This is a genomic window from Streptomyces camponoticapitis, from assembly GCF_014646115.1.
GTDB lineage: Bacteria > Actinomycetota > Actinomycetes > Streptomycetales > Streptomycetaceae > Streptomyces > Streptomyces camponoticapitis.
The window spans coordinates 1-56,645 of the sequence record NZ_BMMV01000009.1; the positions used below are offsets into that span (position 1 = coordinate 1).

Genomic DNA, 56,645 nt, shown 5'->3' on the forward strand with positions numbered 1-56,645 from the left:
GACAGTTCATGGCGACGTATCACGACACCATGATCCACCAGCGGTGATCATTTGAAGACACTGCCTAGCTCTCTTCGAACACCGAACGGGCCGCCCCGCGTTGGGCGGCCCGTTCGGTGTTGGAAGCGGAACCTCCGGTAGGGGCAGGACATTTGTCCCGGCCGAGTCCGTACATGCGCATCTGCCGGAGGACCGCCCCCTCTCCGTAGCGTCATCGGCATGAGACAGCCCATGGCAACAGCACCAGTCACGCCGGCGGATCCCGCGAGCGGGACCGCACCCGCGGTGAGCATCGAAGGGGCGGTCAAGTCCTTCGGCGCCGTACGCGCGGTGGCCGGCCTCGACCTCGGCATCGCACGCGGCGAGACCCTCGCACTCCTCGGACGCAACGGCGCGGGCAAGTCCACCACCCTCAACCTGCTGCTCGGCCTCGACGAGCCCGACAGCGGACACGTCCGTCTCTTCGGCGAGACCCCCGAGCGCGCGGTCGGATCGGGCCGGGTGGGCGCGATGCTCCAGGACGGGGGGCCGGTCCGCCGTACGACGGTGCGCGAGCTCGTCTCGTTCGTCGCGAGCACCTATCCGCGCCCGCTGCCCGTCTCCGAGGCCCTGCACCTCGCCGGGCTCACCGAACTCGCCGCCCGCCGCGTCGACAAGCTCTCCGGCGGGCAGTGGCAGCGCGTCCGCTTCGCCGTCGCCCTCGCGGGCAACCCCGAGCTGATCGTCCTCGACGAACCGACGGCGGCCCTCGACGTGGAGGCCAGGCGCGCGTTCTGGACCTCCATGCGCGCCTACGCCCGGCGGGGCAACACCGTCCTGTTCTCCACGCACCACATGGAGGAGGCCGACGACAACGCCGACCGGATCGTCGTCATCGACCACGGCCGGATCGTCGCCGACGGCAGCGGTGAGCGCGTCAAGCGCGCGGTCGGCGGGCATCTCGTCGCCTTCGACCTGGCGGGCCGTGGCACGGAAGGACTCGGGACGCTGCCGGGTGTCGTCTCGGTGGAGATACGGGGCGACCGGGCCCGGCTTCGTACGGACGACTCCGACGCGACCGTCATGGCGCTGGTCGGCCTCGGCATGGTCAGGAATCTGGAAGTCGCCCACGCCACGCTGGAGGACGCCTTCCTCGCGCTGACCGGCACCGATTCGACGGCCGCGGAGCCGGCAGAGGCGGCAGCCAGGACCACGACCAACGTGACGAACGCGACGAAGGAGACGGTGTGATGCTGGAGTACGTCCGACTCGAAGTCCGCCGGACACTGCGCGACCCCGGATTCGTGATCTTCAGCGCCGGGATGCCCGTGCTGATGTATCTGCTGTTCACCAACCTCGGCGCCGCCGACGACGGCGGCAACGCCTGGAAGACGACCGCCATGGTCGGCATGGCCGCCTACGGCGCGCTCGGCGCGGCCGTCAGTGTCGGCAGCGGCATCGCCGAGGACCGTTCGCTCGGCTGGCTGCGCCAGCTCCGCATCACACCCATGCGGCCCCGCCAGGTCGTACTCGGCCGCGCGGTTACCAGCTCGGTGACCGTCCTGCCCGCGATCCTGGCGGTACTGACGGCCGGCGCGGTGTCCAACGGCGTACGGCTCCACGCCTGGCAGTGGGCGGTCCTGGTCCTGGTCCTGTGGGCGGGCACACTGCCGTTCACGCTGCTGGGGATCGGCAACGGCTACCGCCTCTCCGCGCAGAGCGCCGGAGTGGTCAACACGGGGGCCCTGATGGGCCTGGCGGTCATCGGCGGGCTCTGGTTCCCCATCGAGGCGTTCCCCGAGTGGCTGCGGACCCTCGCCGAGTACACACCCGCCCATGGCTTCGCCGAACTCGGCTGGGCCACCACCGAGGGCCACGCGCCAGGGACGGCGACCGTCGCCGTAATCCTGGGGTGGCTGGCGGCGTTCGGTTCGTACGCTGTGATGTCCTACCGGAAATCCGCGAGGACGGTATGAGCGACAAACCGAAGAGAACTGGTTGCGGGCGCCACCGGCCGGGACCGGCCTCCGGCTTCGCCATGCTGCCGTGGCTGCTGCTGGGCCTCGGCTCCCTCTCCAACCTCGTGCAGGGCGACACCCCGAGCCCCTGGCTCGGCGGCGCGGGTCTGCTGGTCTTCAACACCCTCTACATCCAGGTGGTGTTCCGGGCGTTCGACCCGGTGCGGCGACGCGGTCCGGGCACCTGGTGGTCGCTCGGGGGGATGGCCGTGATGACGTTCGGCCTCGGCGGCGCGTACGGCGGCAGCTGGCTGCTGTTCTTCCCGCTGTTCGGGCTCGCCTGCGGCACCGTGCTGCGCGGGCGCTCCCTCGCCGTGGTCGGCGTACCGCTGACGCTGGTGGTCGCGGTCGTCGCGGCGGTCCACGACGGCTGGGGCGCGATCGCCATCGCGTACGCCACGATCATGTCGATGCTGGTCACGGCCGCGATCCTGGCCCTGACCGAGACGATCATGGAGCTGCGCGCCACCCGGCAGGAGCTGGCGCGCTCGGCGGTCGAGGAGGAGCGGCTGCGGTTCTCGCGCGACCTGCACGACCTGCTCGGCCACACCCTGTCGGTGATCGTGGTGAAGTCGGAGGCCGCGCGCCGGCTCGCGCCGCGCGACATGGACGGTGCGCTGGCGCAGATCACCGACATCGAGTCCGTCGGCCGGCAGGCGCTGACCGAGATCCGCGAGGCCGTCACCGGCTACCGCGACAGCAGCCTCTCGACCGAGCTGGACCGGGCGCGCTCGGGTCTGACCGCCGCCGGGATCGAGCCCGTCGTACGGCAGTCGGGGCCGCCGCTGGGGCCGCGTACGGAGGCGCTGCTGGGCTGGGTCGTACGGGAGGCCGTCACCAACGCCGTACGGCACAGCGGGGCGAGCCAGTGCGAGATCACGGTGGACGGCGCGCCCGAACAGGTCCGGCTGGTGATCACGGACAACGGCCGCGGCGTACGCTCTGGACCGGCCGACGACGTGGGCGGCGGTACGCGTGGCACGGGCACGGGGCTGAAGGGGCTCACCGAACGGCTGGCGGTGGCGGGCGGTTCGCTCGAAGCGGGGCCCGCGGGTCCGGCGGGGCGCGGCTTCCGGGTGACGGCCGTGCTTCCGGTGGATCCCGGGGCGGACGTGCCGGCGACAGCGACAGCGACATATTCACCGACGGAATCGGGGCAGCCGGCATGATCAGAGTCCTTCTCGCCGAGGACCAGGGCATGATGCGCGGCGCCCTCGCGCTGCTGCTCGGCATGGAGAGGGACATCGAAGTGGTCGCCCAGGTGTCCACCGGGGACACCATCGTCGCCACCGCGCTCACCACCCGCCCCGACGTGGCGCTGCTCGACATCGAACTCCCCGGCCTCAGCGGTCTCGACGCCGCCGCCGACCTGCGCGAGGAGGTGCCCGACTGCCGGGTACTGATCCTCACCACCTTCGGCAGACCCGGCTATCTGCGCCGGGCCATGGAGGCGGGAGCCGCCGGTTTCCTGGTCAAGGACGGGCCCGTGGAGGAGCTGGCCGAGGCGATCCGGCGGGTGCTCGCCGGTGAGACCGTGATCGATCCGGCGCTGGCCGCCGCCGCGCTGAGCGCGGGACCGAGCCCGCTGACCGCGCGCGAGCGGGACGCGCTGAACGCCTCCGTGGACGGGGCGACCGTCGCCGACATCGCGCAGAAGCTGCGGCTGTCCGAGTCGACGGTGCGGAACTATCTCTCGTCGGCCATCGGCAAGACCCACACCCGTAACCGCATGGAGGCCGTACGCGCGGCCCGCCGGCAGGGCTGGCTCTGACCGTCGGGACCGGCTCCCGCCGCGTTACGTGTCCGAGTGGCGCGGCAGCCAGAAGGCCATCAGCACCGCCGCGACGAGCAGCAGCCCCGAGCCGGTCCGGAAGGCCAGCGCGTACCCCTCGGTCAGCGCCGTCGCACCCGTCCCGTGGGACGTCCGCGCCGCCGCGACCGTCGAGAGGATCGCGAGGCCGATGGCCCCGCCCATGGTCCGCGAGGTGTTCACCAGGCCGGAGACGAGACCGGCTTCGCCGGGTGCCGCGCTGCCCGTGGCGAGGGCGGCGAGCGGGGTCATGGCCAGGCCGGCGCCGGCCATCATCAGGATGCCGGGTCCCAGGATCGTCCTGAGGAAGGTGCCGTCGGCGGTCATCATCGACTGCCAGCCGAATCCGACCGATCCCACGAACGCGCCGAGGACGGCGACATGCCGGGCACCGATACGCCGCATCAGCAGGGGCGCCAGCTTCGAGCCGAGGACGACACTGAGCGAACTCGGTATCAGCGCGAGGCCCGCTTCCAGGGGCGTGTAGCCGAGGACGTTCTGGGCGTAGACGGTCATGAAGAACCACATCGCGAACGACGCCGAACCGGTCACCAGCATCCCCGCATTGGCCCCCGAGACCGCCCGTACGCGGAAGAGTCTCAGCGGCATCAGCGGTTCCCTCGTGCGCGCCTCCACCGCCAGGAAGGCCCCGAGCAGCAGCAGTCCGCCCAGCAGCGGCACGAGTGTCACGGCGGCTCCCCAGCCCGACTGCTCGGTCTGCACGATGCCGTAGGCGAGGACGGCGAGACCGCCGGTGACCAGGACGGCGCCCGGCAGGTCCAGCCTGCGCCGCGCCTCCTTCGCCCGGCTCTCCGTCAGCCACACGACGGCGGCGACCAGGACCAGCGCTCCGGCGGGCACGTTGATCAGCAGCACCCAGCGCCAGGACAGCAGATCGGTGAGCACACCGCCGACGAGCCCGCCCGCAGCGCCACCGCCGGCGCCGACGGCCGCCCAGGTGGCTATGGCGCGCGTCCGCGCCGGTCCGGCCGGGACGGCGGCGGTCAGGATGGTGAGGGTCGCGGGAGCCAGTACGGCGGCGCCGAGGCCCTGCACGGCGCGGGCGGCGAGCAGTTGCCAGCCCTCCTGCGCGAGACCGCCGGCCAGGGACGCGGCGGTGAAGACACCGAGCCCGGTGAGGAACATCAGCTTGCGCCCGAAGATGTCGGCGGCGCGGCCGCCGAGGAGCATGAAGCCGGCGAAGGCGATCGAGTAGGCGTTGAGCACCCACTGGAGACCGGTGGTGCTGAGGCCCAGGTCGGTGCGCATCGAAGGCAGCGCGACGTTCACGACGGAGACGTCGAGTACGACGAGGAACTGCCCGGCGCACGCGGCGAGGATGACGGCCCAGGTGCGCGTCGACCGCGCGCCGTCGGTGCCGGGCCCGCGCCCTCGCTCGAACGGGGGCTGGGGGTCGGACTCGGTTTCGGTGCCTGACGGGACATGGGCCATGGCGGTAATAGTCGCAGCCCTGCCCTTCCCCGTACATCGGGATATCGACGTACGGGCGCCGGGCCACAGGACCTAGGGCGTCTTCAAAGTAGCGCCGTCCGCCCGCAGGGAGGGGCCCGCGGCGGCTGGTGGGCGGGGGGGGCGGACGGGGGCGGGATCAGGATCCTGTCAGGGCCAGGAATACCGGGGCGACCGGGAAGCGTTCAACCTCCATCTACTTAGTGGCCTCAAGCATCCTTTTTGCTGGCCTTATCCACTCTTCGCCTGCCTGGAGGCCCCACCTATGCCACAAGCGACGCCCGACCACCACACCGGCACCGGCCCCCTTCCCGGGGCCGCTTCGCGTAAGCGGGGAACCGGCGGCGTCGTCCCCGTACTCGCCTTCGCCGGCATCACCGTCGCCGTCATGCAGACGCTGCTCGTCCCGATCATCAAGGACCTGCCGGCACTGCTCCGCACCTCGCCCGACAACGCGACGTGGGTCATCACAGCGACCCTCCTCGCCGGCGCCGTGGCCACCCCGATCATGGGGCGGCTCGGCGATCTCTACGGCAAGCGCCGGATGCTGCTCGCGAGTCTGGCCGTCATGGTCCTCGGCTCGCTGATCTGCGCGTTCACCGACGAGCTGACGGTGATGATCGTCGGCCGCGCCCTCCAGGGCTTCGCGATGGGCGCGATACCGCTGGGTATCGGCATCATGCGTGACGAGCTGCCCCGCGAGAAGCTCCCCTCGGCGATGGCCCTGATGAGTTCGTCGATCGGGGTCGGCGGCGGTCTCGCCCTGCCCGGCGCCGCGCTCGTCGCCCAGCACGCCGACTGGCACACACTCTTCTTCGGCGCCGCCGGCCTCGGCGTGCTGTCGATGCTGCTGACCGTCCTCACCGTCCCGGAGAGCTCCGTACGGGCCGGCGGCAAGTTCGACTGGTTCGGCGCGCTCGGACTCTCCGCGGGCCTCGTCGCCCTGCTGCTGCCGGTCACCAAGGGCAGCACCTGGGGCTGGACCTCGCCCACCACGCTCGGGCTCTTCGGCGTGGCCGTCGTGGTCCTCGGACTGTGGGGCTTCATGGAGCTGCGGCTCAAGGCCCCGCTCGTCGACCTCCGCACCAGCGCACGCCGTGAGGTGCTGGTCACCAACCTCGTCTCGGTCATGGTCGGCGTCGCGTTCTACGCGGTGTCGCTGATCCTCCCGCAGCTGCTCCAGCTCCCGACGTCGACCGGCTACGGACTCGGTCAGTCGATGGTCGTCGCGGGCCTGTGCGTCGCCCCGCTCGGACTGACGATGATGCTCGTGGCCCCGGTGTACGCCCGGATCTCGGCGCGGAGCGGTCCGAAGGTCTCGCTGATGGTCGGTATGGCCGTCATCGCGATCGGCTACGGCGCCGGGCTGGTCATGATGAGCGCCGCCTGGCAGACCGTCGTCATCTCGATGGTCCTCGGCGCGGGCATCGGTCTCGCGTACTCCTCGCTGCCCGCCCTGATCGTCGGCGCCGTCGACCCGTCGGAGACCGGCGCGGCCAACGGGCTGAACACGCTGGCGCGTTCGATCGGTACGTCCGTCTCCAGCGCCGTCATCGGCATGGTCCTGGCGCGTACGGCGATTGGTACGGGTCCCGCGGCGGTGCCCAGCCTGCACGGCTTCCGTATCTCGTTCGTGATCGCCACGGCCGCCGTGCTCGGCGGTCTGGCCCTGGCGACGTTGCTGCCGTCCCACAAGGCCTCGGCCCGCACGGAGTTGCTGGCCAGCAGCGAGGGCGACGCCGAGGCGGACGCCGGCCAGGCCGCGTCGCCCCGGGCGGCGGTCCGGTCGTAGGGCGTGTCGGCGCGCGGGAGGGCGTACGGCAGCATGGGCGACCGTGCCCCGTACGCCTACGGCGCGCACGCCACGCCGCCGCACGCCCACGCAGGAGGAACCGCATGACCGCCGGGACCGCCCCAGCCCCCGCCCCGTCCCCCGACGTCCTCGCGGCCTTCGAGGGCGCCAAGGGCTTCATGCCGACCGGTGAGGGGCTCGCGCTGTACGCCGCCGCCACCGAGGCCGCCGCGCTGGGGCTGCCGCTGCTGGAGGTCGGCACGTACTGCGGCCGTTCCACGATCCTGCTCGCCGACGCAGCCCGCGCCGCCGGTGTCACGGCCCTCACCGTCGACCACCACCGCGGCAGCGAGGAGCAGCAGCCCGGCTGGGAGTACCACGACCCGGCGGTCGTCGACCCCGTGGTCGGCCGGATGGACACCCTGCTGTCCTTCCGCCGCACGCTCCACGCGGCCGGTCTCGAAGACCATGTCGTGGCGATCATCGGCCGCTCCCCGCAGGTGGCCGCCGTCTGGGGCGGGCCGCTTGGCCTGGTCTTCATCGACGGCGGGCACACCGACGAGCACGCCAACGGCGACTACGAGGGCTGGGCGCCGCATCTCGCCGAGGGCGGGCTGCTGGTGGTCCACGACGTGTTCCCGGACCCGGCGGACGGCGGCCAGGCACCGTACCGGATCTGGCTGCGGGCGCTGGCGTCCGGAGCGTTCGCCGAGGTCCGGACGTGTGAGTCGCTTCGTGTTCTGCGACGTACCGGCGCAGGAACCTGACGCTCCGTCCCCCACGGACTAGCATCGCCGCGTGTCGTACGACGAAAGCCCCTCCCCCGCCCCCCGCCGGACCTCGCGGACCACTCTGACCATCGCGATCGCGGCCCTGGTGCCCGGCGCCTTCGCCGGGTGGCTGATCTGGCAGGCCACGGGCGGGTCCGACGACGGGGGCCCGGCGCGGAACACGAGCGCGTCCTCCCCCTCCGCCGGCTCGGGCGAGGGCCTCGGCTCCCCCGGCCCCGAGCCGAGGCCCGCCCCTTCGGACTCGCCGTCCCCGTCAAAGCCGGCGCCGGGCGACGACGGCGCTCCGGGGGACGCTCGGCCCGCTCCGGGCGAGGGGCCGCTCGCGGGGCGCGTCGTCGTCATCGACCCCGGGCACAACCCGGGCAACTTCAAGCACACCGCCGAGATCAACAAGCTCGTGGACATCGGAACCAACCGCAAGGAATGCGACACCACGGGCACCGCGGGCAACTCCGGTTACACGGAGGCCGAATTCACCGCCGATGTTTCACAGCGCCTCCGCACTCTCCTCCGTAAAGAGGGCGCGACGGTGAAACTCACTCACGAGAACGACCGCGCGTGGGGACCGTGTGTCGACGAGCGCGCGGAAATCGGCAACAAGGCCAAGGCCGATGCCGTCATCTCCATCCACGCGGACGGCTCGGCCGTCGGCAACCGGGGCTTCCATGTCATCCTTCCCGCACTGGTGAAGTCGGGCGGAGCGGACACCACAAAGATCGTGGCCCCCTCGCGCGATCTCGGCGAACGCGTCGCGGGCAATTTCGTACGCACGACCGGAAGCGCTCCCTCCAATTACCTCGGCGACGACACGGGACTCGATGTCCGCGACGACCTCGGCGGACTCAATCTGTCGACCGTGCCGAAGGTGTTCATCGAGTGCGGCAACATGCGCGACTCCAAGGACATCGCCCTGTTGACGAGCGCCGAGTGGCGCCAGAAGGCCGCGCAGGGAATGGCGGACGGCATCAGCGGTTTCCTCAAGCGATAGCCGTACGCCAGGAACAGTAGGCCCCACCGTCCGGGGAACGCAGCCCGAACAGCCGGAAACGGCAACGGATTCACAACGAAAAGACCACTGTCGATTCTTCGGCGCGCTCTCCCGCAACCGTTGGAGGGCTTGTTGTGGTCCCCTCATGAGGTGGCCCGGAACCGAGAAGACGACCCGCTCGGGCAGACGATAGATTCATCCGTACGATAGGGAGCCGCCCCCGAGCTTCGCACTCCGCACCGTCGCCCTCGCGCCGGTGGCGACCGCCCCGACGAGACGATCTACGAAGGACTTTTCACGTGAACATCCGCTCCCTCACACGAGGCGATGGCGTGGTGATCGGAGCAGCGGTGGTGCTGTTCATCGCCTCGTTCCTCGGCCTGTCCAGCATCGACTGCCCGCAAGGTGTCGACTGTTCGGGCATCGACAGCCCGAATGCCTGGGACCTGCTCGGCCTGCTGATGAGCATGTTCGTCACCGGCATCATCGGCGCCGGTCTGATCGTCGTCGGCCGTGGCATGCCGGGCCGCAAGGTGGCCGGTCTCGACCTCGGCCAGTTCGGTGTGGCACTGACCGTCTTCGCACTGTGGACCGCGTTCTGGACCATCATCGACGCGGACAACGCGGGCGCCGGCATGATCCTCGGCCTGCTCGCGACGATCGTGCTCGCCGCGGGCGCCGTCGCCACTCCGCTCGTTCCCGCCCTCAAGGCGCCGCTCGTCGGGGCCCCGAAGCCGCCGCAGGTCGCGTCGCCGTACGGCCAGCCGGGCCACCCCGGCCAGGGTTACGGCTACCCGGGTGCCCAGCAGCAGCCGTACGGTGGCCAGCCGGGTCAGCCGCAGCCCGCGTTCGGCGGTGCCCAGCCGGGTCAGCCCGGTCCGGGCCAGCCCTCGCAGGGTGGGCAGCCCGGGGCGCCGGGCCCGAAGCAGGACGGTTCGGGCGGCGGTAACTTCGAGCCGTTCTGGTTCGCCGTGCCGGTGGCCCGTCCCCTGTACGGGGAGGACGGCTCGCCGTCCCCGATCGCCGAACTCGCGCCCGGTACCTGGTACTTGGCCGTCGAGCAGCGCGGTCCCGGTCTTATCGCCCAGACGCAGGACGGCCGTCGCGGTCTGCTCCAGGACACGTCCGGCATCCAGCGCGGCTGAGCAGCGGCACATCCGCTGGAACGCACAGTCACGGCCCCTCGCCCTTCGGGGCGGGGGGCCGTCGGCGTGCACCTGACGGAGCGGATGGATCCGGTGGGGGTTTTACCCGCCGTTCAGCGGCAACACGGTCGTCATGGCCTCACGTCAACGCAGTGGAAGCAGCGCAGCAGCCACGGTCCTCATAGTGATCGCGGATGTCATGGCCTTCATCTTGGGCCTCTGGATTCTCATGTACCTGCTGGACGCCAACCGCGCCAACGACCTGGTGAACTTCATCCAGGACGCGGCACGCTGGCTCGCCGGCTGGTCCTACGACCTGTTCACCTTCGACGAGGCATGGGCACGGGTGGTGTGCGGTTACGGTCTCGCGGCCGTGGTGTACCTGCTCATCGGCCACGGGCTGGCCGGCCGCCTGCGCCGCATCTGACGGGACGTCAGTGACTTTCTTGACTGACGCAACGTCAGGAACCATCCCGGGCAGGGGTGTTCGGCCTCAGCCGACCCGCTCGCAGCAGTCCGGCTCAAGTCCGGACGGCAGCCTCTCACCGCTGAAGACCGCCGTGGTCGCCTCGTCGCCCCCGAGCGCGGCCACGGCCAGCAGCAGGGAGGCCGCCGTCCAGCTGGTCAGCTCCTCCGGCCAGACGGCCTTCTTGCCCTCGAAGACATAGCCCGTCCAGTACATTCCGTCGTCCGCACGCAGATGCCTGATCGACTGGAGTACGTCGAGCGCGCGGTCGGACTCACCCACCACCCAGAGCGCCATGGCGAGTTCACAGCTCTCGCCGCCGGTGACCCACGGGTTGGGCAGGACGCAGCGCACCCCGAGTCCGGGGACGACGAACCGGTCCCAGCCCTCCTCGATACGGGCCTTCGCCTGTGTCCCGGTCATCGCGCCGCCGAGGACCGGGTAGTACCAGTCCATCGAGTAGCGGCTCTTGTCGAGGAACCGCTCGGGGTGCTCACGGATCGCGTGCGCGAGCGAGCCTGCCGCCAGCTCCCAGTCGGGCTGGGCCTCTTCACGTTCCTCGGCGATGGCGAGCGCGCAGCGCAGCGCCTGGTGCACGGAGGAACTGCCGGTGAGCAGCGCGTCGTCCACGGCGGTGCCGTCGGCCTCCCGCTTCCAGCCGATCTGCCCGCCGGGCCGCTGGAGTTCCAGGACGAACTCGACGGCGGAGTGCACGACGGGCCACATCCGGTCGAGGAACGACTCGTCTCCGGTGGCCAGATAGTGGTGCCAGACCCCGACGGCGGGATAGGCGCAGAAGTTGGTCTCGCGGCTCAGGTCGGTCGGCCGGGTGGCGTCGCCGTCGTGGTAGGCGGCGTACCAGGACCCGTCCTCGTTCTGATGCCGGGCCAGCCACTCGTACGCGCGCGCCGCCGCCTCGTGCTCGCCGGACGCGTCGAGCGCCATGGCGGCCTCGGTGTGGTCCCACGGGTCGAGATGGTGGCCGCGAAACCAGGGGATGGCACCGTCGGGGCGCTGGATCGCGAGGATGCCCGCGACGGTCTCGGCCGCCTGATCCGCCGTCAGGACCCCTGGCAGGACGAGGTGTTCGGTGCGGTCGGGGCCGCGACCGGGCAAGGTCACTTGCCCTCCGCCGTCGGCAGGTGCGGCTTGGTGGCGTAGGCGACGAAGCTCTTGCCGACGACCGGGTTGAGCAGCTGCTCGGCGAAGCGGGTCGCGAACGGCTTCTTCATGATGTCCCAGACGAGCAGCTTGTGGTACGCCCGCACGGGCAGCACCTGGTCGTTGTCCACGCCGAACGCGCACTTGAGCCACCAGTAGGGCGAGTGCAGGGCGTGCGCGTGATGGGTGCCGTACGGCCGGAGCCCGGCCTCCCGTATCCGGCCGAGGAGTTCGTCGGCCTTGTAGATACGGATATGGCCGCCCTCGACCTCGTGGTACGCGTCGGAGAGCGTCCAGCAGACCTTCTCGGGGCCGTACCGGGGCACCGTCACGGCGATCCGGCCGCCGGGCCGCAGGACGCGGACCATCTCGGCGAGCACGCCCTTGTCGTCGGGGATGTGCTCCATGACCTCGGAGATGATCACGACGTCGAAGGACTCGTCCGGGAAGGGGAGATTCAGCGCGTCCCCCTCCATCGCGGTGGCGGTGGCGCCGGGCGGCGCCTCACCGGCCTCCTTCATCGCGGCGAACCAGGTGGCGACCTCGCGGATCTCCGCACCGTTCCGGTCGAGGGCCACGACCTGGGCGCCGCGCCGGTAGCACTCGAAGGCGTGCCGGCCCGCGCCGCACCCCAGATCGAGCACCCGGTCGCCGGCGGCGAGCGGGAAACGGGAGAAGTCCACGGTCAGCACGAGTTCCTGCTTTCGCGGTCGGGGATGGGGGGTGGAAGGGGGTTACGGGATCAGCGGGGCGCCCCCGCGCGGGCGGCGACGGCCGCGCGGTACAGCTCGGCGGTGCCCTCGGCGGCGCGCGCCCAGGTGAACCGGCGCAGCACCCGCTCGCGCCCCGCGGCGCCGAGCCGCTCGCGCAACTCCCGGTCGTTCAGCAGCCTGTTGAGCGCACCGGCCAGCGCCTCCGCGTCGCCGGGCGGCACGGCCAGACAGGTCTCACCGTCGGCCCCCGCGACCTCGGGGATCGCGCCGCCGGTGGTGGCGACCAGCGGGGTGCCGGTGGCCATGGCCTCGGCGGCGGGCAGGGAGAACCCCTCGTACAGCGACGGCACGCACGCGATCTGCGCGCCGCGTACGAGGTCGACCAGTTCGGCGTCGGAGATGCCCTTGACGAACCGGACGGCGTCGCCGAGCCCGTACGTCTCGATGGCCTGGTGGACGGGGCCGTCCTCGGCGCGCTTACCGACGACGACGAGATGCGCCCGAGGGTTCTCCGTACGGAGTTTGGCCAGCGCCTCGACGAGGTGGACGAGGCCCTTGAGCGGGACGTCGGCGCTGGAGGTGGTGACGATCCGGCCCGGGATCTCGGGGACGGCGGGGTCCGGCGAGAACAGCTCCGTGTCGGCGCCTATGTGCACGACCTTTATACGGTCGCGCCGCACGCCCAGATGGTCGGTGATCTCCTGCTTCGAACTCCCCGAGACGGTGACGACCGACGGCAGCCGGCGCGCGACGCGCTTCTGCATACGGGTGAAGGCGTACCAGCGGCGTACGGAGGCGCGGGCGAGCCGCCCGCCGGCGGCGTCGATCTCCAACTGCCGGTCGACGGTGATGGGGTGGTGGATGGTGGTGACCAGGGGCGCGCCGAGGTCGCCGAGAAGCCCGTAGCCGAGGGTCTGGTTGTCGTGCACGACGTCGAACTCGCCCCGGCGGGCGGCCAGATGGCGGCGGGCCCGCAGCGAGAAGGTCAGTGGCTCGGGAAAGCCGCCGGTCCACATGGTGGCGACTTCGAGAGCGTCGATCCAGTCGCGGTACTCGCCGCGCCCGGGGGTCCGGAAGGGGTCGGGCTGCCGGTAGAGGTCGAGACTGCCGAGTTCGGTGAGCGGGACGCCCGCGTCGAGTACGGGGTAGGGCTGGGCGCCGATGACCTCGACGTGATGCCCGAGACGGGCGAGCTCACGGGAGAGGTGTCGTACGTAGACGCCCTGGCCGCCGCAGAAGGGGTTGCCCTTGTAGGTGAGGAGCGCTATACGCAGCGGCCGGTCCCCGTCCGCCGCGCCGGAGGTGCCTGCGGGCCCCGCGGGGGCACCCGCCTCTACGGCCTCAGCGGTCACTCTCGGCCCTCACTTCTCACTTCACCTTCGCCGGAGCGTAACCGCTCGTGTCAATCCGGAACAAGTTCCCGCCGGGTGGACGGAAAGGGCATCGCGAGGCTCGAATCTACCGGCAGGCGGGGCCCCGAAGAGGGGCGGCAAGGGGTGATTCGCACCACGACAGGGGCGGGCGGTGCGGAGGGGACCGAAGGGGCCGCCCGGCCGCTGACGGCCCGTCAGGGAGCTTTCGTGGAGCCGTCGTCGACCGGGACTGTCCGGTCCGTACGGCGATTTGGGGACGAAACCGGCGACCGGGTGGCACCGGGAGAGGGAGGGAGAGGCCGGGGAGAGGCCGCTACGGGGTCCGGGCCGTCCGAAAAGGGGCCGGTAGAGTGAGCGGGTCGTCATCATGCCCGTACGGGGGGAAGCCGGTGCGAATCCGGCACTGACCCGCAACCGTGAGCCGCCCTCACCGGCGGCGAGTCGGAACACCCCGGACGCGGACGTGACCGGCTCGTGCCACCGGAAACCCCCGGTGGCCGGCACCGTCGAGGCATACGGAGCCGGAGCCTGGTGCCTCAGCGTGCCTGCCCGGTTCCCGCGTTCCCGCGTTCCGCAGGAGAGGCTCCACCCGTCATGAACACCGTTCGCCGCCGAGCGGCGCGCAACGCGGCAGCGTTCGCCGCAGCCGCCGTCCTGTGCGTGGCCGCCGCCCCCTCCACGGCCTTCGGCGCGGCTTCCTCCGCCCCTTCACACGGCGGGCGGGCTCCCGCCGCGCCGCCGGCCGAGCTGCCCGCCGGGATGTACGGCACCACGGACCCGACGTACGACGGCGTCTGGCGGCAGTCGCTCGCCATGCTGGCGCAGCGCGCCGTGAACGTCATGCCCGCCGACTCCGCCGTCAACTGGCTGCTGGGCCAGCAGTGCGACAGCGGCGCTTTCCCGGCGTACCGGCCCGACCCCGCGAAGCCGTGCGACGCGACGACGGTCGTCGACACCAACTCCACCGCCGCCGCCGTGCAGATACTGGCCGCGCTCACCACGTACCCCGACGCCATGAACAACGGCATCAGCTGGCTCGCCTCCGCGCAGAACAAGGACGGCGGCTGGGGCTACAGCGCGGGCGCCCCCAGCGACGCCAACTCCACGGCACTGGTGATAGGAGCACTGGCGTCGGGCGGAGCACCCGTGGGCAAGAGGCTGTCGACGGAGGGCAGGTCCCCGTACCAGGCGCTGATGAGCTTCGCGATCCCCTGCGACGCGAAGGAGGGTGCCGGCGCGTTCGCGTACCAGCCGGACAAGTCCGGCGAACTGCTCCCCAACGCCGACGCCACCGCCGCCGGTCTGCTCGGCGGGGTCGGGAAGCGGATGGTCACGACGGGCGTCGAGCCCGGCGCCGCGCCGGTCTGCCAGGACCTGCACCCGGTCACGCCGGAGCGCGTGGCGCGCAACGGTGCGGCGTATCTGGCGAAGGCCCTCGCGAAGACGGGCCACCTGGACCAGCCGCCGATGCCGGGCGCCGCGGACTCGGCGCCGCTGCCGGACTACGGCAATACGGCGGACGCCGTCGTCGCGCTGACGACCGCCGGGTACGGCAAGCAGGCGGCGGGCGCGATGACGTGGCTGGAGAAGAACTCGGCGGCGTGGGCGAAGGAGAACGGCCCTGCCGCGTACGCCCAGTTGATCTTCGCCGCGCATACGACGAGCACCGACCCGCGCGAGTTCGGCGGCACCGACCTGGTGAAGGCCCTCAACGCGACGGGGCCCGCGCCCAAGTGGATCGGGCCCAAGCCGCTGACGACGGCCGAGCAGCAGAAGGTGCTGGCGGACCAGAAGGCGGAGAGGAGCAGCATGTCGGGGAATCTGTGGACGATCGCCGTCGGGCTGGTCGCCGCACTGGCGATCTGGGTGCTGCTCGTCGTCCGGGCGAGGCGGCGCCGGTCATGAGGGGCGGCGGGATATCCGGAACGCTGGCGGCGGTCCTGCTGGCGTTCGCCGGAGCGTTGGCGGTGCCGGGTACGGCGCACGCGGCGGGCTACCGCTACTGGTCGTTCTGGGAGAACGACGGCGCGACATGGGCGTACGCCACCCAGGGCCCGGCCGTCTCGCGCCCGGCGGACGGCGCGGTCAACGGTTTCCGCTTCGCGGTCAGCGCAAACAGCCAGGACGCGGCGAAGCCTCGCGAGAGGCCGGACTTCGCGTCGGTGTGCGGGTCCACGCCCGCGAAGCCCGGCAGCAAGCGCGTCGCGGTGGTCGTCGACCCGGGCACGGCGGCGGACGCCCCTGACGGCGAGACGCCGCCGGCACCACTGGCCGAGTGTGCGCGGGTGGACGCCGACGCGACGAGCGCGGACGCGCTGGCGGCGGTGGCGAAGCCGCTGCGCTACAACAGCGACGCGCTGCTGTGCGGGATCACCGGCTACCCCGAGTCGGGCTGCGGCGAGCAGATCTCACCCGCCGCGACCCCGACGGCCTCCCGCGCCACGGGCGCGCTCCAGAAGCCCGCGGACGACGAGGGCACTCCGACGCTCGGCATCCTGGCCGGAGCCGCGGCGGTCCTGGCCCTGGCGGCAGCCGCCACCTGGCAGGCCCGCCGTCGCCGCGCCTGACGGCCGCCCCCGCGGGAGCCGTTCCGACGACGAGCGCACGGGCGACGCGCCGTCGAACGCGGCCCGTCCCGAGGAGTCCGCGAACGGGGACACGGCCCCGACGGGCCGGGACAGGGACGGCGACGCGGAGGTGGCGCCCGCCGACGCGAGTCGCGACGGTGACGACCGCGCGACCCCGGGCCCTGGCACCGAAACTCCAGGCCCGGACACCAACGACGCCAGATTCGAGCCGCCCGCCGACGCGAGTCGCCACGGTGACGACCGCGCGAACGGGGCACCGGCGGGGCCGAACCGGGGCACCCGCACGCCAAGCCCGGACATCGGTCCCCGCACGAGCGAGGCGCCGGTCGACGCGGAGCGCGACCGCGGCGACCGCGCGAACCGGGCGACGACCGGCACGGGTCGAAACCCCGGCCGGCGCGCGAACGCGGGAAACGGGCAAGCCAGTTGGGACAGGGACACCCCTGCGCGCGGCGTGGGCGCCGGGCGCGCAGCCCGGGTGCGTCTCCCCCTCCGGGCGCCACAGGCGACCCGCTCCAACGCCCTGCATGCCGGGGCGTGGTGGGTGTGGGCCCTGGGGCTCGGGGTGGCGGCGTCGCGGACCAGCAATCCACTGGTGCTCGGGCTTCTCGTCGGCGTTGCCGGGTACGTCGTCGCCGCGCGGCGGACCGACGCGCCGTGGGCACGGTCGTACGGGGCCTTCGTCAAGCTCGGGCTCGCCGTCATCCTCGTCCGGCTCGTCTTCTCCGCCTTCCTCGGCTCGCCGATCCCCGGCTCGCATCTGATCGTCACCCTGCCCGAACTGCCCCTGCCCGGCTGGGCGAAGGGCATCCGGATCGGGGGGCGGGTGACGGCCGAGCAGCTGGTGTTCGCAATGTACGACGGGGCCAAGCTCGCCACGCTCCTGATCTGCGTCGGCGCCGCGAACGCCCTCGCGAACCCGGCCAGGCTGCTCAAGTCCCTGCCGGGCGCGCTGTACGAGGCGGGCGTCGCCGTCGTCGTCGCCATGACCTTCGCGCCGAACATGGTCGCCGACGTGCTGCGTCTGCGTACCGCCCGCAGGCTGCGCGGCCGTTCCACCGGCGGCGTCAAGGCCGTCCTCCAGATCGGACTGCCCGTCCTGGAGGGCGCGTTGGAGCGGTCCGTCGCCGTCGCCGCCTCGATGGACGCGCGGGGTTACGGCCGGACGGCCGCCGTACCGCCCGCCGTCCGGCACACCACCACCGTCCTGACCATCGGCGGTCTGCTGGGCGTCTGCGCCGGCACGTACGGGCTCCTCGCCGCCGAAGGCGCCGCCAACGGCCTGCCGCTCCTCGGGATCGGGGTCCTCGCGGCCGTCGCCGGGCTGCGGCTCGGCGGGCGCCGTTCGGTCCGTACGCGCTACCGCCCCGACCTGTGGGGCGTCCGGGCCTGGCTGGTCGCGGGGTCCGGCGCGGCCGTCGCCCTGCTGATGATCCGGGCGAGCGTGTACGACCCGGAGAGCCTGCACCCCGGCGTCGTACCGCTCGTGGCCCCCGGTCTGCCGCTCTGGCCCGCCGCGGGCATCCTGCTCGGCCTGCTGCCGGCCTTCGTCGCGCCCCGGCCCGCCCTCACGAATACCCGGCCCGCCCCCACGAACAAGGAGAAGACCCGGTGATCCGGTTCGAGCAGGTGTCGGTGACCTACGCCGATGCCCCGGCCCCCGCCCTCCGGGGGGTCGATCTCACCGTCCCCGAGGGCGAGTTGGTGCTGCTCGTCGGCCCTTCCGGTGTCGGCAAGTCCACCCTGCTCGGCGCGGTGTCCGGGCTCGTCCCGCACTTCACCGGCGGCAGACTGCGCGGCCGGGTCACCGTCGACGGCCGGGACACCCGCACCCACAAGCCGCGCGAACTGGCCGATCTCGTCGGCACGGTGGGCCAGGACCCGCTCGCCCACTTCGTCACCGACACGGTCGAGGACGAACTGGCCTACGGCATGGAGTCGTTGGGCCTGTCCCCGGACGTGATGCGGCGCCGCGTCGAGGAGACCCTGGACCTGCTCGGGCTGGCCGAGCTGCGCGACCGCCCGATCGCCACCCTCTCCGGCGGCCAGCGGCAGCGCGTCGCGATCGGCTCGGTGCTCACGCCGCACCCCAAGGTGCTGGTCCTGGACGAACCGACGTCCGCGCTCGACCCGGCGGCGGCCGAGGAGGTACTGGCCGTGCTGCAACGGCTCGTGCACGACCTGGGGACGACGGTGCTGATGGCCGAGCACCGGCTGGAGCGGGTCGTGCACTACGCGGACCAGGTCGTCCTCCTCCCCGGGCCCGGCGAGGCGCCGGTCGTCGGCCGGCCCGAGGACATCATGGCCGTCTCCCCCGTCTTCCCGCCGGTGGTGGCGCTCGGCAGGCTCGCCGGCTGGGATCCGCTTCCGCTGTCGGTACGCGACGCCCGCCGCCGCGCGGGCGACCTGCGCGCCCGACTCGCGACAACGGTGCCCCCGTTGGCCGCCACCCCGGCGCTCCCACCCGCCCCGCCGGTGGACCGCCCCGCCGCTCCCCGTACCGCGCTCACCCGCCTGCTGCGCCGCCGTCCGCAACCCACGCCGGCCACCGACGTCACGGCCGTCACCCACCTATCCGTCCTTCGCGGACGGATCGAGGCGCTGCGGGGCATCGACCTCACTGTCACCCCTGGCGAGACCGTCGCGCTCATGGGCCGTAACGGCGCGGGCAAGTCCACCCTGCTCGCCACCCTCGTCGGCATGGTCGAGCCCTCCTCCGGCTCCGTCACCGTCGGCGGGCGCACCCCGCACCGTACGCATCCGCGCGAGCTGATCCGCCAGGTCGGGCTCGTCCCGCAGGAGCCGCGCGACCTGCTGTACGCGGACACGGTCGCCGCCGAGTGCGCGGCGGCGGACGACGACGCGGGCGCCCCGCCCGGCAGTTGCCGCGCGCTGGTGGACGAACTGCTGCCGCACGTGTCCGACCGGACGCACCCGCGCGACCTGTCGGAGGGGCAGCGGCTCGCCCTGGCGCTGGCGATCGTCCTGACGGGCCGGCCGCCACTGCTGCTCCTGGACGAGCCGACGCGCGGTCTGGACTACGCGGCCAAGGCCCGCCTGGTGGAGATACTGCGCGCGCTCGCGGCCGAGGGGCACGCGACCGTGCTGGCCACCCACGACGTGGAACTCGCCGCCGAACTCGCCCGCCGGGTGGTGATCCTGGCCGACGGCGAGATCGTCGAGGACGGCCCGACGCACCAAGTGGTCGTCTCCTCACCGGCGTTCGCCCCGCAGGTCGCGAAGATCATGGCCCCGCGGGAATGGCTGACGGTCTCTCAGATCCGCGACGCCCTCGCCGCAGGCGCGGCGGCGGAGGATCCGGCATGAGCGGCACGCGCCGGGACCTCCTGGACCGCCAGGCCCGCGCCGTACGCCTCGGCCCCCGTTCCGTCGCCGCGCTCGCCCTCGTCAGCGCGACCGGGGTGATCGCCTTCGGCTGGCCGCTGCTCGCCGACTCCGCCTCCGGGCTCGCCCACTCACAGGACGCGCCGTGGCTCTTCGCCGTGCTCCTCCCGCTGCTGGTGGCCGTCGTCGTGGCGACGATCGCCGACTCCGGTCTGGACGCCAAGGCCGTCGCGATGCTCGGCGTGCTCGCGGCCGTCGGGGCCGCGCTGCGTCCGCTGGGCGCGGGCACGGCCGGTCTGGAGCCGATGTTCTTCCTGATGGTCCTGAGCGGCCGGGTGCTGGGCCCCGGCTTCGGCTTCGTCCTCGGCTCGGTCACGATGTTCGCTTCCGCGCTGCTGACCGGCGGCGTCGGGCCGTGGATGCCGTTCCAGATGCTGGCGATGGGCTGGTTCACGATGGGCGCGGGGCTGCTGCCGGGCCCGGACCGGCTGCGCGGGCGCGGGGAGCCCCTGATGCTCGCCGCGTACGGGGCCGTCGCCGCCTTCGCGTACGGCACGATCATGAATCTCCAGGGCTGGACCTATATCGGCGGGCTCTCCTCCGGGATCTCGTTCCGGCCGGGCGACCCGGTCCACGACAACCTGGTGCGCTTCCTCGCGTACTGCGCGGCGACGTCCTTCGGCTGGGACCTGGGGCGGGCGGCGCTCACCGTCGTCCTGACGCTGACGATCGGCGCCACGGTCCTCAAGGCGCTGCGCCGGGCGACGCGGCGGGCGGCGTTCGACGCGGCGGCCACGTTCGAGGAGCCGGCGGGCGACTCCGTCAGCGGTGCAGGGCCCCGCGCACCGTAACGCCGTGCCGGGTGCGCAGCCGCCGGAGCTCCCACATCGCCACAGCGGTCACGGCCAGCGGTGCGCCGAGAGTGAGCGCCAGCCGGGCCCCGAACGGCGCACTCTCGTACGCGCCCCTGACCGCGTCGACAAGGGCGAGCTCCCACACCAGCAGGATCGTCATCACGGGCGGGACGGTCTCGTGGATGTCCGCGGTCCGGAACACGTGGACGAGCGACTGGACGAGCCCGTACAGCACGAAGGGACAGAGCCAGAGGAGGAACCAGAAGGCCATGAGTACCGTCAGGAGCCCGGTCAGGTCCGCCTTCAGGTGATCGTTGGGGTCGTAGCCGTTCGCCGTGAGCAGCCTGGGCACGGTGAAAATGGCGAGCATCACCACGAGCGCCGCCGCCGGCTTGCCGACACGGCCCAGCAGAACGCGCCGGTTGGGCGGACGGGCCGCCGCCACGAATCCCGCGACGACCAACGGGAAACTCGCCAGCAGCAGGATGAACGTCGTCTGCGCCTGGCCCATGCGGTCGTCGATCACGGCGTCCGCGTCCGCCACCACGTCGTAGGACAGCAGTGTCCAGGTCACGACGGCCAGTCCGACCACCGTCCGGATGACCTGGATCCTCCGGACCACCGGGTCCTGGACCCGGTCCGGCCGGGACGGCTTGAACACCCGGCGCCCGACGCCGAACGGGTTGAACAGGCCGAAGAACGTCATCCGGGGCGCCGGCGGCCGGCCCCAGTTCCCGCCACTACTCATCGTCCTGTCCCCCAGGGCTGACGGTGTACAAGTCCCATCGACGAGACGTCAGGAAGTCGGGCACGGTTCCAGCTCGAGCTCTCCCACCGTCTGGTCCCCGCTGGTCTCCCCCGTCGGCCGGAACCCGAGTCCCGCGTAGAAGCCTTCGGGACCGTCGTCGCCGGGATGCCAGGTGACGGTCAGACGGGTGCCACCGCGGCGGCGGATCTCGGCCGCGACGGCATCGACCGCGAAGCGGCCGTAGCCGCGCCCCTGTTCACCGGCCGCGATGTTCAGTCGCCACAGTCCCGACCGGAGGTCCTTGCCCGCGCCGTCCCCCGCGAAGTCCGCGTCGAAGAAGGCCATCAGGAAGCCCACGGCCCGGTCCCCGTCGAGGATGAGACGGGGCCAGGCCGTCTTGGGATGGACGTACGCCTCGGCGAGGGACTTCACGACCGGGGCGACCAGATGTTCCTGGTCGGGGCGGACCCGTACGCCGATCGCGGCGTCGAAGTTGCCGGGGGTGATCTTCTCCAGCCGCAGCGTCGTCGTCATACGAAAACGATAGGACTCCGGATCAAGTGGTTTACCGGGCGGCCGATTTCGTGTCCCCGCCCCGCACCCCCGGCGCGGTCATCGCGCCCGAGCCCTTCCCGGAACCCTTCCCGCCGGAGCCTTTCCCCGCGGGGCCCTTCCCGCCCGGTCCGTCGTCGCCCGGTTCCTTCTCGTCCTCCGGCTTCGCTCCCAGCTCGACCCCCGGCCTCAGCTCCAGCATCGACTCCGCCCTCCGGAGCTTCCGCGGCCCCGACAGGACGTACGTCAGCCCGAAGCCGACGCTCACGACCAGTGCCCCGCCCGCCGCGTCCAGGACCCAGTGGTTGGCGGTGGCGACGATCGCGGAGACCGTGATCAGCGGGTGGACCAGCCCCAGCAGCTTCATCCACAGCTTGGGCGCGAGCATCACGATCACGACACCGCACCACAGCGACCAGCCGAAGTGCAGCGACGGCATCGCCGCGTACTGGTTGGTGACGCTCGTCAACGCGCCGTAGTCCGGGTTCGCGAAGTCCTGCGGGCCGTGCACCGTGTCGATGTAGTCGAGGCCCTGCATGAGCCGTGGCGGCGCCAGCGGGTAGAACCAGAAGCCGACCAGCGCGAGGAGCGTGGCGAACGCGAGCGAGGCGCGCACCCAGCGGTAGTCGGCGGGCCGGCGCACATACAGGACGGCGAGGATGGAGAGCGGTACGAGGAAGTGGAAGGACGTGTAGTAGAAGTTGAGGAAGTCCTCCGCCCAACTCACCTTCACCACGGCGTGGTTGGCCCACCGCTCGATGTCGATGCCGAGCGCCTTCTCGATGGAGAGGATCTGTTCCGCGTGCGCCACGGCCGCCTCGCGTCCGCCGTCGGCGGCCGCGCGGATCTGCTGGTAGACGGAGTAGCCGACGCGGATGGCGAGCAGTTCGAGCAGCAGGTTGGGCCGGCTGACGAGCCGCCGCCAGAACGGCGCGAGCGGGACACGTCTCCACCGCGCCGCGACGGGTCTCGCGTACACGGTCTGGATCGGCCGGTCGAAGTACGGCGACGTTCGGGTCAGGAAGGGGAGGAGGCAGGCCGCGGCAAGGGCCGCGATCAGCAGCACGTTGTCCCTTACGGGGTGCAGGACCGTCATGTTCGGCAGCATCATCTTGCCCGGCAGCGTCATCACTATCACCACGACCGCCGGCCACACCGGCCGGTCGCTCGCCCGTCTGCCGACCCGGCCGACGAGGGCGAGCAGCAGCCACAGCAGTTGGTGCTGCCAGGCGGTGGGCGATACGGCGATGACCACGCAGCCCGTGATCGCGACGGCCAGGAGCAGTTGCCCGTCGAGGGCGTAGCGCGCCGCGCGGCGCAGGCCGAAGAAGCAGACGGCCGCGGCCAGCACCACGAACAGCGCGATCTCCAGCGGCCCTTCGAGACCGAAGCGCAGCAGGGCGCCGTGCAGGGACTGGTTGGCGATGCTGTCCGCGTTCTCCCCGAGGCCCGCGCCCGCGAGATGGCGCGTGGCGTACGTCCACGTATCGCTCGGCAGCGCCACCCATGCCAGTGCCGTACAGACCGCGAACGTGCCGACGGTGGTGAGTGCCTGGCGTCTGCGGCCGGTCAGCCAGAGCAGCGGGGCGAACAGCAGCACGGCGGGCTGGAGCGCGGCGCCGAGACCGATGAGGATGCCGGGGCCTGGTTCGCCCCGTTTGCCGGGTACGACGAAGAAGGCGACCAGCACCAGAAGGACCGGGATTATGCTGGTCTGGCCGAGATGAAAGCTGTTGCGGACCGGCAGTGACAGCATGAGCAGGCTGATCGCGACGGGCGCGGCGAGCAGTCGCGTACGACGCGACACCGTGCCGGGCAGGGCGCGCGCCGCGACCAGGCCGAGGGCCACGACGAGCAGCAGGGTGCCGAGCGTCCAGGCGACACCGAGGGACTGTTCGGCGGCCCTGCCCAGCGGCTTCAGCACCAGGCCGGCGAAGGGTGTGCCGGTGAACTTCCCGCTCTCGTACAGCGAGCCCGACACATGCAGTACGCCGTTCTCCCCGGTCCAGGTCCCGAGATCGAGCAGCCGCTCGCCGGGGGGCAGCCGTAGGACGGCCACCGCCTGCCGTACCGCGAGACCGGCCGCGAGGGCCCACAGCACCGCTCGTGCGGTCCCGAATCCGCTGCCTGCCGCCGTACTGCCTCGCACACCCTGCTCCGCATTCGCCACGCCGCGCCGACCCTCCGTTTCCAACCCTCGACCCTGGGTCATGAGCCTCGCATTCCCCCACTGAGGAGACTCAGGCAACCCCCTCTTCGCCTGAGTGTCATCCCTGTTTTGTCCAAATGCCGATGAAAGCACCGATGACGCCGCCGTCGGCCGACCGCAATGCCGGAACCTCCGGAGAGGGGCCTGGAGCAGGGCCATCGGGACGGCGCGCCAGGAACCGGACCCGGGACCGGGCCGTCTGAGGCGTTGGGGCGCCGCGACGGGCGGACGGCGCGAGGAAGCGGGGGTACGGGGGATGCGACGGGTACGGGGGACACGGGGCCGGATGTCCCGGGTCCCGCCGGTCCGGCCGGATACGGAACGCCCGGCGGGCGTTGCTCGTGGTGTGCGCGCTGCTGCCGGCACAGCTCGGGTCGCTGATCGCACCGGCGTACGCGTGCGGCTGCGGCGCCATGGTGCCGGCCCGGCAGGCGACGGTGGGCGCGGTGTTCCTGGCGCTGATCCTGCTGGTGGTGGGCGCGGCGGTGTTCCGGGTACGCCGGCGGACGGTGGGAACCGGGCGGAACCCGGTCTCCCCGGGTCCGCCTCGTGGGGGCATGCGGGCCCCCACGAGGCATGCACCCCTACTGCCCGGTCCCGGTCCCGATCTCGGGCCCCCGAGGGGCACTCGCCTGCCAGCCCGTGAACAGGGGCACCTCGCCCGTGGCGTCCAGGACCACCACGCCGAACGGCCGGTCGAAGGCGATCGGCACCACGCGCGGCGGCCGGGCCATCCCCGCCGCCCGCATCATGATCGCCGTCACCGCCGCCGCTTCGACGCCCAGTTCGGCGACTTTCACCACCGCCTCCTGCACGACCTTCTCGATCTTGAGCCGTTCCGGCGAGAGCCCGGAGAAGTCGGCGAGGTCGCTGGTCGCGTACGTCACCCCGAGCGCGGCCAGTTGGGGCGTGATCTCGATCGTCGTACGGAGCTCCAGCCGCGGCAGGAAGACACTGATCCGCTCGGTGTCGATCGGGGCGCGGCGCGACTCGGGCGCCCACGCGGCCGGCAGGACGTCCGCCGCCCTCGCCCCCTCCGCGCCGAGTACGAACCGCACGCGCAACGCGGACTCACCCCCCTCGCAGCGCAGTTCGACCACGTGCGTGCCGTCCACCGTCCACCCGGAGGCCGCTCCGAGTTGCTGCCTCATGGTCCGTACGGCGTGGACGGTACCGCCGGCGTCCGTGAACGGCAGATCCGCGGTGTCCCTCGCCTCGAACGGCATCTGCCAACGCGCCTTCAGGGCAAGGACGTTGACAAGCGCGAGCAGGGTCTTCTCGTTGACCTCCGCAGGCAGCTTCTCGATCAGCCCGCCGGTCGCCTCCCGTACCCAGGCGTCGATCTCGGCGGGATCCATGTGCCCGAAGCCGATGTCGGGAAGAGCTTCGCGGTAGGCGCGGTAGACCGGGACGCGGCTCCAGACCCGTGTGGCGACGCCGAGTTGATCGGTCCGGGCGAGTGCGCGGGCGGTGTCGGTCACGGCCCCGGCGGTGCCTGACCCCGTACCGACGAGCCCCAGCAGCGTCTCCAGCTCACCGGCTGTCTGGCCGCGCGCGCCGGCGGTCACCGCGCCGAGGGCCAGCCACAGCCCGGCGGGCGAACAGACGAAGTCACCGTCCACGCCCCCGTGTTCACCCTCGCCCCGCACCCGCAGCCACCGCTCGGCGAGTTCCTGCATCGGCCCGGCATATGTCGTCAGTCCTGTCACCTGTCCCATGCGGCGAGCGTACGGCGCGAAGCCCATGACCCGTGGGGAAGAAAGCGCTTGCACCATCGGTGCGAAAACTGTTGACACCTCACCGCGCATTCGTAAGTGTCATGAACAAATCACGAACACGTACACCTGTCCCCCACTCCCGAACAAGGGTGCATCGTGCCAAGACCCCGGAGAAACCTCCTCCGCACCACACTCACCGCACTCTCCCTCTCGCTCCTCTCGGGGCTCCTGCTGACCGGCACCGGCACCGGACCGTCGGCGGCTGCCGACAACGTCGCCACGGCCGCGACGGAGACCATCGCCGCCGCGCCCACCGTCAAGGGCAAGGTGTACGCCGGATACCAGGGCTGGTTCGCCGCCCCCGGCGACGGCTCGCCGGTCGACAACTGGGTCCACTGGGCGGCGGGAAGGCCCCCGTCCCCCGGTGACCAGACCTTCGAGATGTATCCCGAGATGACCGGCTATCCGGCCTCCGCCCAGTTCCGGACCGGGTACGCCGCGCTCGGCAACGGCAGCCCGTCCACCCTCTTCTCCTCGCACCAGACCACCGTCGTGGACAAGCACTTCCAGTGGATGCAGCAGTACGGCATCGACGGCGCCGCGCTCCAGCGCTTCGGCAGCGACATCGCCAACCCCACCGCGCCGCGCGCGCTCTGGCGCGACCAGGTCACCACCAAGGCGCGGGACGCCGCACAGAAGTACGGCCGCGGCTTCTACGTCGAGTACGACGTCAGCGGTCTCAACGACGCCAATGTGGAACAGGTCCTCAAGGACGACTGGACCAAGCAGATCATCGGCACGCTGAAGCTCACCGACTCTCCCGCGTACGCACGCGAGGGCGGCAAGCCCGTCGTAGAGATCTGGGGACTCGGCTTCACCGACCGGCCCGGCACCGCCGAGACGGCCGTACGTGTCGTCAACTGGTTCAAGAGCCAGGGGCTTTACGTGATCGGCGGCGTCCCGCGCGGCTGGCGCGACGACTCAGCGGCCAAGCCCGGCTTCGGCCCCGTCTACAAGGCGTTCAACATGATCTCGCCGTGGATGGTCGGCTCCACCGGCGACACCGCGCCGCAGCTCGCGGCCGACCTCGCCGCCACGCGCGCCAACGGCCAGGACTATCTGCCGGTGATCTATCCGGGCTTCTCCTGGGCCAACTGGAACGGCGGAGCCCGTAACCAGATCCCGCGCAGGGCTGGCGACTTCATGTGGACGCAGGCCGCCAACGTGCGCAAGGCGGGGATCCCACAGGCGTTCATCGCCATGTTCGACGAGTACGACGAGGCCACGAACATCGCGCCGTCGGCGACCGACTCCTCGATGATCCCGACCGACCAGTACTTCCAGACGACCAGCGCCGACGGCAAGTTCACCTCGTCGGACTTCTATCTGCGGCTGGCCGGCAAGGCGACGCGAATGATCACCAACCAGGATCCGCTCAGCAACACGGTGCCCATCCCGCTCTCGACCGGTCCGGTCTTCTTCCGTACGAGCGTGGAACAGGAGACCGACGCGCGGCTGACATGGACCAACTCCCCCGGTCCCGGCGGCACGCTGAACGTCACAGGTCCGACACTCGGCACCGTGACGGGCGCCGACCACCAGCTCGGCCGGTCGGCGATCCGCGCGCAGGGCAGCACCCCCGCCGCGGGGCACAGCTACGCGTACATGCAGGCGTTCGAGGTCAGCATCCCGATCACGGCCGCGACCAAGCTGAGTTACGGCTTCCTGCCGAAGGACGCGGGCGGGCGCAACGTCTCCGTCGATCTGGTGCTGAGCGACGGCACCACGCTCAGGGACAGCGCGGCGACGTCCACGACCGGCCAGGACATGCACCCCGGCACGGCGAAGGGGACCGTGGGCAGCTGGAGCCGGATCCAGAGCAACATCGGAACATGGCTCAACGGAAGAACGATCACCAAGATCCTCGTCGGCTACGACCGTTCGGCGACCGGCGGATATCAGGCGTTCATCGACAACATCGAGATCGCCAACTAGGGCCTGTCGCGACGGACCCCAGGGTCTGTCCGGCCGGCGGACGGACGTGAACGCCGAGCGCCGGACGGGCAGATGGCCCGTCCGGCGCTCGGTCTCGTCCTCGGTACTCAGATCCGGAGCAGCCGCTCCGTGACTTCGCGGTAGCTGCGCAGCGCGAGGCGCAGGTCCTCCGTGTCGGCGGCCGCCTTACCGCGTCCGTCGCCGTTCCCGTCCCAGCTGTCGCGCAGGGTGCGGGGCCGTTCGGCCAGGGCCGCGGTGAGACGCTCGACCGCCTCCTCCAGTACACCCGCCGCTTCCTCGACCGAGTGCCTGGGCCCGTCGATGAAGGTGGTCAGCGCTTCCTGGAGGCGCAGGTTCAGCTTGTCGCACTGGTCCTGGGGGATCAGCCGGGGTGTCTGCGCGGGGGTGGCCTCCGGCGTCCGACCGGGCGCGGTCTCCCGGGCAGGTGCGGTCTCCCGGGCCGGTGCGGACTTCGCGGACGTCGGCGCGGTCTCCCGGGCCGGTGCGGACTTCGCCGCGGACGTCGCCGCGCTCTTGGGCGCCGTGCCCGGCGGGGACACCGGGTGCACCGGATCCTGGACCGGGCCCGCCAGCGGGTCCTTCTCCGCGCCGTGCGCGGTCCGGGGCGGCGTCGCGGGCGGGGCCGCCGGCGTCATCGGCGGGGCCGGCGGCGTCTTGGGCGGGACCGTAGGCCGTGCGGGCCGGTCCGTCGCCGCTCCACCAGCACCGGTGGCGGCGACGCTCTCCGACTCGGACAGCGGCACGACGGGTGTCGCGGGCCTGCTCCCGCGCTCACTCCTGAGCGCCCGCTCCCCCTTGTCGTCCGGTCCCTGCTGCTCGCGCTTCTGCTCGGTGTCATACGGGTCGTACGTCATTACACGTCACTTCCTTGCCTCAGTGCCGGATTCCGGCCGGGGATGGCGCGACGCTCGCGCGCGGTGTCCTCCTTGGAATCGAGGACCAGCCGCTCGAAGAGCTGCCGCGCCTCGACCATCGCCTCGCGCAGTTCCTCGGTACTCGCGTCCCGGCCCTCCTCCGATGCCGCGTGGTGCACCCTGCGATAGCCGTCCACCTGGTGCGCGTGGTGCACGGAGAGGGCGTCGAGGTGGTCCGAGCGCTGTCCGACGTCCGGGAATCCCCGGTCGGTGGCCAGCCTGGAAATCAGCTTCTCGGCCTCGGTGACGGCCTGTCGCGGCGAGTCGACGAACCGCTCCTGGAGGCCGGCCCAGTGGGCGACGTACTGGTCGCGCGCTTCGGCGGGCAGGGGGCGCGGACGGAAGTCGCCGTGGCGCTTGACCCGCTCGGTCAGCTCGTTCTCGGCGGCTTTCACATCACCGTTGTGACGATTGACGGTGCGATCGTATTCGGGGCCGAACCGCCGCTTCAGTCCGGCGCGTCCACCACCCCTCCCGGTCGCGTACAGAACGGCGCCGACAGCGACGGCGATCACCACGATCACAGCGACGACGATCAGGACAGTGGACATGGTTGCCTTCCTGGATTCGACTCGTATCCGGCGAACGGGCTCCTCAGGAAGTCGGGTTGCCCGGAATCGGGCCGCCAAACAGCACGGCGCGGCGCACCACCGCGACACCCGCGCGGAACCACCCCGCGAGATGAGGGCGGCGGTCCCGGAGACGGGAGCGAAAACGACGAGGACAGTGACCTGCCGCTCAGACCGAGTGATCGCCGCGCGGCTCCGGGCTCTTGGGCCGTTCGGACTTCGATCCGCACAACTCGTCGCTCAACTCCCGTACCAGCTGCACCAGATCGGTCGGCCGGTCCGGCCCCCACCAGTCACCCAGCATCTTCGCCAGCGACTCCTCCCGGGACTTCGCCAGCACCTCCGCCACCTCCGCGCCGTGCTCGGTGAGGACCAGCCCCAGGCCGTCGCGGCGGGCCAGTCCGCGCTCCTCGATCTGCCGGGACGCGTCGTTGATGACCGTCAGCGGTACGGGCGCGGCCTCGGCAAGGCGCGCCGGTTCGACCACCCCGTGGCGCCGGATGCGCAGCACCATCCAGCTGGCCGCCGGGAGCAGGTCGTAACCCGCCCGTTCGGTGATCTCCTCGTAGATCCGCCGGCGCCCGTCGCGGCTGCCGAGCACCGACAGCGCGCGGGCGACCTCCTCGTGGGAGGAGCGTTCGACCGGGTTGCTGGCTAGGGTCTCGGTGGCCTCGGGGGCGGTCACCGAGCCGCGCAGCTTGTCCTCCTTGAGGAACCAGGACACGACGAAGGCCAGGAGGACGACGGGCACGGCGAAGAGGAAGACGTCGGTGATGGACGTCGAGTACGAGTCGAGCACCCCGGAGCGGAGCGCGGGCGGCAGAGTGCCCACGGCGCGCGGGTCGGCGGCGAGTTCCGACGGGCTGACGCCGGGCGGGAGCGGCTGTCCGGCGAGGGCGTCGGTGAGCTTGTTCCTCAGCAGGTTGGTGAAGATCGTGCCGAAGATGGCGACGCCGAAGGACGCGCCGATGGAGCGGAAGAAGGTCGCGCCGGAAGTGGCGACGCCCAGGTCCTCGTAACCGACGGAGTTCTGCACGACCAGTACGAGCACCTGCATGACGAGGCCCAGACCCGCGCCGAAGACGAAGAAGTACGCGCTCATCTCCCAGGCGCCGCTGTTCACTTCGAGCTGGTGGAGCAGGAGCAGTCCGACCGCGGTGACACCCGTGCCGGCGATCGGGAAGACCCTCCAGCGGCCGGTGCGGCTGACGATCTGGCCGGACACCGTGGAGGTGATCAGCAGTCCGAACACCAGCGGCAGCATGTGCACACCGGACAGGGTGGGGGACACGCCCTGCACGACCTGGAGGAACGTCGGCAGATAGGTCAGTGCGCCGAACATGGCGAAGCCGACGATGAAGCTGATGACGGAGACGAGCGAGAAGGTCCTGATGGTGAAGAGCCGGAGGGGCAGTACGGGCTCCTCGGCCCGCCGCTCGGCCCGGATGAAGAAGACCAGCAGGATCACGGCGAGGGCCGCGAGGCCGATGGTCTGGCCCGAGCCCCAGGCCCAGGTGGTGCCGCCGAGCGAGGCGACGAGGACCAGGCAAGTGGCGACGGAGGCGATGAGGAAGGTGCCGAGGTAGTCGATGGTGTGCTTGGTGGAGCGCACCGGGATGTGCAGGACGGTGGCGATGACGGCCAGCGCGACGACGCCGATCGGCAGGTTGATGTAGAAGACCCAGCGCCAGCTCAGGTGCTGGGTGAACACCCCGCCGAGCAGCGGACCGAGGACACTCGTCGCGCCGAAGACGCCGCCGAACAGGCCCTGGTACTTCCCTCGCTCACGCGGCGAGACGATGTCGCCGACGATCGCCATGGACAGCACGATGAGCCCGCCGCCGCCGAGGCCCTGGAGGGCACGGAAGATGATGAGCTGAAGCAGGTTCTGGGAGACGCCGCAGAGGGCCGAGCCGATGAGGAAGATGACGATCGCGGTCTGGTAGAGCTTCTTGCGGCCGTACTGGTCGCCGAGTTTCCCCCACAGGGGGGTGGCGGCGGTCGAGGCGAGCAGGTAGGCGGTGACGACCCAGGAGAGATGGTCGAGGCCGCCGAGGTCGCTGGCGATGGTGGGCAGCGCGGTGGAGACGATGGTCTGGTCGAGTGCGGCGAGCAGCAGACCGAGCAGCAGGGCACTGATGGACACGAGGATCGTGCGCCGGCTCTGGCCCTCACCGGGTTGGGGAGTCGTCGGCTGCGGGCTCGCTTCCTGGGCCATCGGCATCTCCTCGGGTCTGCGGCCTGCCCCCATCCTGATTGTTCCGATCATTTATGGCCTGTTATGTCGTACCAAAAGCGGTGGGAGGGCGGGTCGGTCGCCGGTCCTTCGCCGATTGCCCGGTGGTCGGCCGCCGGTCGCGCGGCCGTCGCACGGAGGTCGCACGGAGGTCGTTCACCTACCGTTCGGCGGCCTGGAGGAGGACTTGACACACGACGGCGCGGGAGCGGGCTGCATAATCGCTGACAGCCCAAGGGAGGGGACCCACATTGACCGGAAAGCACTGTCCCGAATGCGGTACGCCGCGGGACGCGTACGGCCGACCGGGCGCAGGCTGCGACTGCTCCGAACGGGCGGCGATAGCCGCGGCCGAGGACTTCGACCCGCTGCGGATACGGCCGTACGTACCACTGCAGGACCCGGAGGCGGTCGTAGCGTCCATCCCGCCGCCACCGCCGCCGCACGCCGGCGACCTCTCGGAGGGCACCGACCCGGCCGAGACGATGCGGCTGGTGCTGCCGGGCCTTCGTACGACGGGGCCGCGTCCGGCGGATGATCCGGAGCGGAAGGGCGGGCGCAGAACGTTCGCGATGGTCGCGCTGACGGCCGCGGCCGTGGCGGTGATCGGTACGGCGTCGTTCGCCGGGGGCCTCTTCACCGGGGACGACGGCGGTGACGAGGCGACGTCCGACCTGAATTCGGGGCTGTCGACGGCGAGCGCGCGACCGGATCCGTCGGAGTCGGAGTCCGCGTCGGCCTCCCCCTCGAAGTCGGCGTCCGGGTCCGCCTCTGCATCGCCTTCGGCGAGCGCGTCGGAGTCCGCCGCGGGAGGGCAGCCGTCACCGAGCGAGAAGCCCGTGGCGCCGAGCCGGGCCCCGGCGAATCCGCCGCAGCCGGACGAGACGAGAACGCAGGGTTCGAACGCCGGGGCGGGTCTGCGGCGCGGGGACAGCGGGCCGGAGGTGGAGGAGCTCCAGCGCAGGCTGTCGGAGATCTGGCTCTACAACGACGGGTACGACGGCCGGTTCGGCGAACGGGTGGAGTCGGCGGTCCGCATCTACCAGTCGTACAAGAACATCGAGGGTGATCCGAGCGGGGTGTACGGCGAGAACACGCGGCGCGCGCTGGAGGCGGAGACGAGTGGGCGGGGCCGGGAACAGGGTGACGGTGACGGTGACGGTGACGGTGACGGTGACGGCGGCGGTCGGCCGGGCCGGGGGGACGGCTGGGGCCGGGACTGACGGACCGGCTGGGCGGGGCCGGGGTGGCGTGATCCCGCACCCACTTTGTATAGTCGTTGAACAAAGCGGTTCCCGTCCGTTTCCCTGACCGGCGGGCGGGAGCCGCTCTTGCCTGCGCTTCCCCGCTCCCCCTGCCTGGAGTCCGCCGATGCCGGCCAACGTCCCGACCACGACGACATCCGTCCTGACCGCCCGCGCGCTGCTGCTGGACATGGACGGGACCCTCGTCAACTCCGACGCCGTCGTGGAACGCTGCTGGCGCGGCTGGGCGACCGAGCACGGCCTGGACCCGGAGGAGGTCCTGAAGGTCGTTCACGGCCGCCAGGGCTATCTGACGATGTCGGTACTGCTGCCGGACCGGCCGATGGAACAGAACCACGCGGACAACCGTGAGCTGCTGGCGCAGGAGACGGCGGACCTGGACGGGGTGGTCCCGGTCGCGGGCGCGCCCGCGTTCATGGCCGCGATCGCCTCGCTGCCGCACGCGCTGGTGACGTCGGCGGACGAAGCGCTCGCGACGGCACGCATGACGGCGTCGGGTCTCCCGATGCCCGCGCTCCGGATCACGGCGGAACACGTCTCCGCGAGCAAGCCCGACCCGGAGGGCTTCCTGAAGGCCGCGGCGGAACTGGGCGTGTCCCCGGCGGACTGCCTGGCGCTGGAGGACTCCGAGGCGGGCATCGCGGCAGCGCGGGCGGCGGGGATGCGGGTGCTGGGGGTGGGCCCGCGGGCGGCGTCGCTGTCGCCGACGGCGCATACGGAGGACTTGACGGATGTGAGGGTGACGGGGCGGGGGGACGGCACGATCGAGGTCCGGGTGGGGGCGTAACTCTCCCCCACCCCGCCCCTTCCCGAAACCGGGGGAGACCCCCCGGACCCCCGGACCCCCTTGAGGGGCGGGAGGGACGAAGCCCACAGCCGGGGCCGGGCACCGGTCGCCGCCCACCGGAACGCGCCCCGCGCGGCAGGGCGCCGTCCCCGCAGTGCGCAGCCACGGCGGCCGGCGTGAACCCGGCCCGCGCCGGCCGCTCGGGGTACCCGCACACCCTTGGCGAAACTGCCCGGACCTCCGGGCACGGGCCCTCGCCCGTCTCGCAGGTACACCGGCGCATCCGTCGGCCCCGTGCCACCCACACCCGGGCCCGCGCCTCCTGACGCCCCAGTAGCTGAGCACCGAGCACACCGCCCCAGCGGTTCACGGGCCCGCGCCCGTGCGCACCACCCGGCCTGGCCGCCTGGTCCCCGCCCCCGGGGGCGCGCCGCGCCGCAGGCGCCGCGCGCCCGGGCCCGCGGCGCCAAGGGCCCCGGCTCCGGCCCCCCGCTACGGACAGTGCCGCACCCCGCACTCGCCTTCGGCGAAGGGCCCCTCGCGATGCCACACCGGGCGATGCTGCGGACCGCCACCGGCGGCCCCGAGCACGGGCCGGCGCCCGGCTCCCATGTGTGTAGCGGTGGGCCGTGGGCCGCCTGTACCCCCGGGGCCCGGGCGGCCGAGCCGCGCGGCCCCGGCGTCCGGGTACGGGCCCGCCGCGCCCCCGTCCGCGACATTTCCCCCCATACGTCAGATCCCGCCCGCCCGCGCGGAGTTGATGCCCACGCGCCCCCGGCAACAGCCGCCCCACGCCCCTTGATGTGACGTGCCCATGTCGTCACCCTGTTACCTGGTGCCCACCTCGCAGCAATCCGGCGCCGACAGCATGGCGTTCGGGTCCGACCCCCCAAAACGAATCCGAGCGGTCAGTTTCCCCCCACAACAAGGGAGTTCGCATGTCAGGTATCTACGCGCGTCAAGGCGGCCGGCCCGTCGGGCGAATAGCCGTCATCGCCGCATCCGCCGCACTCGTCTCGGCCACCGCGCTGCTCGTCGCGCCCACGCCCGCCCAGGCATCCCCGCCCACCCCCATCGCCGCCTCCACCGCGCGTACTTACCTCGGTCAGCTGACCGTCAGGGCCGAGGGCTCCACCAGCGGCTACAGCCGCGACCTGTTCCCGCACTGGATCACGCAGTCGGGCGCCTGCGACACCCGCGAGACCGTTCTCAAGCGTGACGGCTCGAACGTCGCGACGAACTCCAGCTGCGCCGCGACCAGCGGCAGTTGGTACTCCGAGTACGACGGCGCCACCTGGAGCGCCGCCGGTGACGTGGACATCGACCACATGGTGCCGCTCGCCGAGGCATGGACCTCCGGCGCCAGCGGCTGGTCGACCGCGCAGCGTCAGAGCTTCGCCAACGACCTCGGCAACCCGCAGCTGATCGCGGTCACGGACAACGTCAACCAGTCCAAGAGCGACCGCGACCCCGCCGAGTGGATGCCGCCGCGCGCCGCGTACCACTGCATGTACGCCCGCATGTGGGTGGACGTGAAGCACGCCTACAACCTGTCCGTCGACTCGGCCGAGAAGAGCGCGCTGCAGGGCGTCCTCAACGGCTGCTGAACAGCCCCCGAGGCTGCGTGACGGCTGGCGACAGCCACCGGTGACCGGTCGCGCGACCGCTCCGCGCGACCGGTCGTGCTGCCTGTCACAGGCCGGAACCTGGTCCGCCCCCTCCGACGTTCCGTACCGTACGGGGCGACGGAGGAGGCACCATGACCGGGCTGCGCCTGGGACCACTGCTGCGCTATGTCGACGGGGAGTCGGCCGGCACAGCCACGATCTGGGTCGAGACGGACCGGCCGTGCACGGCGGAGGTCCGCTGCGACGGCGGCGCGTACGGCTCGTCGCGTACGTTCCTGATCGCCGGGCACCACTACGCCCTGATCCCCGTGACCGGGCTGACCCCCGGCACCGAGGCCGCGTACGAGGTGCTGCTGGACGACGTACGGGTCTGGCCGCCCGAGGACTCCACGTTCCCCCCGAGTGTGATCCGTGTCCCGGCCGCCGAAGGGCCCGCCGCGGCCGAACTGCGCGTCTCCTTCGGCTCCTGCCGCTGGGCCTCGGCCCCCGTCGGTGAGCCCGACCCCGTCGGACCCGACGCCCTCCACACCCTCGCCGCGAGCCTGACGGCCGACCCCGGAGCCGTACGCCCGGACGTCCTGCTCCTGCTCGGCGATCAGGTGTACGCCGACGAGACGTCGAAGGCCACCCGCCGCTGGCTCGCCGAGCGCCGCGATCTCGAAGCGCCGCCCGGCGCGGAGGTCGCCGACTACGAGGAGTACACCCACCTCTACAACGAGTCGTGGAGCGACCCCCAGGTCCGCTGGCTGCTCTCCACCGTCCCGAGCTGCATGATCTTCGACGACCACGACGTCATAGACGACTGGAACACCAGCGCGTCGTGGGTGGCGGAGATGCGCACCGAGCCGTGGTGGCGCGAGCGCATCCTGAGCGGGCTGATGTCGTACTGGGTCTATCAGCACCTCGGCAATCTCTCCCCCGCCGAACTGGCCTCGGACAAGCTGTACGCCGACGTACGGGCCGAGCGGGACGGCACCGCCCGGCTGCGGGAGTTCGCCGCCCGGGCCGACGCCGATCCGGCCTGTGTGCGGTGGAGCTACCGCCGCGACTTCGGCCGGACGAGACTGCTGATGGTCGACTCCAGGGCGGCCCGTGTCCTGGAGGAGGGGCACCGGGAGATGCTCGACACGGAAGAGGCGCGGTGGCTGCGCGAGGAGGCACTGACCGACCCGGGCGCCCGCGACCATCTCCTCATCGGCACCTCCCTGCCCTGGCTCCTGCCGCCGCTGATCCACGACGCGGAGAGCTGGAACGCCGCGCTGGCCGGGGGCGAGCGCGGCAAGAGGTGGGCGCGCTTCGGTGAGAAGCTGCGCCGGATGGCCGACCTGGAGCACTGGGCGGCGTTCCCGACATCGTTCGAGAAGCTCGCGCGGCTGATCGCCGAGGTGGGCAGCGACGCCGACGCCCCGGCGACCGTCTGCGTACTCTCGGGCGACGTGCACCACGCGTACGTCGCCGAACCGGCCTGGCGCGAGGCGCAGTCGCAGCCGCGGTCGCGGGTCGTCCAGCTCACCTGCTCCCCCGTGCACAACTCCATCCCGCTCTACATCCGCCTCGGTTTCCGGTTCGGCTGGAGCGGGACCGGCCGGCGTCTGGGCCGTGCGTTCGCCCGGCACGGCCGGGTGGCCGCCCCGTCCGTCACATGGGGGAGGACCGGCGGCCCCTGGTTCGGTAATCAGCTGATGACGCTGACGTTGCGGGGACGCGCGGCGCGTCTGAGCCTGGAACAGGCGCAGGCGCGGGAGAGCGAGCAGGACGGGCGGAACGCGCCCGCGCGACTGGTGACCGTGGACGAACGGGAGCTGACCTCAGGGTGACGCCGGGGGTGGCTTCGGAGCCGTACTTACGTCCCGCTTCGAAGTTCTTTCACCCACCTCGCTCCAGTCTGCCCGGTTCCTCCGTACCGATCATTGGTCTGCACATGCCATACCTAATGGGACCTCCGTCGCAGTCGCGACAACGTGACAGGAAGAAGCAGGTCAGACGGTACGACTGGAGTTCGCCACGGAGAACGGGCATCGGGCTGAGAAGCGTCCGCCACACGGATGTTGAACTTGCAAGCATTCCTTAGGTCTCCCTAACCTGAAGGCTCTCGTCGGTTACGTCCCGAACCGAAGGAGCTTCACCCCCCATGTCCACACGTCTCAATCACGCGCAGCCGTACGCCCTCGGACTCTTCCGCATGGTGATCGGACTGCTCTTCGCCTGCCACGGCGCCGCGACACTCTTCGGCGTCCTCGGCAAGGACACCGTCGACGCCGGCACCTGGCCCGGCTGGTACGCCGCCGTCATCCAGCTCGTGGGAGGCAGCCTGGTCCTCCTCGGCCTGGGAACCAGGATCGCCGCGTTCGTGGCCTCCGGTTCCATGGCGTACGCGTACTTCAACGTCCACCAGCCCGACGGGCTGTTTCCCATGGAGAACGGCGGCGAGGCCTCGGCGATCTTCTGCTGGGCCTTCCTGCTGATCGTCTTCGTCGGCCCCGGCGCGCTCTCGCTGGACCGGCTCATCGGCACGCGCGGCACACGCGAGCCGGAGCGCCGGGACCAGCCGACGGCGGTGCCGGCCTGACGGACGGCCGCTCGGCCCGACAGCCGGACGACCGGACCAGCTGGACCGCCGCTCGGCCGGCACGCGACACAGGCGCCCGGATCCCGTTTCAACGGGGTCCGGGCGCCCTCGCGTCCGGCAGACTCGGCCCGACACACACATTCGGCCATTTCCCGATCTCGGCCAACCCACAAACAGGAGGTGGACAACACCCGCCCCGTGGGAAGGTGGTCCACCACAGCGGCGTACGCTGTATGGCTGACAGCTACTCCCATTTCGCCCAGGCGTAGGGGAATCAGCGGTCAGGGGGTTCAGGGGGTTTGCGAGGCCGGGAGATTTCGGCCTCGTTACGGAAACGGGGAATGTAAAAGTGCTGGAGAGTCTGGGCGCGCTGACCGGCAGCCCATGGATCTACGCCGTTGTGGCGCTCTCCGTGCTTCTGGACGTGTTCCTGCCCGTCCTGCCCAGCGGCGTACTGGTGATCACGACGGCCACGGCCGCGGCGGGCTCGTCGGCCGTCGCCGACGCGGCCGGCAAGGTGTCGCACGTGGCGCACGTGCCGCAGGAAGTGCCCTCGCTGCTCGTACTGATGGTGTGCGCGGCCGTCGCCTCCGTGATCGGCGACTTCGTCATGTACCGACTCGCCTGGCGCGGCGGGGACCGGCTGGCCCGCGCGATCGCGCGCTCCCGTCGGCTGACCACCGCGCAGGAACGGCTCGGCGCGTCCCTCACCGGTGGCGGGATCCTCGTCGTGATCGCGCGCTTCGTACCGGCGGGCCGCTCGGTCGTCTCGCTGAGCGCGGGCGCCGCGCACCGCAAGATGAAGGAGTTCCTGCCCTGGTCGGCGCTGGCGGCCGTGGCGTGGACGGGGTACAGCGTGAGCCTCGGCTACTTCGGCGGCCAGTGGCTGGGCTCCGGCTGGTTCGGCGTCGCGGTGTCCGTGCTGGCGCTGTTCGTGGCGGGGACGGTGGCCGCGTACATCGTGCGGCGCCCGGCGGGCCGGCGCGACGGCACGCGGGCGCAGGTCCCGGCGTCGGCCTGATCCAGACGACAGACCCTAGCTACGGGCCGGTGTCCCTCGTACCTCGATGCCGTCGAGCAGCCGCATCGTCGAGGCGGCGATCTCGTCGACGGCGCGGTCGAACACCTCACGGTTGTGGGCCGCGGGCGCGCGGAATCCGGAGACCTTGCGCACGTACTGGAGGGCGGCGGCCCTGATCTCCTCCTCGGTGGCCTCTTCGGGAATGACGGGCGGACGGAGAGTCTTGATACTGCGGCACATACCTCCAGTGTGACCGATCACCGACCGTGGTGGGTTCAGAATCAGAACTGATAACTTCGGCCGCATGACGACTGTCGACCACACCGCGATGACCGGCCTCGAACTGCTCCGCTGGGCGGCGAAGCAGCCCACCGACCGCCCCTCCATCGGACGGCTCCTCGGCATGACCTTCGACGAGCTCGACGAGGGCCGCGTCGTCCTGTCGCTCAGCACCAACCCCGACTTCGCCAACCCGCTGGGCACGGTCCACGGCGGCATCGCGGCCACGCTGCTCGACTCCGCCCTGGGCTGCGCCGTGCACACGACGCTCCCGGCGGGCGTCGGTTTCACCACGCTGGAGCTGAAGGTGAACTACATCCGTACGGTCGGCGTGGACGCGGGACGCCTCACGGCGGTCGGCACGACGATCCACGTGGGCCGGCGTACGGCGACGGCGGAGGGCAGGGTCACGGACGAGCGCGGCAAGCTGATCGCCCACGCGACGACGACATGCATGATCCTCCGGCCCGAGGCGGGCCCCGCCGCCTAGGGGGTGTCCCTGAGCGTCGGCCGTACGTCCCGGGGGTCGATCGTCCCGCCGCAGCCGGGGCAGGCGAGTTCGGGCGTCATCGTGTGCCCGCAGGTCTCGTGGTGGAGGCGTACGGGCGGACCGTCGTCACCGGTCATCCACCGGTCGCCCCAGGCGAGCAGCGAGACGATCACGGGGTAGAGGCCGACGCCCTTCTCGGTGAGCCGGTACTCGTACCGCTCGGGCCGCTCCTGGTACCGCACCCGCCGCAGCACCCCGTGCTCGACGAGCGTGGCGAGCCGCTCGGTCAACAGGGGCCGCGAGGCACCCGTGTTGGCCCGGAAGTCCTCGAACCGCCGTACGCCGACGAACGCGTCGCGCAGCACGAGCAGCGTCCACCGGTCCCCCACCACCGACAGAGCGCGCGCGACCGAACAGTCGACCTCACCGATCTCGTTCCACCGCATACGCCCGAGTGTAGGAGCCGCGCCGGGGGCGTACGGCGACGGACCAGCCCGGGTTGTACGTCCCGGGCACCGGCCGGCGCAGCCACTCCCGTGCCCAGTGCGGCGGGTCCGCGCGCCGCAGGATCACCGCCGTGGCGGGGGCCGGGTCGCCCATGGCGGCCGACGCGCAGCCCGCCGTGTACGCGACGGGGATCGCCAGGCTGTTCCCCTTGATCAGGCACGGCGGCCGTACGCCGCCCTCGCGCAGGACGGCACCGATCCGCTGCCAGTCGGCCCGCGCCCGTTCCTGGACGCTCACGTGCGTACGTACGTGCATGATCTGTACGACGGTGTGCCCCAGCACTACGACGGCGAGCGCGACCGCGACCGGACGCGAGCGGCCCGCCCGGTCGGCCAGGGCCAGCAGGCCGACGGCGGCGGGCAGCACCAGGAGGGCGTACCCGGGCAGGAGGAAACGGGGCGCCGCGTACGGGACGAGGAAGAGGTACGGCAGCGAGGCGCACGCCCCGACGGCGACCGCGAGCCAGAGCGGCGCGGTCGGGCGTCCGGCGCGGTGTGTGGTCCACAGCCCGAGGGCGACCAGCAGCGGGAGCAGCAGCCACCACGCGGCGGCGCCGGGGGCCATGGTGTCGTCGGTGCAGGGCCGGCAGAGCAACGGGCCGTCCAGGGCGGTGAGATGAGCCTCCACCGAGAGGACGGGGCGCATACCGCCCTGGGTGTCACTGGCCTCGGCGAGCCGCCGCGCCACTCCACCGAACCGCAGCCACGCCTCGACCACCCACGGCAGTGCCCCGACCGCGACACCGGCCGCCACGGCCAGCAGCCGCCCCCGGCCCCGCCACGCGGGCACCAGCAGCACGGCGGCGAACAGCGGAAGGGCCACGGCGGCGCCGTCGTTGGGCCGCATCAGCGTGACGACGCCCAGCCCGCCGACGATCCCGGCGTACGCGCCACGGCCGGGGTCCCGCCGCAGAACACATCCGGTCGCGGCGAGGGCGCCCATCGCGGTGTAGTGGTTGGGCATGGCGGAGTTGGCGTAGAAGAGCGCGAACCACAGACTCCCGTACATCCCCGCGCCCAGGGCCGCCCCCACGGGCCGCCGCAGCACCTCCACCCACGGCCGAAAGCCGAGATAGAGCGCGCCGCCCGCGAGCCCGGTCATCCAGAACCGCAGAAGGACGACCGGATCGGTCCACGAGGCGACGGGCGCGAGCAGCACCGGCACTCCGCGCGTACGGGGCGCGCTGAACGCAACGCCGGGCCCGTAAGGACCGAACCTGCTGGCATAGACGATCTCGTCCCACCCCAGAGGCAGCCCGAACGGCACGAGCACCCCGACAAGAACGACAAACCCCACACACACAACAGCGAGGCCCCCACGCCCCCGACCACGCCCCTCGCCCCCACCACCGGGAACGGCATGACCAACGACCGGCCCGACGTCTGTCCGCACACGTGGCACTCCCAGCGGAATCAACTCCACACAACGCCTAACTCGACCTATTCCCACCTCATCCTGCCATCGGCAACCCACCCGCCGACAAGGCCAACGGGGGTGACGGGACGACGACGCGGCCAGACTCACCGCCGCGCACTGGACCGGCCCCACCGCGCCGCACATCCGATCGAAGGGTTCCCCCGCCGCCCCGGCCGCCGGAGCGACCAACCCCCTGGAGCTGTTGAACCTTCGGGAGATCAGCCTCTGGAGGTGCGTCCGGAGGGGGTGTTGGCCGTGGGGACGGCTCGGCCGACTGAAAGTCGGCGTGTCCCGGCCGCGGACGACCACACCCGTTGATGTCAGCTGTTGATGCCATGTGGACTCCGAAGGCCCCCGACCATGATCGGTCGGGGGCCTTCGTGCTGGTGGGCGCGGACGGTTTCGAACCGCCGACATCTGCTTTGTAAGAGCAGCGCTCTACCCCTGAGCTACGCACCCTGGATGAGGCAACAGCGTACATGGCGCAGGGCCCCCGCTCCCAACTGCTTCGCAGGCCGGGGGGTGGGGCGGGGGGATACCCCCACCAACGAGACGGTGGCCGACCGGATCGTTCGGGGGCGGGGGGATTCGTACCGTGGAGGCACATTCGCAGGAACGTCTTGGGGGACCAATCACCGTGGACACAGCTCGTACGTCCGACACCCGCCCTGCCCGCCGTCGTCGCACGCTCGGTGTCACCGGGGGCGCCGTGCTCGCCGCGGTTGTCGTCAGTGGGTGCGGGAGCGCCGATGCCGGTGAGGCGCCTGTTGAGAAGCGGTCGTTCGCCTACAGCGGGAAGACGCTGACCATCTCCGCGGACAACTCCTCGCTCGATCTGGTGCCCGCCGATGTGAAGGACATCGAGGTGACCCGGCAGGTCGACGGCTGGGTGTTTCTCGGATCGGGGCCCGACCCCGTGTGGAAGCTGGAGGACGGGACCCTCACGCTCAAGCTGAAGTGCCGGGCCGTGGTGAACAACTGCGAGTCGCGGCACACGGTGAAGGTGCCGCGCGGTATGGCCGTGCAGGTGCGGAACGACAACGGCGGGGTTCGCGCCGACGGGTTCGACACCGAGCTCAACCTCCGTTCCGACAACGGCTCGGTCGAGGTGCGGAACTCCAGCGGCAGGCTGGACCTGTCCAGCGACAACGGCAGGGTGACGGCCGAGGGGGTCTCGTCCAGGTCGGTGCGCGCCAGGTCGGACAACGGGGCGGTGCGGCTGGAGCTCACCTCCGTACCGGACACGGTGGACACCGCCAGTGACAACGGGTCCGTCACCATCGACCTGCCGGAGTCCGACACCGCGTACGCCGTGACCGCGAAGAGCGACAACGGGCGCGTCGACGTGGACGTGCCGACGGACGACGACAGCGCACACAGGGTGAAGGCCGAGAGCGACAACGGCAAAGTCACAGTCCGAAGCGCGAACTAACCGACCCGTGTGTTCGTCCCTTCCTGGTGGGAGAATGAACTGGGCAGGGCGCGTAATCGGCACGGGAGAGGGATGTGACGGCGACGACACAGGCGCAGCCGCACGCACGAGCGAGGGCGGGTGGCGTCCGTGATGTCCTCACCCTGATGCTGCTGCCGATGCCGTTGCTGGTCGCGGCCCTGCCGGGAGCCTTCGCCGGCGGGGGGACGCGGCGCTGGTTCGGCGGGCGGGGCGAGAATCAGCGGGCCGGCGCGCAGGCCGCGAAGGACGCCGCCGCCGCCGCTTTCTACGAGCTGGACACGGCCCAGCGTGACCTGCGCATCTCCATAGAGACGATCACCGCGGTGGACACCTCGCCGGGCGCCCGGCGGGTCGCGGAGGAGTTCGCGGCGCTGGGGCAGCGGATCGACGAGGCCAGCAGCGGCTACATCAACGCCGTCGACGCCCACGACCTGGACCGGGATGATCTGGAACCGTCCGTCGCCTCGACCGCCCGTACGGAGCTGACCAGGGCCAAGGACGAGCTCGTACGGGTCAAGGGCGAGCTCGACCGGTTCGAGCGCGGGCTCGGTCCCCTGCTCGACAAGGCGGAGACGCAGCTCGCGCGGCTGGCACCCGCCGTGGAGCGGGCGCGGCAGACGCTGCTCGCCGCGAGCAACGCCCTCGACGCCGTACGCGGCTCCGGTCTGCGGGCCGACGACCTGGCGGCGCGGCTCGCCACACTCGGTCCGGAGCTGACCAAGCTCAACCAGGGCGCCGGCCAGCACGGCGTGGCCGAAACCATTCAGCGCGCCGACAGGGTGCTGCGGGATGCCGAGGCCGTACGGGCCGAGGCCGAGCGGCTGCCCGAGCGCGCGGCGGAGATCGACCGGCGGCTGGTGTCGCTGCGTACGCGCGCACAGGCCCTGACGACGCGCGCGGGCACGGTGGAGCCCGTTCTGAGCGAGCTGAGGCGCCGTTTCAGCGCCGCCTGCTGGCAGGACCTCCAGTCCGTGCCCGGGCAGGCCGGGACCTCCGTGCACCAGGCGGAGGAGAAGCTGAAGGAGGCCGCCAAGGCCCGCGAGGAGCAGCGGTGGCCTGATGCGACGGCCCTGCTCAGCACGGTCCGGGCGCTGCTGAATTCCACGGACGAGGCCGTGTCGGCCGCCGGTGACCGTCTGCAGCGGCTCAACGCCGTCTCGAAGGACCCGCAGCATGAGATCGACCGGACGCGGTTCGCCGTACGGGACGCTCAGCGGCTCGCGATGGCGGGCCGCAACACGCCCGATCCCCGGCACGCGCGCCCGCTGGACGACGCCGTGGTGCGGCTGGACCGGGCCGTGGCCGGGCTGGAGGGCCGGCATCCCGACTGGTGGCACTTCCTGACGGAGACGGAGGCGGTACGCAGCACGGCTGCCCGCGTTGTCGGGGAGATCCGGGACGAGCGGGGCGCCGGCGCCTGACGCCCGCCCGGCCGGCACCACCCAGTCGCCCGATTTGTCCCCTCGTCCCGCCGGACGGATCCTTGAAACACGACAGGACACCGGCACGCATGGCTGAAGGGGGCCGAACATGTCCGGTCAAGGGACCCTTTCCCGCCCGCCCAGAGGGCAACCGAAGCGGCGGGTGAGGCTCGACGAACATCTGCCGGTCGACCACCGCCTGAGCATGGTGTACCGGATCGGGGCGGGGCTGATCGGTCTGGTACTGCTCGTGTTCGGCATCCTCGGACTGGTCGATCAGATCGGTGTCTTCGGCACCGGCAGCCACACCACCGCCGGTCTGAACACCAACAGCGCGCTGAGCATCCTGTCCATCTGCGTCGGCGTCCTGCTCTTCGCCGGCATGCTGATCGGCAAGAATTTCGCCTCGACGCTGAACATGATCCTCGGCGTGCTGTTCATCCTCAGCGGCTTCGTGAATCTCGCGCTGATCAACACCGGATTCAACCCCCTCGCCTTCCGCATCCAGAACGTGCTGTTCAGCTTTGTGGTGGGCGTGCTGCTCATGTTCTTCGGCATGTTCGGGAGAGTCAGCGGCGGCCTGCCGCACAACAACCCCTACTGGCGGGCCCGCCACCCGACCCAGGTGGAGCACGAGTGGCGCAACCGCGAAGCCGCCGGGAAGCGCGCGGCCCACGCCCACCGGGCCGTGACCTCCCACCGGCACGGCGGACACCGGGCATCCCGATAGCCTGGCCCCATGCCTCGCTACGAGTACCGCTGCCGCCCCTGCGACACCACGTTCGAACTCAGCCGCCCCATGGCGGAGTCCTCGGCGTCGGCCACCTGCCCCGCCGGCCACCAGGACACGGTGAAACTGCTCTCCACCGTCGCCGTGGGCGGCTCGGCGAAGGGCTCACCGGCTGCCGCGCCGGGCCCCTCGGCCGGAGGCGGCGGCGGCTGCTGCGGTGGCGGCTGCTGCTCGTAGAAACACGCCGGGCCCCGCCTCCTAGTTGAGATAGCGCAGCACGGCCAGCACACGGCGGCTGTAGCCGACCGTCCCCCTGATCTCCAGCTTGTCGAAGATCGCGTTGCAGTGCTTCTCGACCGCGCTCACCGAGATGTGCAGCCGCCGCACGACCGCCGTGTTCGTATGCCCCTGGGCCATCTCCGCGAGCACCTCCCGCTCACGCTCGGTGAGCCGGGACAGCGGATCCGTACGGTTGGAGCGGGCCAGCAACTGCCGTACGACCTCCGGGTCGAAGGCCGCCCGCCCCGCCGCCACCCGCTCCAACGCGTCCAGGAACTTCGGGTAGACGCGCCAGGCGACCTCACGTTGCTCGTTCAGTGCCTGTCCGCTCTGTTCGTGCGCCTGGCGCAGCAGATCGTCCACATGCTCCGGGTCGCCGCTGCGCCGGGCGCGGGCCGAGCAGTATCCCGAGGGCGACGAGCCCCTGCTGCACTCCGTCGTGCAGGTCACGCTCGATACGGCGGCGCTCCTCGTGCACCACGTCCACGACTCCCGCCCGGCTGACCGCGAGCTGTTCGATACGCCGCTCCAGCGCCTCCTGCTGGCCGGGCCCGAGATAGTGCCTGGCCAACTGCCCTTCGAGATGAGCGATTCCGACGGCCCCCTGGAGACAGAGGAAGATCAGGAACAGGCCGCCGAAGGAGGAGAGCACGAGCGAGTCCACATGGTCGATGTCGATGATCGCCCAGCCGTAGAGGAAGAAGGTGCCGTAGCCGAGGCCGACCAGAGCGGACACCACCACGACGGCACCGACCAGTCCGAGCGCCCAGCGCGTCGCGAGATAGCGCAGTGCTCCGGCCGGCTCGTAGCTCGCGGACACCCGCTCGTCGAGCAGTGCCCGGAGCCGGTGACGCACCAGATCGATCAGTCTCCGTGCGCAGGCCGTCACCGGCCGCATGACCGCGCGTTCCCCACGCGGCCACGCCCGTACGAGCAGCAGGGCCAGACCGGCGAGCACCGAGAAAACCAGTTCCAGCACCGCCGTACCGCCGCCGGCGCCTAGTCCGACCGTGAGCCGCGCCCTACGACGCACCGCTGTGTTCACGATCAGCAACGCTAACGGCCGGACATGGACGCGCACACTGCGGGAAACCTCATAAGTTCCTACGGTCCGCCACCCGGCGAGGCCGCCTCGATCAGCATGCCTGACCAGTCTGAACAGGCATCCAGTGTGGGAGTCATGATCACAAGCAGCCCCGAGCAATGGGTCAACACCTTGATGGACACGCTCGGTGCACCGGGCGCGGGCATAGCGATCGCCCTGGAGAACGTGTTCCCTCCCCTGCCCAGCGAGGTGATCCTGCCGCTGGCGGGCTTCTCGGCCAGCACCGGCAAGCTGAATCTGACGGCGACGGTGCTGTGGACGACGGCGGGCTCGGTCGTGGGCGCGCTCGTCCTGTACTGGCTGGGGGCGTGGCTCGGCCGGGACAGAACCATCGCGCTCGCGTCCAAGGTGCCGCTGGTGAAGGCGAAGGACATAGAGAAGGCCGAGGACTGGTTCGCCCGGCACGGCAAGAAAGCTGTCTTCTTCGGGCGGATGGTGCCCGTCTTCCGCAGCCTGATCTCCGTACCGGCGGGCGTGGAGAGAATGCCGCTGCCCGCCTTCGTCGGTCTGACCACACTCGGCAGCGCGATCTGGAACACCGCGTTCATCATGGCCGGCTACGCGCTCGGGGAGAACTGGAAAGAGGTGAGCGGCCATGTCGCGACGTACTCGAAGCTGGTGCTGGGCGTCCTTCTGCTGGTGTTCGCGGCGTTCGTGACCAGGCGGGTGATCAGGTCCCGTAACGAGCGGCGGCGCGAGTGAGCCGCCGCAGGATCTCCTCCCCCGCGGCCACCCCGGTCTCGGCCAGTGTCTCCACGTGCGGGGCGCCCCAGCCGGTGTCGGCCAGCTCGCCGTGGCCGGGGCGCCAGCCGCGGTCGGCGGCCAGCAGCAGATCGGCGTCGAGGAGGGAGTCCCCGGCGGCGAGGGTCAGGTCGGCGCCGGTCCGCCGGGCGACCTCGCGCACGGCGGCGGACTTGGTCAGCGGACGCGGTACGGCGTAGATCTTCCGGCCCTGGAGCGAGACCGTCCAGCCGCGGCCGTCCGCCCACTCGGAGAGTTCCTTCACCCAGCCGTCGGGCAGCAGCGCGCGGTCGACCACGAGATACGCGAAGAGGTCCTCGGCGATGCGCTCCTTGAGCAGCCAGGCGGGGTCGGCGGCGGCGAGAAGGTGCTCCCTGACTTCCCTCAGCGGGGCGCAGCTCGCGGCGAGGCGCTCCTTCACCCGGGTCTGCCAGCCGGGGTCGGACTCGCCGTCGACGAGCAGATGCCCACCGTTGGCGCAGATCGCGAACCGGGGGGCGGGGCCCGGCAGATGGATCCGGAAGTACTGCTCGCGGGTGCGGGTCGTGGTGGGTACGAAGACCGAGGTGGCGGCGAGGTCTTCGAGCAGCCCGGCGGCCGTCTCCGTCAGGTAGGAGAGGGGCCGGCTCTCGTAGATCTCGACGCAGAGCAGGCGGGGGGCCTCGGCGTCGGGCATGGGGAGCTGGAGCGCGGCGGCCGAGTAGATGAGGGTGCGGTCGAGGTCGCTGGCGACCAGCGCCGGTGCGGGGGCGGGCGCGTTCACGGGGTGGCCACCGCCGTACCGTCCGCGCCGGTGGCGCCACGGGTGTAGCGGGGGTGGATCAACCCGACGCAGGTGTAGGGAAGTCCGTCGACCTCTTCCACCGGTACGCCGCGCTGCTCGGCGAGCAGCCGGACATGATCGAGGTCGGCTCCCGCGCCGCGCTTGGCGAGGATCTTCCAGGGGACGCGGCGCAGCAGGACGCGGGTGGTCTCGCCGACGCCTGGTTTGACGAGGTTCACGTCGTGGATGCCGTACTCCTCGCTGATCCGCTCGACAGCGGCCCAGCCTTCCCAGGTGGGTGCGCGGTCCGTGGCGAGGAGCTCCTTGGCCTCGGTGTCCACCGCGTCCGCGACGTCGTCGAAGCGGGCGGCGACGGTGTCCAGGAAGAAGCCGGACACATCGGCGCCCGCGAGTTCGCGGTAGTGCTTCGCGCCGTGGAAGTCGTGCGGGCCGACGAGGTCGGCACGCAGGACGGTGCGGGAGATGAGGCCGGAGACGGTGGAGTTGAGGCAGGCGGAGGGGATGAGGAAGTCCTCGCGGGTGCCGTAGGTCCGTACGCAGCCGCCGGGGTCGGCGAGTACCGCGATCTCGGGGTGGAAGTCGCCGAACTCGGCCAGCGCGTCCGCCAGTTCGCGGGTGATGGCGCCCTTTCCGGTCCAGCCGTCGACGAAGACGATGTCGGCCGGGTTGTGGTGGGCCGCGAGCCAGCGGATGGCGTTCGTGTCGATGCCGCGGCCGCGCACGATGGAGATGGCGTAGTGCGGCAGATCCAGGCCGTGCCGGTGCTGGGCCCAGCGGCGCATCAGAACACCCACGGGTGTGCCGGCGCGGGCGAGGGAGACCAGGACGGGCAGGGCGTGGGTGGCTTCCGGCGAGGCGGGGTCGGCGTAGCGCTGCGGGTGCTCGGCCAGCACGGTCTCGGTGACGGTGCCGACGGCGCGGGCTATTCGGGCGGCGGAGGCGCCGAGTGCGGAGCGGAAGAGTTCCTGGTACTCGGGGCTCGGCTGGTACTCCACCGGCAGTGACTCCGCGTAGTGGGCGCCGCCGCTCTGGATCGCCTCTTCGCGCTCCTCCGTCGGGGCTTCCAGTTCCACGTCGGAGAGGTCCTGGAGGAGCCAGCCGACGTCCTCGGCGGCGTACGAGGAGAAGGCGGGGCCACGCAGGGGGTCGGGCAGCATGGGCGATTCCTGCCGGTCGGGGACGTGCGGGAAGGCGGGCACGTGCGGGAGAGCGGGGAGGTACGAGGGAACGACGGCGAGCAGGACCCGCGGAACGTGGGCGGCGAGCCGGGCGAGCAGGCCGCCGGGGGCACGCAGCTCCGGGGAGTCAGCCGGCGAGTCGACGACCGCGACGACGGCGTCGAAACCGCCACCGGCCACGTTGTACGCGTACCGGTCGCCGCCGCCGGCCGCCTCTCCGGCCGGGAAGGCCGCTGTGTCGTGCGCCGGGAAGACGAGGCGGCTGCGTATCGCGTAGCCGGGGTCGTCCACGGCGAGAACGGGCGAGCGGGTCGTGGTCGAGTAGCGGACCTCGATGCCGGGGACGGACCGCTCCAGCTCCAGTGCGAAGCGCAGGGGCGCGTACATCAGCTCCTCGAAGCCGAGGACGAGCACGCGACGGGCGTCGCCGAGGTGACGGGCGAGCTCGGCGGCCATGCCGGGCACGGCGGCCTCCAGGCGGGCCCGGTGGGCGGGCGTGAAGCCGTGCCGCCCGCCGTCGGGCAGCCCCGCCGGCCAGCCGAGCGGTACGCGGACGATGTCGCCGCCCGCCGTGGGGGCGGGGACCCCGGCGGCCTCACCCGGAGCGGAGTCGTGCTCCGCGACCAGTTCCTGGCCCCGTGCCAGTACGCCCTCCGGGAGGATCACCGTGCCCGAGGCCATCGCCACCAGGTCGACCCGGGCCCCGATCTCCTGGGCGAACTCCGCGAGGCGGCCCTGGTCGGCGTCGGAGCGCATGTCGACGAGGGCAACGATCACGTACCACCGGCGCGGGTAGCGGGCGTGCAGAGCCCGAATCGTGTTGAGAACGGTGTTCCCCGTGGAGAACTCGTCGTCCACGAGGACCAGCGGGCCGTCGCCCGCCAGCAGATCGGGCCGCTCCGGCAGCAGGAGATGCGAGGTGGCGTGCGAGTGGGACTCCTCGAAGCCGCCCGCGGACGCCACGCCCGGCACCGGGCGGCGGGTGGAGTGCAGATACGGGGCGTCCGCCACACCGTCGGCCACCGAGTGGCCGAGGCCGGTGGCGGTCTCCGCGTAGCCGAGGATCACGGTCCGCTCGACGGCGTCGCCCAGCAGGTCCCTTACGCGTTCGCCGAGGGCGACACCGGCGCCGTGGACGACGGAGGGCCGCTGGGGGACGTGTTTGCCGAGGACGTTCGAGACGAGGAGGTGGGCGCGCTTGGGGTTGCGCCGCAGGGCAAGGCCCAGCAGCTCGCGCAGTTCGTCCCCGCCGACGAGCTGTACGCCCAGCCGTTCGGCGACCCACGACCCCGACCACGTCACGTTGCCGTTCTCCTCTGCGTTCTCGGTCTTGGTCTTGGTCTCATCCGACCCGTGGTCGCGGGGCACCGTGTCCGGCACGCTCACGCCACCAGCCCGGCGGCCAGCAGTTCCACGAAACCGATGTCCTCCTTGGCCACGCCGAAGACCTCGGCGCGCCGCATGGTGCGTTCTGCCCACGCGCGGTGGGGCTTCACCTCATTCATCTTGTTCGTGTACGAGGAGCGCAGCACGCCTCCGCCGCCCCGTTCCGGCCGCAGGATGTCCTGGGCGTCGCTGAACTCCTCGTGACTGACCACCGACAGCGCGTGCACCGGCATGACGTGCGAGGGATGGATGCAGGTCTTGCCCAGCAGACCGTTGGCCTGGTCGAGCTGGATCTCGCGCAGCAGTCCGTCGAGGTCGTGCTCGATCAGCGCGGTACGCAGTTCCTCGGCCCGTCCCGCGAGGAAGGGGCTCTGGCGCAGCTGCGGCTTGAACATCCGCTCATGGAGCCGGAAGTACTCCCAGACCGGGCCGGTGATCGTGAAGCCGGTGCCGTCGGAGCGGCCGAAGACGTTCACCACGTCGGCGATGACGGCGGAGATGATGCGTACGTCGTACGCCGTCATATCGGGCGAGCGGCGGAGCCCGTACGCGGAGCAGAAGTCCGTGACGCCGAGCCGCAGCGCCAGTACCCGGTCCCGGTATTTGTCGACCGTGTGGGCGATACCGGTGAGCGTGTCGGTCCGCGTCTCCAGATGCAGCAGCTCGGGCGACTCCAGCACGGGCATGGCGAAGAACCGGAGCCCGCTCTCATGTTCGGCTGAAATCAGCGCCTCAAGGAAGGGCACCCCCCGCTCATCCGTGAACTTCGGCAGTACGAATCCGGACAGGATCTGAGCGGCCGGGCCGAGCCGGCGTACGAGGTCGGGAATCTGGTCCGGTTCACGGACCCGGACAAAGAGAAGCGGCAGCTCCGTACCGCGCCCGTCGAGGTCGGCGAGCTGCCTGACCAGGTTCTCCTCGGCCCACTCGACCTCGGAGTCGTCGATGGAATCCTCCAGGCACAGCACCATGGACACGACCCCCCGCCCCGCCAGTTTGACCACGTCGTCGGCCAGCTGTCGCCTGGTCGCGGGGCTGTACAGGGTGGCTCCGAGGGCTGTCGACAGCATCTGAGCCGGGGACGCCGAGGAGAACTCGCCGGGCTCCCGGTGGAACAACGCTTGCCGAGCAGTGGGCGGAATATGCCCGAAGTGACGCATTTACTTCCCCCGTACTGCCACGGTGGTCGCGTTGACATGTGGCCGGTAATAGTACGTACGGACGGTAGTCATGAGTTCCTCCCGTGCATGAATTTCAGGTAACTCGTCCACTTCTCGCCCCTGTCCTGTACCCGCCTCGCTCCTTTCCACCATGCCCCCACGTTGTCCGCGCGGCCTGCGGGGAGGCAGGATGACGGGCATGACGCACGCGATGGTGAAGGGCTCGAACGTTCCCCTCGACGCCATGGCCGTGAGGGCCGTGCTGCGCTGGAGCCCGGGGGCGGGGATTCCCGACGTGGACGCGTCCGCGCTCCTGCTGGGCCCCGAGGGTCGAGTGCGCTCCGACGAGGACTTCGTCTTCTACAACCAGCCCCGTCACCCGTCGGGCCTGGTGCGGCGGCTGCCCAAGAAGCAGGTGCCCGAGGGCCTCACCGACACCGTCGAGGCCGATCTGGCGGCCCTCGATCCGAGCGTAGACCAAGTGGTGCTCGCGGCGTCGTCCGACGGAGCGAGCTTCCAGCACGTGCGCGACCTGCAGGTTCTGCTGTACGACGCGGGTCAGGCCGACGGCGACCCGCTGGCCGTCTTCGATGTGCGCCCGGAGACGGGCGAGGAGACCGCGATCATCTGCGGCGAGCTGTACCGGCGCGGGAACCGGTGGAAGTTCCGGGCCGTGGGCCAGGGGTATCCGACCGGCCTGATCGGGCTGGCCACGGCCTTCGGGATCTCGGTCGACGAGACGGAAGGGGCCGACGGGGCGGGCCGGGCGGCGCCTGGCCCGGAAGGGGCGACCGCCCAGCTTCCCGGCCCGCCCAATCACCACGCCGCCGCGCACGCGGGCCCGCAGGCACCGCCCGTGCCGCCGGCGCGGCAGCCGCGGTTCCCAGTGCAGCCGCAGGGGCAGCCCGGCTACGGGTATCCGCAGCCCGCGTCGGGCCGGCCGGCCTACGGGTATCCGCAGCCGGCGGCGGCACAGCCCGGTTACGGCTATCCGCACGCGCCGGCCCCGGGACCCCAGCCGCCGCAGGCGCCGCCGTTGCCGCAGGGGGCTCCCGCGTACGGCTATCCGCAGCCGGCCGCGGCGGCGGCTCCCGCGCCCGACCCCAACTTCCGGCTGCCGCCGATGGGGCCGCAGTTCGTGAGGCCCCAGCCGTAGATCCTGTCCGGCGGCTCAGGTCTTCGTCTTGTAGCCCCGTCCCCACTGCAGGCCCCAGCCGTACAGCCGGTCAAGCTCCGCCTGGAAGCCGTACACGAATTTCACCTCGCGCCGCACCACCAGCTCACCCTTGACGGTCTCCATCGAGAAGACCGCGCAGGACCGGGCCTGCGGGGCCCGCTCGTCCAGTTCGATCTCGACGCGCGGGCCGTTGCTCGGGTAGAGCGTGACGTTGGCGTGTGTCCGGTCGAAGGCCGGGGTGCGGTCGTAGATGTAGACGAAGACGAGCAGCCGCTTGATCTCCTCCCGGTGGTCGAGGTTGATGAATATCGTCTCGCCGGAGGGGGCGCCGAAGCGGTCGTCACCGCTGAGCTTGATGTACGGCGCCTCGTTCAGGCTGCCGAAGAACCCGCCCAGCGGCTGCACAACTCCCTTGGTGCCGTCGGCCAGTTCGTACATGCAGCCGATGTCGAGGTCGACGTTCACCACGCCCAGGGTGTGCGCCTGCACCACATCGGGCTTGAAGAGCTTGAAGGGGTGCCGCAGCAGCCCGCTCCCCTGCCTCGACCGTCCCTCGATGTCCGAAGTACGCATCCGCCACGACAGGTTGACCCGTAGATTCCCCGTGGCCGCGCCCTGCTTGGTGAGCGAGACCGACGGATTGCGCTTGGTCAGCTCGATCGAGTTCGTCGAGGCGCTGCCCGAATCGAATTGCGATGCCTTGCCTCGCCATAGATTGTCCCAGAAGGCCATCCCCACCCCACCCCCACCATCCGTTGCCGTACAGAACATGAACAGCGGGACGGCCGGAAGGCTTCCGCCTCAGGCCGCCCCGCTCAGAGCGTTCCCGCTATCCCCTCCTGGTCACACCCCGGAGGGGGCTCAGACAGTGACTGTTTTCTTGTCCTCCGAATCCTCGTCACCTTCGGCCGCGACTCGCTTGTTGCGGACCACCGATGACCAGAACGAGGCGGCGATCAGGATCACACCGACGAGGCCGGTGATGATCTCGCTGATCTCGTGCTCGATGGTGATGAGCAGGATCGCGGCGAGCGCGCCGATCGCGTAGTGGGCGCCGTGCTCCAGGTAGACGTAGTCGTCGAGCGTGCCCTGGCGGACGAGGTAGACGGTGAGCGACCTGACGTACATCGCGCCGATACCGAGGCCGAGCGCCATCCAGAAGATGTGGTTCGTGATGGCGAAGGCGCCGATGACGCCGTCGAACGAGAAGGAGGCGTCGAGGACTTCGAGGTAGAGGAAGAGGAAGAACGCGGCCTTGCCGGCGAGACCGACCGCCGAGACCTGCTTCCCTTCGGCCTTGGCCCTCTCCTCCTCCTCGTGTTCGCGTTCCTCCTCTTCTTCGAGTTTGTTCTCGAAGAAGCTGGAGAGCCCGTTGACAGCGAGATAAGTGACCAGACCCGCGACACCGGAGAGCAGGACGGTCGCCGATTTATCCGCGTACCCGGTGCTGGTGTGCGCGTGCGTCGCGAACGTCATCGCGGTGATGAGCAGAATGATCAAAGCGACGCAGACCGACAGCATGTCGACCTTGCCGAGCTTCGCCAGCGGACGCTCCAGCCAGCTGAGCCACTTGATGTCACGCTCTTCGAGGATGAAGTCCAGGAAGATCATCAAAAGGAACATACCGCCGAAGGCGGCGATCGCCGGGTGCGCGTCGGTGACGAGCGACTCGTACTTCTCCGGATTGTCCAGCGCCAGCTGTACGGCCTCGATGGGGCCGACCTTGGCACTGATCGCCACAATGGCGACAGGGAACACCAGCCGCATACCGAACACGGCGATCAAGATGCCGATCGTGAGGAAGATCTTCTGCCAGAAGGCATTCATCTTCTTCAAGATCCCTGCATTGACAACGGCGTTGTCGAACGACAGGGAGATCTCAAGGATCGACAGGATCAGTACGATCCCGAACGCCTCCCACCCCCACTGCCAGGCCGCGAAGGCAAGGCCGAGCGCCGTGATGGCGAACGACCAGCCGAAGGTTTTCAGGATCACTGGCTACCCCATCTGGTATCTAACGGGTTTTCCCCCGCGCAGAGCACTGCTTTACGAAACGTTGACCCCGAAGTCTAGAGCGATGCCACGCAGCCCCGACGCGTACCCCTGTCCCACCGCACGGAACTTCCACTCGCCCCCGTAGCGGTAGAGCTCGCCGAAGATCATCGCGGTCTCCGTCGAGGCGTCCTCGGTCAGGTCGTACCGCGCCAGTTCCTGACCGTCCGCCTGGTTGACGACGCGGATGAACGCGTTGCTGACCTGGCCGAAGGTCTGTCCCCGGGTGTCGGCGTCATGGATCGACACCGGGAAGATGATCTTGTCCACATTGGCGGGCACGGCGGGGAGGTTGACCAGCAGGGACTCGTCGTCGCCGTCGCCCTCACCGGTCAGGTTGTCGCCCGTGTGCTCGACGGAACCGTCGGGGCTGGTGAGGTTGTTGTAGAAGATGAACCAGTCGTCGCCGAGCACGCGCCCTGACTGGCAGAGCAGGGCACTGGCGTCGAGGTCGAAGTCCGCTCCGGTGGTGGAGCGAGCGTCCCAGCCGAGACCGATCAACACCTGGGTGAGGTTCGGTGCGGCTTTGGAGAGGGAGACATTGCCCCCCTTGGCGAGTGTGACGCCCATGATTGGTGAGTCCTCCCCGAGGGTACGTGGTGCCGGGCACGGCGCGCCTGACGCCGTGCTCGTGGTGCGTGTGCGGGTGCGAACCCCGCACGATGAGGCGCGTCCGGCGCCGCACTCGGATGTGCGGCGCCGGACGACGGATCAGCGGCTCAGACGTTGACGCCGAAGTCCTGCGCGATGCCACGCAGGCCAGAGGCATACCCCTGTCCGATGGCGCGGAACTTCCACTCGGCGCCATTTCGGTAAAGCTCTCCGAAGACCATCGCCGTCTCCGTCGACGCGTCCTCGGTCAGGTCGTACCGAGCCAGTTCGTTGTTGTCCGCCTGGTTGACGACGCGGATGAACGCGTTGCGCACCTGGCCGAAGGACTGCTGGCGGTTCTCCGCCTCGTAGATCGAGACCGGGAACACGATCTTGTCGACTTCCGCGGGGACCGCCGCGAGGTTGACCTTGATCGCCTCGTCGTCGCCCTCGCCCTCACCGGTGAGGTTGTCGCCGGTGTGCTCGACCGAGCCGTCCGGGCTCTTGAGGTTGTTGAAGAAGACGAAGTTTCCGTCACTCGTGACCTTGCCCTCGGCGTTCGTCAGCAGAGCGCTGGCGTCGAGGTCGAAGTCGTTACCGGTGGTCGTGCGGACGTCCCAGCCCAGACCCACAGTGACCGCGGTCAGGTTGGGCGCGGCCTTGGTCAGCGAGACGTTGCCGCCCTTGCTGAGGCTGACTCCCACGAGTCCTCCCTTGATGAGTTTCACAGGGGCGCCGCCCCGGCACCGGCCGTTTCGGCGGCCGTCACCGCGCGTAGCGCGCCCCCTGGTGCAATTGGCATCGGAACAACGACTGGATCCTAGTGACCGGTTCCCACCCCTTGTGCGGTTTACAGCGGACTAGCCCGCTCCCACAAGGCTTTTCCCGAGATACCGCGATCACAGATGGCGAGTTGTCGTCACAGAGCGGCAAGGGCCTTGACGTACTCGTCGACGTCACGTGCGTCCGAGATGGCGTTGACGACCGTCCAGCGCACCACGCCCGCCCTGTCGATGACGAAGGTGCCGCGCAGCGCGCAGCCCTTGTCCTCGTCGAAGATCCCGTACGCCCGCGAGGTCTGCCCGTGCGGCCAGAAGTCCGAGAGCAGCGGGTACTCCAGCCCCTCCTGATCGGCGAAGATCCGCAGGGTGTGGATGGAGTCGGTGGACAC

Annotated in this window: 51 protein-coding genes, 1 tRNA gene, 1 pseudogene and 1 riboswitch (1 of these 54 running past the window's edge); of the genes and pseudogenes, 28 read left to right on the top strand and 25 right to left on the bottom strand. The window is 71.1% G+C overall.

What is annotated here, in order from left to right:
* The first annotated feature begins 231 nt into the window (after nt 1-231).
* From IEY79_RS15840 to IEY79_RS15855, 4 genes are read left to right on the top strand one after another with little or no spacing between them, the layout of a single operon-like run.
* Nucleotides 232-1,230: an ABC transporter ATP-binding protein gene (locus tag IEY79_RS15840; RefSeq protein ID WP_189108128.1), complete on the top strand. Its 999-nt coding sequence runs from the start codon at nt 232-234 to the stop codon at nt 1,228-1,230.
* Entirely contained in the window at nt 1,230-1,955 is a 726-nt protein-coding gene (locus IEY79_RS15845; RefSeq protein ID WP_189108129.1) for an ABC transporter permease, read from the top strand. The genes IEY79_RS15840 and IEY79_RS15845 overlap by 1 nt, the downstream gene beginning before the upstream one ends.
* Nucleotides 1,952-3,166: a sensor histidine kinase gene (locus IEY79_RS15850; protein WP_189108130.1), complete on the top strand. Its 1,215-nt coding sequence runs from the start codon at nt 1,952-1,954 to the stop codon at nt 3,164-3,166. Before IEY79_RS15845 ends, IEY79_RS15850 begins: the two co-directional genes overlap by 4 nt.
* Entirely contained in the window at nt 3,163-3,768 is a 606-nt protein-coding gene (locus IEY79_RS15855) for a response regulator transcription factor (protein WP_189108131.1), read from the top strand. Before IEY79_RS15850 ends, IEY79_RS15855 begins: the two co-directional genes overlap by 4 nt.
* Nucleotides 3,769-3,792: 24 nt before the next feature.
* On the opposite strand, the gene IEY79_RS15860 is transcribed toward IEY79_RS15855, so the two are convergent.
* The gene (locus IEY79_RS15860; RefSeq protein WP_189108132.1) at nt 3,793-5,259 is read right to left on the bottom strand and encodes an MFS transporter; all 1,467 of its coding nucleotides are present in this window, start codon (nt 5,257-5,259) and stop codon (nt 3,793-3,795) included.
* Between the two features lie 283 nt (nt 5,260-5,542).
* On the opposite strand from IEY79_RS15860, the gene IEY79_RS15865 reads away from it, so the two are divergent.
* From IEY79_RS15865 to IEY79_RS15885, 5 genes are all read left to right on the top strand, one after another.
* On the top strand, nt 5,543-7,069 hold the full coding sequence (locus IEY79_RS15865; RefSeq protein WP_189108133.1) for an MFS transporter: 1,527 nt from the start codon (nt 5,543-5,545) through the stop codon (nt 7,067-7,069).
* 104 nt (nt 7,070-7,173) lie between these two features.
* Nucleotides 7,174-7,836: a class I SAM-dependent methyltransferase gene (locus IEY79_RS15870; RefSeq protein WP_189108134.1), complete on the top strand. Its 663-nt coding sequence runs from the start codon at nt 7,174-7,176 to the stop codon at nt 7,834-7,836.
* A gap of 31 nt (nt 7,837-7,867) precedes the next feature.
* Complete coding sequence (locus tag IEY79_RS15875) at nt 7,868-8,848, top strand: N-acetylmuramoyl-L-alanine amidase (RefSeq protein WP_189108135.1); 981 nt, start codon at nt 7,868-7,870, stop codon at nt 8,846-8,848.
* Between the two features lie 299 nt (nt 8,849-9,147).
* A complete protein-coding gene (locus IEY79_RS15880) occupies nt 9,148-9,993 on the top strand; it encodes a DUF5336 domain-containing protein (protein WP_189108136.1) in 846 nt (281 codons plus the stop codon).
* A gap of 133 nt (nt 9,994-10,126) precedes the next feature.
* Nucleotides 10,127-10,420, top strand: coding sequence for a hypothetical protein (locus IEY79_RS15885; protein ID WP_189108137.1), 294 nt, complete (start codon nt 10,127-10,129; stop codon nt 10,418-10,420).
* A gap of 66 nt (nt 10,421-10,486) precedes the next feature.
* On the opposite strand, the gene IEY79_RS15890 is transcribed toward IEY79_RS15885, so the two are convergent.
* Genes IEY79_RS15890 through IEY79_RS15900 form a run of 3 tightly spaced genes read right to left on the bottom strand, consistent with a single transcriptional unit; the run spans nt 10,487 to nt 13,685 of the window.
* Complete coding sequence (locus IEY79_RS15890; protein ID WP_373292557.1) at nt 10,487-11,575, bottom strand: prenyltransferase/squalene oxidase repeat-containing protein; 1,089 nt, start codon at nt 11,573-11,575, stop codon at nt 10,487-10,489.
* A 2-nt stretch (nt 11,576-11,577) separates the two neighbouring features.
* Nucleotides 11,578-12,312: a class I SAM-dependent methyltransferase gene (locus tag IEY79_RS15895; RefSeq protein WP_189108139.1), complete on the bottom strand. Its 735-nt coding sequence runs from the start codon at nt 12,310-12,312 to the stop codon at nt 11,578-11,580.
* Between the two features lie 50 nt (nt 12,313-12,362).
* Complete coding sequence (locus IEY79_RS15900; protein WP_189108140.1) at nt 12,363-13,685, bottom strand: glycosyltransferase family 4 protein; 1,323 nt, start codon at nt 13,683-13,685, stop codon at nt 12,363-12,365.
* 400 nt (nt 13,686-14,085) lie between these two features.
* Nucleotides 14,086-14,158: riboswitch (cobalamin riboswitch) on the top strand.
* A gap of 142 nt (nt 14,159-14,300) precedes the next feature.
* Between IEY79_RS15900 and IEY79_RS15905 the strand changes: the two genes are divergently transcribed.
* From IEY79_RS15905 to IEY79_RS15925, 5 genes are all read left to right on the top strand, one after another.
* Nucleotides 14,301-15,611: an SCO2321 family membrane protein gene (locus tag IEY79_RS15905; protein WP_189108141.1), complete on the top strand. Its 1,311-nt coding sequence runs from the start codon at nt 14,301-14,303 to the stop codon at nt 15,609-15,611.
* Entirely contained in the window at nt 15,608-16,273 is a 666-nt protein-coding gene (locus IEY79_RS15910) for an SCO2322 family protein (RefSeq protein ID WP_189108142.1), read from the top strand. The genes IEY79_RS15905 and IEY79_RS15910 overlap by 4 nt, the downstream gene beginning before the upstream one ends.
* A gap of 499 nt (nt 16,274-16,772) precedes the next feature.
* Nucleotides 16,773-17,909, top strand: a complete 1,137-nt coding sequence (locus tag IEY79_RS15915) for an energy-coupling factor transporter transmembrane component T family protein (RefSeq protein WP_229700891.1) — start codon at nt 16,773-16,775, stop codon at nt 17,907-17,909.
* Nucleotides 17,906-19,621, top strand: a complete 1,716-nt coding sequence (locus IEY79_RS15920) for an ABC transporter ATP-binding protein (protein ID WP_189108144.1) — start codon at nt 17,906-17,908, stop codon at nt 19,619-19,621. Before IEY79_RS15915 ends, IEY79_RS15920 begins: the two co-directional genes overlap by 4 nt.
* Complete coding sequence (locus tag IEY79_RS15925) at nt 19,618-20,490, top strand: ECF transporter S component (protein WP_189108145.1); 873 nt, start codon at nt 19,618-19,620, stop codon at nt 20,488-20,490. The genes IEY79_RS15920 and IEY79_RS15925 overlap by 4 nt, the downstream gene beginning before the upstream one ends.
* On the opposite strand, the gene IEY79_RS15930 is transcribed toward IEY79_RS15925, so the two are convergent.
* From IEY79_RS15930 to IEY79_RS15945, 4 genes are all read right to left on the bottom strand, one after another.
* Nucleotides 20,462-21,241, bottom strand: coding sequence for a hypothetical protein (locus IEY79_RS15930; protein ID WP_189108146.1), 780 nt, complete (start codon nt 21,239-21,241; stop codon nt 20,462-20,464). The two genes, IEY79_RS15925 and IEY79_RS15930, sit on opposite strands and share 29 nt — an antisense overlap.
* A 48-nt stretch (nt 21,242-21,289) precedes the next feature.
* Complete coding sequence (locus IEY79_RS15935; RefSeq protein WP_189108147.1) at nt 21,290-21,775, bottom strand: GNAT family N-acetyltransferase; 486 nt, start codon at nt 21,773-21,775, stop codon at nt 21,290-21,292.
* A gap of 31 nt (nt 21,776-21,806) precedes the next feature.
* Nucleotides 21,807-23,963 carry a bifunctional glycosyltransferase 87/phosphatase PAP2 family protein gene (locus tag IEY79_RS15940; protein ID WP_373292550.1) on the bottom strand — a complete coding sequence of 719 codons (2,157 nt, stop codon included), beginning with the start codon at nt 23,961-23,963 and terminating at the stop codon, nt 21,807-21,809.
* Nucleotides 23,964-24,586: 623 nt separating this feature from the next.
* Nucleotides 24,587-25,720 (bottom strand): serpin family protein, encoded by a 1,134-nt coding sequence (locus tag IEY79_RS15945; protein WP_189108149.1) that lies wholly within the window; start codon nt 25,718-25,720, stop codon nt 24,587-24,589.
* 156 nt (nt 25,721-25,876) lie between these two features.
* Between IEY79_RS15945 and IEY79_RS15950 the strand changes: the two genes are divergently transcribed.
* Nucleotides 25,877-27,715 (top strand): glycoside hydrolase family 99 protein, encoded by a 1,839-nt coding sequence (locus IEY79_RS15950; RefSeq protein WP_229700892.1) that lies wholly within the window; start codon nt 25,877-25,879, stop codon nt 27,713-27,715.
* 107 nt (nt 27,716-27,822) lie between these two features.
* On the opposite strand, the gene IEY79_RS15955 is transcribed toward IEY79_RS15950, so the two are convergent.
* From IEY79_RS15955 to IEY79_RS15965, 3 genes are all read right to left on the bottom strand, one after another.
* Complete coding sequence (locus tag IEY79_RS15955) at nt 27,823-28,590, bottom strand: hypothetical protein (RefSeq protein WP_189108150.1); 768 nt, start codon at nt 28,588-28,590, stop codon at nt 27,823-27,825.
* Entirely contained in the window at nt 28,590-29,201 is a 612-nt protein-coding gene (locus IEY79_RS15960) for a hypothetical protein (protein WP_189108151.1), read from the bottom strand. The genes IEY79_RS15955 and IEY79_RS15960 overlap by 1 nt, the downstream gene beginning before the upstream one ends.
* A gap of 187 nt (nt 29,202-29,388) precedes the next feature.
* Nucleotides 29,389-31,437, bottom strand: a complete 2,049-nt coding sequence (locus tag IEY79_RS15965) for an MFS transporter (RefSeq protein WP_189108152.1) — start codon at nt 31,435-31,437, stop codon at nt 29,389-29,391.
* Nucleotides 31,438-31,706: 269 nt separating this feature from the next.
* Here IEY79_RS15965 and IEY79_RS15970 point away from each other — a divergent pair, with 269 nt between their 5' ends.
* From IEY79_RS15970 to IEY79_RS15995, 6 genes are all read left to right on the top strand, one after another.
* Complete coding sequence (locus IEY79_RS15970; protein ID WP_229700893.1) at nt 31,707-32,678, top strand: peptidoglycan-binding domain-containing protein; 972 nt, start codon at nt 31,707-31,709, stop codon at nt 32,676-32,678.
* Between the two features lie 148 nt (nt 32,679-32,826).
* Nucleotides 32,827-33,507, top strand: coding sequence for an HAD-IA family hydrolase (locus IEY79_RS15975; protein WP_189108153.1), 681 nt, complete (start codon nt 32,827-32,829; stop codon nt 33,505-33,507).
* A gap of 938 nt (nt 33,508-34,445) precedes the next feature.
* Nucleotides 34,446-35,114 (top strand): HNH endonuclease family protein, encoded by a 669-nt coding sequence (locus tag IEY79_RS15980; RefSeq protein WP_189108154.1) that lies wholly within the window; start codon nt 34,446-34,448, stop codon nt 35,112-35,114.
* A gap of 152 nt (nt 35,115-35,266) precedes the next feature.
* A complete protein-coding gene (locus IEY79_RS15985) occupies nt 35,267-36,952 on the top strand; it encodes an alkaline phosphatase D family protein (RefSeq protein WP_189108155.1) in 1,686 nt (561 codons plus the stop codon).
* Between the two features lie 314 nt (nt 36,953-37,266).
* Entirely contained in the window at nt 37,267-37,704 is a 438-nt protein-coding gene (locus tag IEY79_RS15990) for a DoxX family protein (protein ID WP_189108156.1), read from the top strand.
* A 349-nt stretch (nt 37,705-38,053) separates the two neighbouring features.
* Nucleotides 38,054-38,725, top strand: coding sequence for a DedA family protein (locus IEY79_RS15995; RefSeq protein WP_189108157.1), 672 nt, complete (start codon nt 38,054-38,056; stop codon nt 38,723-38,725).
* A 15-nt stretch (nt 38,726-38,740) separates the two neighbouring features.
* Here the strand turns inward: IEY79_RS15995 and IEY79_RS16000 are convergent, their stop codons facing one another.
* A complete protein-coding gene (locus tag IEY79_RS16000) occupies nt 38,741-38,965 on the bottom strand; it encodes a DUF2277 domain-containing protein (protein ID WP_189108158.1) in 225 nt (74 codons plus the stop codon).
* A 64-nt stretch (nt 38,966-39,029) separates the two neighbouring features.
* On the opposite strand from IEY79_RS16000, the gene IEY79_RS16005 reads away from it, so the two are divergent.
* A complete protein-coding gene (locus IEY79_RS16005; RefSeq protein WP_189108159.1) occupies nt 39,030-39,494 on the top strand; it encodes a PaaI family thioesterase in 465 nt (154 codons plus the stop codon).
* On the opposite strand, the gene IEY79_RS16010 is transcribed toward IEY79_RS16005, so the two are convergent.
* The 3 genes from IEY79_RS16010 to IEY79_RS16020 all read right to left on the bottom strand — a co-directional run bounded on the left by IEY79_RS16010 (nt 39,491) and on the right by IEY79_RS16020 (nt 41,876).
* Nucleotides 39,491-39,940, bottom strand: a complete 450-nt coding sequence (locus IEY79_RS16010; RefSeq protein WP_189108160.1) for a winged helix-turn-helix transcriptional regulator — start codon at nt 39,938-39,940, stop codon at nt 39,491-39,493. The two genes, IEY79_RS16005 and IEY79_RS16010, sit on opposite strands and share 4 nt — an antisense overlap.
* On the bottom strand, nt 39,918-41,297 hold the full coding sequence (locus IEY79_RS16015; RefSeq protein ID WP_229700894.1) for a hypothetical protein: 1,380 nt from the start codon (nt 41,295-41,297) through the stop codon (nt 39,918-39,920). Before IEY79_RS16015 ends, IEY79_RS16010 begins: the two co-directional genes overlap by 23 nt.
* Before the next feature lie 504 nt (nt 41,298-41,801).
* A tRNA-Val gene (locus IEY79_RS16020) sits at nt 41,802-41,876 on the bottom strand.
* 178 nt (nt 41,877-42,054) lie between these two features.
* Between IEY79_RS16020 and IEY79_RS16025 the strand changes: the two genes are divergently transcribed.
* From IEY79_RS16025 to IEY79_RS16040, 4 genes are all read left to right on the top strand, one after another.
* Complete coding sequence (locus tag IEY79_RS16025) at nt 42,055-42,849, top strand: DUF4097 family beta strand repeat-containing protein (protein ID WP_189108161.1); 795 nt, start codon at nt 42,055-42,057, stop codon at nt 42,847-42,849.
* 146 nt (nt 42,850-42,995) lie between these two features.
* Entirely contained in the window at nt 42,996-44,291 is a 1,296-nt protein-coding gene (locus tag IEY79_RS16030; RefSeq protein ID WP_229700913.1) for a hypothetical protein, read from the top strand.
* Nucleotides 44,292-44,400: 109 nt separating this feature from the next.
* On the top strand, nt 44,401-45,021 hold the full coding sequence (locus tag IEY79_RS16035; RefSeq protein ID WP_189108163.1) for a DUF4383 domain-containing protein: 621 nt from the start codon (nt 44,401-44,403) through the stop codon (nt 45,019-45,021).
* Between the two features lie 9 nt (nt 45,022-45,030).
* Nucleotides 45,031-45,258, top strand: a complete 228-nt coding sequence (locus IEY79_RS16040) for an FmdB family zinc ribbon protein (RefSeq protein ID WP_189108164.1) — start codon at nt 45,031-45,033, stop codon at nt 45,256-45,258.
* 21 nt (nt 45,259-45,279) lie between these two features.
* On the opposite strand, the pseudogene IEY79_RS37370 reads toward IEY79_RS16040, so the two are convergent.
* Both IEY79_RS37370 and IEY79_RS16045 read right to left on the bottom strand, forming a co-directional pair.
* Nucleotides 45,280-45,579, bottom strand: a pseudogene (locus tag IEY79_RS37370) (response regulator transcription factor); the annotation flags it as partial.
* Between the two features lie 22 nt (nt 45,580-45,601).
* The gene (locus IEY79_RS16045; RefSeq protein WP_229700895.1) at nt 45,602-46,345 is read right to left on the bottom strand and encodes a histidine kinase; all 744 of its coding nucleotides are present in this window, start codon (nt 46,343-46,345) and stop codon (nt 45,602-45,604) included.
* A 135-nt stretch (nt 46,346-46,480) separates the two neighbouring features.
* Between IEY79_RS16045 and IEY79_RS16050 the strand changes: the two genes are divergently transcribed.
* Nucleotides 46,481-47,107, top strand: a complete 627-nt coding sequence (locus IEY79_RS16050; protein ID WP_189108165.1) for a DedA family protein — start codon at nt 46,481-46,483, stop codon at nt 47,105-47,107.
* Here IEY79_RS16050 and IEY79_RS16055 read toward each other — a convergent pair.
* The 3 genes from IEY79_RS16055 to IEY79_RS16065 form a co-directional block, all read right to left on the bottom strand.
* Nucleotides 47,076-47,909 (bottom strand): HAD family hydrolase, encoded by an 834-nt coding sequence (locus tag IEY79_RS16055; RefSeq protein WP_189108166.1) that lies wholly within the window; start codon nt 47,907-47,909, stop codon nt 47,076-47,078. The two genes, IEY79_RS16050 and IEY79_RS16055, sit on opposite strands and share 32 nt — an antisense overlap.
* Nucleotides 47,906-50,410: a phosphoribosyltransferase gene (locus tag IEY79_RS16060; protein WP_189108320.1), complete on the bottom strand. Its 2,505-nt coding sequence runs from the start codon at nt 50,408-50,410 to the stop codon at nt 47,906-47,908. Before IEY79_RS16060 ends, IEY79_RS16055 begins: the two co-directional genes overlap by 4 nt.
* Nucleotides 50,411-50,490: 80 nt before the next feature.
* Nucleotides 50,491-51,654: an HpcH/HpaI aldolase/citrate lyase family protein gene (locus IEY79_RS16065; protein WP_189108167.1), complete on the bottom strand. Its 1,164-nt coding sequence runs from the start codon at nt 51,652-51,654 to the stop codon at nt 50,491-50,493.
* Nucleotides 51,655-51,853: 199 nt separating this feature from the next.
* On the opposite strand from IEY79_RS16065, the gene IEY79_RS16070 reads away from it, so the two are divergent.
* Entirely contained in the window at nt 51,854-52,810 is a 957-nt protein-coding gene (locus tag IEY79_RS16070) for a TerD family protein (protein WP_189108321.1), read from the top strand.
* A gap of 15 nt (nt 52,811-52,825) precedes the next feature.
* On the opposite strand, the gene IEY79_RS16075 is transcribed toward IEY79_RS16070, so the two are convergent.
* The 5 genes from IEY79_RS16075 to IEY79_RS16095 form a co-directional block, all read right to left on the bottom strand.
* Complete coding sequence (locus tag IEY79_RS16075; RefSeq protein WP_189108168.1) at nt 52,826-53,563, bottom strand: TerD family protein; 738 nt, start codon at nt 53,561-53,563, stop codon at nt 52,826-52,828.
* A gap of 129 nt (nt 53,564-53,692) precedes the next feature.
* Nucleotides 53,693-54,826 (bottom strand): DUF475 domain-containing protein, encoded by a 1,134-nt coding sequence (locus IEY79_RS16080; RefSeq protein WP_189108169.1) that lies wholly within the window; start codon nt 54,824-54,826, stop codon nt 53,693-53,695.
* Between the two features lie 51 nt (nt 54,827-54,877).
* On the bottom strand, nt 54,878-55,453 hold the full coding sequence (locus IEY79_RS16085; protein WP_189108170.1) for a TerD family protein: 576 nt from the start codon (nt 55,451-55,453) through the stop codon (nt 54,878-54,880).
* 149 nt (nt 55,454-55,602) lie between these two features.
* Complete coding sequence (locus IEY79_RS16090; RefSeq protein WP_189108171.1) at nt 55,603-56,178, bottom strand: TerD family protein; 576 nt, start codon at nt 56,176-56,178, stop codon at nt 55,603-55,605.
* Between the two features lie 215 nt (nt 56,179-56,393).
* Nucleotides 56,394-56,645: the 3' end of a peroxiredoxin gene (locus IEY79_RS16095; protein WP_189108172.1), read on the bottom strand. 270 nt of this gene lie beyond the right edge of the window; the window shows 252 of its 522 coding nt (coding positions 271-522); the start codon falls outside the window, past its right edge; it ends in the stop codon at nt 56,394-56,396.

Bases quoted from the DNA above. Each gene is read 5' to 3' on its own strand.
- IEY79_RS15840 (WP_189108128.1), top strand. From the start codon at position 232: ATGGCAACAGCACCAGTCACGCCGGCGGATCCCGCGAGCGGGACCGCA.
- IEY79_RS15845 (WP_189108129.1), top strand. From the start codon at position 1,230: ATGCTGGAGTACGTCCGACTCGAAGTCCGCCGGACACTGCGCGACCCC.
- IEY79_RS15850 (WP_189108130.1), top strand. From the start codon at position 1,952: ATGAGCGACAAACCGAAGAGAACTGGTTGCGGGCGCCACCGGCCGGGA.
- IEY79_RS15855 (WP_189108131.1), top strand. From the start codon at position 3,163: ATGATCAGAGTCCTTCTCGCCGAGGACCAGGGCATGATGCGCGGCGCC.
- IEY79_RS15860 (WP_189108132.1), bottom strand. From the start codon at position 5,259: ATGGCCCATGTCCCGTCAGGCACCGAAACCGAGTCCGACCCCCAGCCC.
- IEY79_RS15865 (WP_189108133.1), top strand. From the start codon at position 5,543: ATGCCACAAGCGACGCCCGACCACCACACCGGCACCGGCCCCCTTCCC.
- IEY79_RS15870 (WP_189108134.1), top strand. From the start codon at position 7,174: ATGACCGCCGGGACCGCCCCAGCCCCCGCCCCGTCCCCCGACGTCCTC.
- IEY79_RS15885 (WP_189108137.1), top strand. From the start codon at position 10,127: ATGGCCTCACGTCAACGCAGTGGAAGCAGCGCAGCAGCCACGGTCCTC.
- IEY79_RS15905 (WP_189108141.1), top strand. From the start codon at position 14,301: ATGAACACCGTTCGCCGCCGAGCGGCGCGCAACGCGGCAGCGTTCGCC.
- IEY79_RS15910 (WP_189108142.1), top strand. From the start codon at position 15,608: ATGAGGGGCGGCGGGATATCCGGAACGCTGGCGGCGGTCCTGCTGGCG.
- IEY79_RS15925 (WP_189108145.1), top strand. From the start codon at position 19,618: ATGAGCGGCACGCGCCGGGACCTCCTGGACCGCCAGGCCCGCGCCGTA.
- IEY79_RS15930 (WP_189108146.1), bottom strand. From the start codon at position 21,241: ATGAGTAGTGGCGGGAACTGGGGCCGGCCGCCGGCGCCCCGGATGACG.
- IEY79_RS15935 (WP_189108147.1), bottom strand. From the start codon at position 21,775: ATGACGACGACGCTGCGGCTGGAGAAGATCACCCCCGGCAACTTCGAC.
- IEY79_RS15945 (WP_189108149.1), bottom strand. From the start codon at position 25,720: ATGGGACAGGTGACAGGACTGACGACATATGCCGGGCCGATGCAGGAA.
- IEY79_RS15955 (WP_189108150.1), bottom strand. From the start codon at position 28,590: ATGACGTACGACCCGTATGACACCGAGCAGAAGCGCGAGCAGCAGGGA.
- IEY79_RS15960 (WP_189108151.1), bottom strand. From the start codon at position 29,201: ATGTCCACTGTCCTGATCGTCGTCGCTGTGATCGTGGTGATCGCCGTC.
- IEY79_RS15965 (WP_189108152.1), bottom strand. From the start codon at position 31,437: ATGGCCCAGGAAGCGAGCCCGCAGCCGACGACTCCCCAACCCGGTGAG.
- IEY79_RS15975 (WP_189108153.1), top strand. From the start codon at position 32,827: ATGCCGGCCAACGTCCCGACCACGACGACATCCGTCCTGACCGCCCGC.
- IEY79_RS15980 (WP_189108154.1), top strand. From the start codon at position 34,446: ATGTCAGGTATCTACGCGCGTCAAGGCGGCCGGCCCGTCGGGCGAATA.
- IEY79_RS15985 (WP_189108155.1), top strand. From the start codon at position 35,267: ATGACCGGGCTGCGCCTGGGACCACTGCTGCGCTATGTCGACGGGGAG.
- IEY79_RS15990 (WP_189108156.1), top strand. From the start codon at position 37,267: ATGTCCACACGTCTCAATCACGCGCAGCCGTACGCCCTCGGACTCTTC.
- IEY79_RS16000 (WP_189108158.1), bottom strand. From the start codon at position 38,965: ATGTGCCGCAGTATCAAGACTCTCCGTCCGCCCGTCATTCCCGAAGAG.
- IEY79_RS16005 (WP_189108159.1), top strand. From the start codon at position 39,030: ATGACGACTGTCGACCACACCGCGATGACCGGCCTCGAACTGCTCCGC.
- IEY79_RS16010 (WP_189108160.1), bottom strand. From the start codon at position 39,940: ATGCGGTGGAACGAGATCGGTGAGGTCGACTGTTCGGTCGCGCGCGCT.
- IEY79_RS16030 (WP_229700913.1), top strand. From the start codon at position 42,996: ATGCTGCTGCCGATGCCGTTGCTGGTCGCGGCCCTGCCGGGAGCCTTC.
- IEY79_RS16035 (WP_189108163.1), top strand. From the start codon at position 44,401: ATGTCCGGTCAAGGGACCCTTTCCCGCCCGCCCAGAGGGCAACCGAAG.
- IEY79_RS16040 (WP_189108164.1), top strand. From the start codon at position 45,031: ATGCCTCGCTACGAGTACCGCTGCCGCCCCTGCGACACCACGTTCGAA.
- IEY79_RS16050 (WP_189108165.1), top strand. From the start codon at position 46,481: ATGATCACAAGCAGCCCCGAGCAATGGGTCAACACCTTGATGGACACG.
- IEY79_RS16065 (WP_189108167.1), bottom strand. From the start codon at position 51,654: ATGCGTCACTTCGGGCATATTCCGCCCACTGCTCGGCAAGCGTTGTTC.
- IEY79_RS16070 (WP_189108321.1), top strand. From the start codon at position 51,854: ATGACGCACGCGATGGTGAAGGGCTCGAACGTTCCCCTCGACGCCATG.
- IEY79_RS16075 (WP_189108168.1), bottom strand. From the start codon at position 53,563: ATGGCCTTCTGGGACAATCTATGGCGAGGCAAGGCATCGCAATTCGAT.
- IEY79_RS16085 (WP_189108170.1), bottom strand. From the start codon at position 55,453: ATGGGCGTCACACTCGCCAAGGGGGGCAATGTCTCCCTCTCCAAAGCC.